The 57,671-nt window shown below is 42.2% G+C and carries 55 protein-coding genes (1 of these 55 running past the window's edge); 37 read left to right on the forward strand and 18 right to left on the reverse strand.

Annotation, left to right across the window (positions count from 1 at the left end; genetic code table 11):
• Positions 1–93 precede the first annotated feature (93 nt).
• The 10 genes from NFU46_RS15830 to NFU46_RS15875 all read right to left on the reverse strand — a co-directional run bounded on the left by NFU46_RS15830 (position 94) and on the right by NFU46_RS15875 (position 6,809).
• The gene (locus tag NFU46_RS15830; RefSeq protein WP_251603112.1) at positions 94–663 is read right to left on the reverse strand and encodes a hypothetical protein; all 570 of its coding nucleotides are present in this window, start codon (positions 661–663) and stop codon (positions 94–96) included.
• The gene (locus NFU46_RS15835) at positions 614–976 is read right to left on the reverse strand and encodes a hypothetical protein (RefSeq protein WP_251603115.1); all 363 of its coding nucleotides are present in this window, start codon (positions 974–976) and stop codon (positions 614–616) included. The genes NFU46_RS15830 and NFU46_RS15835 overlap by 50 nt, the downstream gene beginning before the upstream one ends.
• A gap of 156 nt (positions 977–1,132) precedes the next feature.
• The gene (locus NFU46_RS15840; protein WP_251603117.1) at positions 1,133–1,504 is read right to left on the reverse strand and encodes a hypothetical protein; all 372 of its coding nucleotides are present in this window, start codon (positions 1,502–1,504) and stop codon (positions 1,133–1,135) included.
• A gap of 84 nt (positions 1,505–1,588) precedes the next feature.
• A complete protein-coding gene (locus tag NFU46_RS15845; protein WP_251603121.1) occupies positions 1,589–2,431 on the reverse strand; it encodes an amidohydrolase in 843 nt (280 codons plus the stop codon).
• On the reverse strand, positions 2,428–3,153 hold the full coding sequence (locus NFU46_RS15850; RefSeq protein ID WP_251603124.1) for an SDR family NAD(P)-dependent oxidoreductase: 726 nt from the start codon (positions 3,151–3,153) through the stop codon (positions 2,428–2,430). Before NFU46_RS15850 ends, NFU46_RS15845 begins: the two co-directional genes overlap by 4 nt.
• A gap of 9 nt (positions 3,154–3,162) precedes the next feature.
• Complete coding sequence (locus NFU46_RS15855; protein ID WP_251603128.1) at positions 3,163–3,651, reverse strand: peptidylprolyl isomerase; 489 nt, start codon at positions 3,649–3,651, stop codon at positions 3,163–3,165.
• A 63-nt stretch (positions 3,652–3,714) separates the two neighbouring features.
• Positions 3,715–5,208 (reverse strand): LysM peptidoglycan-binding domain-containing protein, encoded by a 1,494-nt coding sequence (locus NFU46_RS15860; protein ID WP_251603131.1) that lies wholly within the window; start codon positions 5,206–5,208, stop codon positions 3,715–3,717.
• Positions 5,209–5,236: 28 nt separating this feature from the next.
• On the reverse strand, positions 5,237–6,223 hold the full coding sequence (locus NFU46_RS15865; protein ID WP_251603134.1) for an MBL fold metallo-hydrolase: 987 nt from the start codon (positions 6,221–6,223) through the stop codon (positions 5,237–5,239).
• Positions 6,224–6,291: 68 nt separating this feature from the next.
• Positions 6,292–6,579, reverse strand: a complete 288-nt coding sequence (locus tag NFU46_RS15870; protein WP_054563511.1) for a cell division protein ZapA — start codon at positions 6,577–6,579, stop codon at positions 6,292–6,294.
• Positions 6,579–6,809, reverse strand: a complete 231-nt coding sequence (locus tag NFU46_RS15875) for a cell division protein ZapB (RefSeq protein WP_054563591.1) — start codon at positions 6,807–6,809, stop codon at positions 6,579–6,581. The genes NFU46_RS15870 and NFU46_RS15875 overlap by 1 nt, the downstream gene beginning before the upstream one ends.
• 240 nt (positions 6,810–7,049) lie before the next feature.
• Here NFU46_RS15875 and NFU46_RS15880 point away from each other — a divergent pair, with 240 nt between their 5' ends.
• Positions 7,050–7,889, forward strand: a complete 840-nt coding sequence (locus NFU46_RS15880) for a 23S rRNA (adenine(2030)-N(6))-methyltransferase RlmJ (RefSeq protein WP_055020897.1) — start codon at positions 7,050–7,052, stop codon at positions 7,887–7,889.
• A gap of 56 nt (positions 7,890–7,945) precedes the next feature.
• Here the strand turns inward: NFU46_RS15880 and NFU46_RS15885 are convergent, their stop codons facing one another.
• Positions 7,946–8,755, reverse strand: a complete 810-nt coding sequence (locus NFU46_RS15885) for an META domain-containing protein (RefSeq protein ID WP_058583951.1) — start codon at positions 8,753–8,755, stop codon at positions 7,946–7,948.
• 150 nt (positions 8,756–8,905) lie between these two features.
• The gene (locus NFU46_RS15890; protein WP_058583950.1) at positions 8,906–9,472 is read right to left on the reverse strand and encodes an alkylphosphonate utilization protein; all 567 of its coding nucleotides are present in this window, start codon (positions 9,470–9,472) and stop codon (positions 8,906–8,908) included.
• A gap of 183 nt (positions 9,473–9,655) precedes the next feature.
• Between NFU46_RS15890 and NFU46_RS15895 the strand changes: the two genes are divergently transcribed.
• From NFU46_RS15895 to NFU46_RS15925, 7 genes are all read left to right on the forward strand, one after another.
• Positions 9,656–10,933 carry an EAL and HDOD domain-containing protein gene (locus NFU46_RS15895; protein WP_251603137.1) on the forward strand — a complete coding sequence of 426 codons (1,278 nt, stop codon included), beginning with the start codon at positions 9,656–9,658 and terminating at the stop codon, positions 10,931–10,933.
• A gap of 54 nt (positions 10,934–10,987) precedes the next feature.
• On the forward strand, positions 10,988–11,602 hold the full coding sequence (locus NFU46_RS15900; protein ID WP_251603140.1) for a paraquat-inducible protein A: 615 nt from the start codon (positions 10,988–10,990) through the stop codon (positions 11,600–11,602).
• A 43-nt stretch (positions 11,603–11,645) separates the two neighbouring features.
• Positions 11,646–11,999 (forward strand): hypothetical protein, encoded by a 354-nt coding sequence (locus NFU46_RS15905; protein WP_105175050.1) that lies wholly within the window; start codon positions 11,646–11,648, stop codon positions 11,997–11,999.
• A gap of 104 nt (positions 12,000–12,103) precedes the next feature.
• Positions 12,104–13,426: a TolC family protein gene (locus NFU46_RS15910; RefSeq protein WP_251603143.1), complete on the forward strand. Its 1,323-nt coding sequence runs from the start codon at positions 12,104–12,106 to the stop codon at positions 13,424–13,426.
• Positions 13,419–14,876, forward strand: coding sequence for an efflux RND transporter periplasmic adaptor subunit (locus NFU46_RS15915; RefSeq protein ID WP_251603145.1), 1,458 nt, complete (start codon positions 13,419–13,421; stop codon positions 14,874–14,876). The genes NFU46_RS15910 and NFU46_RS15915 overlap by 8 nt, the downstream gene beginning before the upstream one ends.
• On the forward strand, positions 14,873–17,977 hold the full coding sequence (locus tag NFU46_RS15920) for an efflux RND transporter permease subunit (protein ID WP_251603148.1): 3,105 nt from the start codon (positions 14,873–14,875) through the stop codon (positions 17,975–17,977). The genes NFU46_RS15915 and NFU46_RS15920 overlap by 4 nt, the downstream gene beginning before the upstream one ends.
• Before the next feature lie 142 nt (positions 17,978–18,119).
• Positions 18,120–18,575: a hypothetical protein gene (locus tag NFU46_RS15925; RefSeq protein WP_054563522.1), complete on the forward strand. Its 456-nt coding sequence runs from the start codon at positions 18,120–18,122 to the stop codon at positions 18,573–18,575.
• 21 nt (positions 18,576–18,596) lie between these two features.
• On the opposite strand, the gene ppx is transcribed toward NFU46_RS15925, so the two are convergent.
• From ppx to NFU46_RS15940, 3 genes are all read right to left on the reverse strand, one after another.
• On the reverse strand, positions 18,597–20,084 hold the full coding sequence (ppx, locus tag NFU46_RS15930) for an exopolyphosphatase (protein WP_054563523.1): 1,488 nt from the start codon (positions 20,082–20,084) through the stop codon (positions 18,597–18,599).
• Complete coding sequence (gene ppk1 / locus NFU46_RS15935; RefSeq protein ID WP_251603151.1) at positions 20,077–22,158, reverse strand: polyphosphate kinase 1; 2,082 nt, start codon at positions 22,156–22,158, stop codon at positions 20,077–20,079. The genes ppx and ppk1 overlap by 8 nt, the downstream gene beginning before the upstream one ends.
• Before the next feature lie 160 nt (positions 22,159–22,318).
• Complete coding sequence (locus NFU46_RS15940) at positions 22,319–22,825, reverse strand: glycine cleavage system protein R (RefSeq protein WP_054563525.1); 507 nt, start codon at positions 22,823–22,825, stop codon at positions 22,319–22,321.
• A gap of 348 nt (positions 22,826–23,173) precedes the next feature.
• Between NFU46_RS15940 and NFU46_RS15945 the strand changes: the two genes are divergently transcribed.
• From NFU46_RS15945 to NFU46_RS15990, 10 genes are all read left to right on the forward strand, one after another.
• The gene (locus NFU46_RS15945; protein WP_251603154.1) at positions 23,174–25,408 is read left to right on the forward strand and encodes an ABC transporter permease subunit; all 2,235 of its coding nucleotides are present in this window, start codon (positions 23,174–23,176) and stop codon (positions 25,406–25,408) included.
• 15 nt (positions 25,409–25,423) lie between these two features.
• Complete coding sequence (pstA, locus tag NFU46_RS15950) at positions 25,424–27,073, forward strand: phosphate ABC transporter permease PstA (RefSeq protein WP_251603157.1); 1,650 nt, start codon at positions 25,424–25,426, stop codon at positions 27,071–27,073.
• Between the two features lie 26 nt (positions 27,074–27,099).
• Complete coding sequence (gene pstB, locus NFU46_RS15955) at positions 27,100–27,927, forward strand: phosphate ABC transporter ATP-binding protein PstB (RefSeq protein WP_054552475.1); 828 nt, start codon at positions 27,100–27,102, stop codon at positions 27,925–27,927.
• A gap of 47 nt (positions 27,928–27,974) precedes the next feature.
• Positions 27,975–28,676 carry a phosphate signaling complex protein PhoU gene (gene phoU / locus NFU46_RS15960; RefSeq protein ID WP_054563528.1) on the forward strand — a complete coding sequence of 234 codons (702 nt, stop codon included), beginning with the start codon at positions 27,975–27,977 and terminating at the stop codon, positions 28,674–28,676.
• A gap of 150 nt (positions 28,677–28,826) precedes the next feature.
• A complete protein-coding gene (locus NFU46_RS15965) occupies positions 28,827–29,504 on the forward strand; it encodes a TIGR00153 family protein (RefSeq protein WP_054552477.1) in 678 nt (225 codons plus the stop codon).
• A gap of 43 nt (positions 29,505–29,547) precedes the next feature.
• Entirely contained in the window at positions 29,548–30,816 is a 1,269-nt protein-coding gene (locus NFU46_RS15970) for an inorganic phosphate transporter (protein ID WP_175079140.1), read from the forward strand.
• A gap of 76 nt (positions 30,817–30,892) precedes the next feature.
• Positions 30,893–31,819 (forward strand): hydrogen peroxide-inducible genes activator, encoded by a 927-nt coding sequence (locus tag NFU46_RS15975; RefSeq protein WP_054563531.1) that lies wholly within the window; start codon positions 30,893–30,895, stop codon positions 31,817–31,819.
• Positions 31,820–31,953: 134 nt separating this feature from the next.
• Positions 31,954–32,496 carry an RNA polymerase sigma factor gene (locus tag NFU46_RS15980; protein ID WP_251603160.1) on the forward strand — a complete coding sequence of 181 codons (543 nt, stop codon included), beginning with the start codon at positions 31,954–31,956 and terminating at the stop codon, positions 32,494–32,496.
• Positions 32,489–33,088: a hypothetical protein gene (locus NFU46_RS15985; protein ID WP_251603162.1), complete on the forward strand. Its 600-nt coding sequence runs from the start codon at positions 32,489–32,491 to the stop codon at positions 33,086–33,088. Before NFU46_RS15980 ends, NFU46_RS15985 begins: the two co-directional genes overlap by 8 nt.
• A 1-nt stretch (position 33,089) precedes the next feature.
• Positions 33,090–33,998 (forward strand): hypothetical protein, encoded by a 909-nt coding sequence (locus NFU46_RS15990; RefSeq protein WP_251603165.1) that lies wholly within the window; start codon positions 33,090–33,092, stop codon positions 33,996–33,998.
• A gap of 23 nt (positions 33,999–34,021) precedes the next feature.
• On the opposite strand, the gene NFU46_RS15995 is transcribed toward NFU46_RS15990, so the two are convergent.
• The gene (locus NFU46_RS15995) at positions 34,022–34,225 is read right to left on the reverse strand and encodes a hypothetical protein (RefSeq protein WP_054563535.1); all 204 of its coding nucleotides are present in this window, start codon (positions 34,223–34,225) and stop codon (positions 34,022–34,024) included.
• A 233-nt stretch (positions 34,226–34,458) separates the two neighbouring features.
• Positions 34,459–36,969 carry an EAL domain-containing protein gene (locus NFU46_RS16000; RefSeq protein WP_251603167.1) on the reverse strand — a complete coding sequence of 837 codons (2,511 nt, stop codon included), beginning with the start codon at positions 36,967–36,969 and terminating at the stop codon, positions 34,459–34,461.
• A gap of 214 nt (positions 36,970–37,183) precedes the next feature.
• On the opposite strand from NFU46_RS16000, the gene queA reads away from it, so the two are divergent.
• From queA to NFU46_RS16040, 8 genes are all read left to right on the forward strand, one after another.
• The gene (gene queA / locus NFU46_RS16005) at positions 37,184–38,215 is read left to right on the forward strand and encodes a tRNA preQ1(34) S-adenosylmethionine ribosyltransferase-isomerase QueA (RefSeq protein ID WP_251603170.1); all 1,032 of its coding nucleotides are present in this window, start codon (positions 37,184–37,186) and stop codon (positions 38,213–38,215) included.
• A gap of 156 nt (positions 38,216–38,371) precedes the next feature.
• Entirely contained in the window at positions 38,372–39,499 is a 1,128-nt protein-coding gene (gene tgt, locus NFU46_RS16010; protein ID WP_058583935.1) for a tRNA guanosine(34) transglycosylase Tgt, read from the forward strand.
• A 29-nt stretch (positions 39,500–39,528) separates the two neighbouring features.
• Positions 39,529–39,867 (forward strand): preprotein translocase subunit YajC, encoded by a 339-nt coding sequence (gene yajC / locus NFU46_RS16015; protein WP_036973302.1) that lies wholly within the window; start codon positions 39,529–39,531, stop codon positions 39,865–39,867.
• A gap of 22 nt (positions 39,868–39,889) precedes the next feature.
• Entirely contained in the window at positions 39,890–41,749 is a 1,860-nt protein-coding gene (secD, locus tag NFU46_RS16020; protein WP_063528500.1) for a protein translocase subunit SecD, read from the forward strand.
• An 8-nt stretch (positions 41,750–41,757) separates the two neighbouring features.
• On the forward strand, positions 41,758–42,705 hold the full coding sequence (secF, locus tag NFU46_RS16025) for a protein translocase subunit SecF (RefSeq protein WP_063528501.1): 948 nt from the start codon (positions 41,758–41,760) through the stop codon (positions 42,703–42,705).
• A 56-nt stretch (positions 42,706–42,761) separates the two neighbouring features.
• The gene (locus NFU46_RS16030) at positions 42,762–43,313 is read left to right on the forward strand and encodes a hypothetical protein (protein WP_251603173.1); all 552 of its coding nucleotides are present in this window, start codon (positions 42,762–42,764) and stop codon (positions 43,311–43,313) included.
• An 87-nt stretch (positions 43,314–43,400) separates the two neighbouring features.
• The gene (locus tag NFU46_RS16035) at positions 43,401–45,191 is read left to right on the forward strand and encodes a GGDEF domain-containing protein (protein ID WP_251603176.1); all 1,791 of its coding nucleotides are present in this window, start codon (positions 43,401–43,403) and stop codon (positions 45,189–45,191) included.
• A gap of 82 nt (positions 45,192–45,273) precedes the next feature.
• A complete protein-coding gene (locus NFU46_RS16040) occupies positions 45,274–46,104 on the forward strand; it encodes an ABC transporter substrate-binding protein (protein WP_175083025.1) in 831 nt (276 codons plus the stop codon).
• A 34-nt stretch (positions 46,105–46,138) separates the two neighbouring features.
• On the opposite strand, the gene suhB is transcribed toward NFU46_RS16040, so the two are convergent.
• Complete coding sequence (suhB, locus tag NFU46_RS16045; RefSeq protein ID WP_054552496.1) at positions 46,139–46,942, reverse strand: inositol-1-monophosphatase; 804 nt, start codon at positions 46,940–46,942, stop codon at positions 46,139–46,141.
• A 334-nt stretch (positions 46,943–47,276) separates the two neighbouring features.
• Between suhB and NFU46_RS16050 the strand changes: the two genes are divergently transcribed.
• From NFU46_RS16050 to NFU46_RS16100, 11 genes are all read left to right on the forward strand, one after another.
• Complete coding sequence (locus tag NFU46_RS16050; RefSeq protein ID WP_251603179.1) at positions 47,277–47,624, forward strand: four helix bundle protein; 348 nt, start codon at positions 47,277–47,279, stop codon at positions 47,622–47,624.
• 142 nt (positions 47,625–47,766) lie between these two features.
• Positions 47,767–48,489 carry a tRNA (cytosine(32)/uridine(32)-2'-O)-methyltransferase TrmJ gene (gene trmJ, locus NFU46_RS16055; protein ID WP_054563546.1) on the forward strand — a complete coding sequence of 241 codons (723 nt, stop codon included), beginning with the start codon at positions 47,767–47,769 and terminating at the stop codon, positions 48,487–48,489.
• A gap of 297 nt (positions 48,490–48,786) precedes the next feature.
• Positions 48,787–49,278 (forward strand): Fe-S cluster assembly transcriptional regulator IscR, encoded by a 492-nt coding sequence (iscR, locus tag NFU46_RS16060; protein WP_054552499.1) that lies wholly within the window; start codon positions 48,787–48,789, stop codon positions 49,276–49,278.
• Positions 49,279–49,300: 22 nt separating this feature from the next.
• On the forward strand, positions 49,301–50,518 hold the full coding sequence (locus NFU46_RS16065; protein ID WP_054552500.1) for an IscS subfamily cysteine desulfurase: 1,218 nt from the start codon (positions 49,301–49,303) through the stop codon (positions 50,516–50,518).
• A 40-nt stretch (positions 50,519–50,558) separates the two neighbouring features.
• The gene (iscU, locus tag NFU46_RS16070) at positions 50,559–50,942 is read left to right on the forward strand and encodes a Fe-S cluster assembly scaffold IscU (protein ID WP_054552501.1); all 384 of its coding nucleotides are present in this window, start codon (positions 50,559–50,561) and stop codon (positions 50,940–50,942) included.
• A gap of 11 nt (positions 50,943–50,953) precedes the next feature.
• The gene (iscA, locus tag NFU46_RS16075) at positions 50,954–51,277 is read left to right on the forward strand and encodes an iron-sulfur cluster assembly protein IscA (protein ID WP_054552502.1); all 324 of its coding nucleotides are present in this window, start codon (positions 50,954–50,956) and stop codon (positions 51,275–51,277) included.
• A 78-nt stretch (positions 51,278–51,355) separates the two neighbouring features.
• On the forward strand, positions 51,356–51,883 hold the full coding sequence (gene hscB, locus NFU46_RS16080) for a co-chaperone HscB (RefSeq protein ID WP_054552503.1): 528 nt from the start codon (positions 51,356–51,358) through the stop codon (positions 51,881–51,883).
• Between the two features lie 47 nt (positions 51,884–51,930).
• Entirely contained in the window at positions 51,931–53,793 is a 1,863-nt protein-coding gene (gene hscA / locus NFU46_RS16085) for a Fe-S protein assembly chaperone HscA (RefSeq protein WP_063529989.1), read from the forward strand.
• 11 nt (positions 53,794–53,804) lie between these two features.
• Positions 53,805–54,143 (forward strand): ISC system 2Fe-2S type ferredoxin, encoded by a 339-nt coding sequence (fdx, locus tag NFU46_RS16090; protein ID WP_054552505.1) that lies wholly within the window; start codon positions 53,805–53,807, stop codon positions 54,141–54,143.
• Between the two features lie 96 nt (positions 54,144–54,239).
• Positions 54,240–55,667, forward strand: a complete 1,428-nt coding sequence (locus NFU46_RS16095; RefSeq protein WP_251603182.1) for an NAD-dependent succinate-semialdehyde dehydrogenase — start codon at positions 54,240–54,242, stop codon at positions 55,665–55,667.
• 365 nt (positions 55,668–56,032) lie between these two features.
• A protein-coding gene (locus tag NFU46_RS16100) for a family 20 glycosylhydrolase (protein ID WP_251603185.1) crosses the window boundary here: on the forward strand, positions 56,033–57,671 show its 5' portion. It continues 1,010 nt past the right edge of the window; 1,639 of the gene's 2,649 nt are visible here — the first part of the coding sequence; the start codon lies at positions 56,033–56,035; its stop codon lies beyond the right edge, outside the window.

Raw genomic sequence — 57,671 nt, forward strand, 5'->3', positions numbered from 1 at the left:
ATGGAGCAGGAATAAAGAAAGAACAAGTATAAACTGGCTATTTAATGTTGAATCAGCTCGTGAAAAACTTGAGAGGGCTTATGGTGCCCTCAACTAGTCAGAACTTGTGTGATGAAGTACTAGAGGGTTAAGATCGCCAGCTCTTTTGGCAATTAGGCGAAAATTTATCTCATAATTAGCTTTTTGGTCTAACTGCCCCGAAATCGCTCTATTCGGACTGCTAGCTAATGATTTTGCAAGCTCTTTTGACAAGGCCTGGTGAGGCAATATGTTTGAGATAGTGACTATCAACGACTTCCCTGAATTGGCGACAATACTGTTGAGCTGGTAGTTAAAGTTGTCTTTTGCATCAGAAAAGTAACTGCCATTTTCGGCGAATGTCCAATCAGACTCCTTTGCAAGTTCGAAGTAAAGGTTCAAACTGCCGCCTGTAATAAGATCTTTGTAATTAACTTTAATTTCTTCTGCGCTAGCTCCAGATTGAGAAGTAAGTTCCCATTGGGCATGGTCGTTGGGGATAACATAAAAGCTGAGATCGTTCATGATATAAAGTCCTGTTTCTAAATAGAAGAGCTGCTTATTTAATTTATAAGCAGCTATAAATATAGGTTGTTTAACAAGAACCCCAAATTGTACCGCTCCATAGCGGGCTATTATTTGCATATACCGTGGCTTTAATGCCATTAAATGGTGGAACACCAAAGCGGAAGCCACAGGTTTGCATACACACTTTAACCGATGTGCCGCTTGGGATTGGTAAGCTTACTGAAAAGCAGATGTTACCGACTACCGGAAAATTAACGCAAATTTTGCCATTTTCATAACTTGCACCGACACACGCTGAAATCTGTGCCGCTAAAGTTGATGGATGAAACTCTAGAGGTTGATTAGGAGCCGCTTCATTCGTAGCTAAACTAATAGAATGGTCTTGAGTAAGATCTGGCACTAAGCTATTGCTTTTATCATTGTCACACATAGTAAGATTCTCCTTGCTTGATTTTTAAAGTGGCAACAAGCAAAGAAACCACTAAATAGGTCATTTGCTTTTGCCTGTTTGTGCAAGGAAAAGGATAGGGGGATCTGTTTTAGTTTGTTATTACAGACTATTACATGCTTACTTTTAGCTTTTTAATCAAGGTATTGGCTTACATTTTACCAAGGGAAGAGGCTCGGTAGCTTTACTATCTAAATGGCGCACAAAGCACATTTGATTTTTGATCAGCAGCTCAAAACGTTCTGGCATATTAGGGTATGAGCCGCTGGGTAGTTGCCCTTGAATATCACTTTCATTCAAGGTTTCAATAACAAGTATGCTGGTTTTGATAAACGCATCTTCAGAAATGTGAACTGGTTTACTGTGCATTAGCCTTGCAATGCCAAGTGCTATTAGCTCACTTTGCGGTTCAGTTAGCCGTGCATGTTGTAGTTTTGGAGTGGGTTCTTGCTTAGAGCTGCAGCCAAATAAAACACTAAATAGCAAGAGGCCGGTAATAGAGACTTTCATTAATACTCCTGAGCAAGCAAACAGGTTTTTGACTTGATTCTTGTTCGTTTTACAAGCTTTAACCTATTTGAATATAGCTAGTTTTTAAGCAATTAGATAGATTTCGCGGGCGTTTTTATAGCTTAGTTTATGCCATAAACTCGACTGCGAGCACAATGAGTGATAGTGCTGCCAGCAGTTTGTGTAACTGGTATTTATTTGGCAAACAGGGAAGTTACTGGCAAACATCACGCGATGCTCACCAAAGTACTTAACTAAATTATTAACCAGCCAAAGGTGTTTGTTTACAGCTATTTGCGTGAATTCTAACCCTGAGAACTTTATCGCGATATTATCGCAGCGGCTGAGTTTAATGATTGCTTCAAGCCATCTTTGCTCATTACTAATAAAGCCTAAATGATTAATTACCACACGTAATGACGGCAGTACGGTGCAATATTTAATAAGCTGCTCGGTTACCTGCATGTTTTCAATTTCAAACTGTGCTTCAAAGTGTAAGTTTTCGCTTGCGAGCATGGCTAGGTTATCTTGGCAGTGAGGAATTAATAAGCGCTTTGCTTCATCACCTTCGGTTATATCGCGAATACCAACCAAAGATGAGTGCTTTAACTCATTGAGTGACGCTTCAAAGTGTTTGCTAGATGCGTCAATCGCGCTGTAGCTGATTGCGCGATAGGGAATGTCATTTAAATGCGTTGCAAGCCAATTAAGCTCATTCACTGGCGCTTGGTTATCAAAGCCAGCTTCAATATGCACCAGCGCTTCTAGTTGAAATGGGCAAGCGGCTTTAAGCTCTGAAGCAGTAATTTGTTTTTTTATTTTATCTAGGTTTGGCCAAGCGGGGGGATTGTTACCTTGTAGCCAAGTGTATTGACCCTCAGTGAGGTTAAAAAAGTGCACATGTGGGTCAATAATTTTGTCGCTCATTGCGTGGTGTATCCACCATCAATGCTTTGTAAGCTGCCAGTAATAAAGCTTGCTTCTGGGCTTATTAAAAAATTCACCAAAGCAGCAATTTCTTCTGGTTGCCCTAAACGGCCTAGCGGCTGCAGCGCGGCTTCTTCAGCAACAATTTCTGCTTTATCGGCACCACTGCGCTGACAATATGCATCAATCGCATTATGAAACAGTGGTGTTTCTATCGTACCCGGACAAACCGCATTAGCACGAATGTTAAACGCGGCATAATCCAGTGCTGTCGTTTTTGCCATTGAAGCTAGCGCATGCTTGGTGAGGTTATAAGCAAACGAGTTTGGTTTGCCAATGATTGCCTGATCAGAGGCAACCAACACAATACTGCCGCCTTGCAGGCTTTTCATGCTAGGTAATACAGCTTGAATTGCAGCATAGGCACCTTTCACATTGAGCGCAAACAGGGCATCAAACATTGCTTCATCGGTATTTTCGATGCTGGCACTTAAATGACGACCCGCATTAGAGATTAAGGCATCAACGCGGCCCGTCTCGGCAATAATTTCGGCAATAACTGACTTCACTTGCTGAGTATCACTAACGTCACAGTGGCGATAGTTGCCCTCAGACGGGGTGATATCTAAGTTATATACTGTGTAGTCTTCACGTTTTAAACGCTCAACAATAGCTTTGCCAATACCTTTACTGCCACCAGTGACAATTGCAACGTTTGTCATCATTTACCCTTAGTGGCTGTGGCCACAACCGCCTTCACCGTGCACGTGGCCGTGTGATAATTCTTCGGCTGTTGCTTGGCGAACATTAATCACTTCAACATCAAACGTTAGTGTTTTACCAGCAAATGGGTGGTTTAAGTCACAATCGGCATTGAAACGGCCCACTTTAACGATAGTCACTTGGTGACGACCTTGGTTTGAATGAACGATTGCAGTCATACCTGGCTTCCACACTTTTGTGTTGCCTTGTAAATGCTTAAGTGGAATACGTTGAATAAGGTTATCAACGCGCTCGCCGTAAGATTCGCTAGGCTCAAGTGTTACGCTAAAGCTATCGCCAGCCGATTTACCTTCAAGGGCTTTTTCAAGACCAGGAAGCATGCCTTCAGTGCCATGGATATATGAAAGTGGCTCGCCATCTTTACTTGATTCGATTTGCTCGCCTGCTTCACTAAGTGTGTAGTGAAACTCAACCGCTGCGTCTTTACTGATCTGCATGTTATTTCTCTTTAGAATTTAAATATAAGCGCTGATTTTACGCTAACCACAAAGAGTGAGCAATCAAGGCTTTTTCAACGAGCTTTCAATGCCTGACAACATGGCTTCGCTGGCTGGTACTTGCGGCTCAGCGGGTTTTGCTTGCGGTAGGTGCAATGTCAAAATGGTGCCTGGTTTTAAAATGCTGCTGGCACTGAGTTTATTCCATGTTGCAACGTCTTTATGAGGCACGTCGTATAGCTGGCTGATACTCCAAATTGAATCACCTGGTTTGACTAGGTAATCAACCGCAATGGTTGCGATAACTTCCTCGTGCTGTTCAAGGTAAGGGCTAATATTGTAATCAACCATAAGTGATTCCGGCATGGTTTGGGGCTGTGATAAGCGCAATTGTTCACCGACTTTAATCAGGTTACTTGTTTTGCTATTAAGCGCTTTCAGATCCTTCACAGACATATTAAAGCGTCTGGCAATGCCATAAAGGGTGTCGTCTTTTTGCACTATATACTCACCGGCAAAGTTGTTGCGAAACAGCTTACTTTGCAGCAGGGTGCGGCGCTCCATAGGTAAAAGCAGAGTATGTGGACCATTTGGCGAGCTTTGGTTTTTTAAATATCCTGGGTTTAATTTGTGGAGCTGGTTATGGCCCACACCAGATAAATTAGCTATCACCGAAAAATCAAATTGCTGGCCAACATCAAATTCTGTGGTGAGTGCTTTATTCGCTAATTTAGGGCGTTTTAAGCCTTGCTCAGGATGCTTTAGTAAATAGCTAAGCGCCAAAAGCTTAGGAATATATTCAGCGGTTTCTTTTGGTAGTGATAATGACCAATAGTCAGTTTTCTTGCCAAGCTTTTTATTTTTTTCGATAGCTTTTTTAACGCGTCCTTCACCACTGTTATATGCAGCAAGGGCATGCAGCCAGTCACCATCAAAGCGTTTATGTAAGTAACTTAAATAAGCTAAAGCGGCATCGGTTGAAGCGAGTATGTCTTGGCGGCCGTCATACCATTGGTCGCTTTGCACACCGAAATGATAAGCCGTTGCGCCGACTAACTGCCAAACACCAACTGCTTGCTCTGAAGAGCGTATTGTTGGTCTAAAATCACTTTCAACAAAGGGTAATAGGGCCAGCTCCATCGGCAGCTTCTGTTGCTCGATACGTGTGACGATATGATACAAATAAGGTGCCGCACGTTTATTTACTTTAATCAGATAATTGGGTTGTTTTAAATACCATTTTACTCGTGCAGATGTATATTTATTGGTTTGAAATACCAGCGTTAAATTGTTGGCGATATGCTGCCACAGATCTTTCGAGCGAGGATTGGGTAACGGCGTGTCTTTGGCAGGCAATGGCACAGCCTTGGAGGGCGCTTCAACGACAGTTGAATCGACAAATTCGCTAGTTGCTTGTTCAGACGTTAAGTTGGGCTCATAATGGCTAAAAACCTTTGGCCTTTCTTGCTCATCTGTTTCTTGCTGAGTTAGTTGGCATCCTTGTATTCCAATAACTAAGCTCAGCCAAAGTAAATATCTCAAACTTACTCGAGCCATATAATAAAATCCTTTTACTATTTTAGCTCTATTTTGACAACTTGCTCTGTTTAAGTCCAGCTTCTAGAAACATAGAAAACGCTCTTTCGCCCACTTCATCAAGTTGGTATTGCTGTTTTACCTCTGCAGGAAAAAGCGGGATTAATTCATTAACTGACTTATCTGGCGAGGAATTTGTCATCTCTTGAATGGTTGTTAAAAACCTTAAAGGGAGCGCCAGTTCAGCAGGTGTTAGCGGCTTACCATGACCCGGTAAAATAGTTGTCAGTGTGGTATTTTTTTGGATACCTTGCAGCGCGGTTATCCAGTTAGAAAACGTACCATGCCCTGGGTAGGGTAAGCTGTCGAGTATATCGCCACCTAACAGCACGCGACCTTGATCTGCACTTAAAGTAAGATCGCCCTTAGTGTGCGCTTGATACGGTGTAATAACGATGGGGTAGTTACCAAGGTTTAGCTTTGTTGATTCAGTAATGCTAATTGCCGGTGGGTTTAAGGTGAGCTCTCGCCAGCGAAATAAGCGTTTTTTAGCAAGCTCTAGTTTGTCGCGCCAAATAGCTTGTTGATCTTCAGGTTGATTGGCAAGGCGTTGATAGCTCAATTCAATACTTTTTTCATAACCATCTAACTTATCTGTCAATGCTTGCTGCATTGCTGAAAACTCAGTCGCTACTTGCTGATGCACAATAAGCTTAGCTTCAGGGAACTTAGCCTGTAAAACGGCCAAACCTAGCAGATGATCATCATGATAATGGCTCGCTACTAAATAACATAATGGTGTTTTTAAGCGTTCTTTTAGCTGCACTGCGAGCTTTTCTACTTCGGCAAAGTTACCACTGGCATCAAACATTAATGCGCATTCTTTACCCTCTAATAGCACTTGATTCGAATCGTAAAAACGCAGTTTATTTTGTTGTTGTAGAAATTGGATTTCGGGAGTGATGCTATGCCAGCTAACGCTTGCTTGGGCGCTATAGCTTACGAAAAGACAGATCAAAAAAGCACAAAATCGCATAGTGTTTCGCTCTGATAGTGGTTAGTACAATTGATTGTAAACAAAAAAAGCGCAGGATGCGCTTTTTTCTAAATACTAAGGTGCTGGCTGAGCTTATCTATTAAGCTGTCATGTTGTTGCTCTTGTTCTGCTTGTTGCGATTTAACTTCAAGCAATTCATGACTTAAATGTAATGCTGCCATCAGCAACGCTTTTTGGTCATTGCGAACCGATGAGCGTTGTTTCATTTGCTCCACTAAGTCATTTAAATTTTGTGCAGCAGCAACTAGGGCGTGCTCTTGCCCAGGTGGGCAAGAGAACTCATGTTCTTTACCTAGTAGCTCTACGGTGACCCGCTGACTTTGTGGGCCGCTCATTAGCTAGCCTGTTGAACGCTTTGTAATTTCTCAAGCAGGCCAGTTAGTGTGCTGCTTGTGTCTTTTTGTTTCTCTTCGTTTTCTAGTACTTCTAGTTGCAGAGTTTCGTTCTCATCTAAAAGCTTAGAGTTTTGCTCTTGTAAGCTTTTAACTTCGCTTTCAAGTTCACTGTTGCGAAGAATTAACTTGTCGATCAGTTGTTCGAGTTGGGAAAGAGTTTCGTTATTCATAAATGCGCTCATAAAACTGTGATTATTGTCATGCAAATGTAAAGGAAAGTGTCTTGATATGCCAGCATTTACGGCCGTTTTAGAGGATTTTTATTTATTATTAAGGTGTAATTCAGCGTAGCGGCTTTTTTATTCATTTATGATTCACCAAAGCGGCAGATGCTAGGATCATTTTCTGTTTATCATGTACAATATGGCTATTCATTTTTAATGCAGATTTGCATTTGGCGATTTATAAATATGCTTAGTTATCGACACTCTTTTCATGCAGGTAACCCTGCTGATGTGCTAAAACACCTTGTTCTAGCTGAAGTTCTTAAATACCAAACAATTAAAGACAAACCACTTGATTATGTGGACACCCACTCAGGTGCTGGCTTTTTTGAACTTGCAGGCAGTGATGCACAAAAAACACAAGAGTATTTAGATGGGATTGCTAAGCTTTGGCAGCATAACAGTGAACACAATGCACTTAATGAGTACATTGAGCTGATTAAATCATTTAACTCAAATGGTAATTTAGATTTTTACCCCGGTTCGCCAAAAATTGCAGAGCACTTTTTACGTCGCCAAGATAACGGTTGGTTCTTTGAGTTGCATCCACGTGACTTAGAGTTACTGCAAGACAACATGAAAGGTAAGCGTTCTATTCGCGTACGTGGTGAAAACGGCTTTCAAGGCTTAATTGGTTTATTACCACCAGCATCACGTCGAGCTTGTGTGCTTATTGACCCTCCATACGAAATTAAAAACGATTACGATACGGTTGTTAACACTCTTGTTAAGGCGCATAAACGCTTTGCAACTGGAACGTACATGATTTGGTATCCGGTTGTAGATCGTGAGCGAATTGACAGAATGGAAGCGGGTTTAATCGCATCGGGTATGCGTAACATTCAGCTTTTCGAGCTTGCAACAGAGGCAGACACCGACGTTCACGGTATGACAGCATCGGGTATGATAGTGATCAATCCGCCATGGAAACTAAAGCAAACAATGGATGCGGTATTACCAGAGCTTGTTTCATTACTAAGCGATAGCAGTGGTTTTTATCGCAGTGAACAGTTAGTTGAAGAATAATTTCTGCAATACAAAAACGCCCAGCAATTGCTGGGCGTTTTTTTATTTAACTGGTGTTAATTCATATAAGTCGCTGCGAAGGTCGCAAGTGGCTCATCACTATCATCTAACAAGGTTAACTGTTCACCATTGATAGAGTACTTAGCTGTTGCCGCAAGCGCTGCAGACATGGCCGCTTCAATATCCATTTGTGATACACACATTTTTTTGGTGCTTGCTAATGGGTTGAATGTAAGCGTCTGCTCGTTAACCTCGTAACTACCTGAGAAGTTATTACATCCTAAGTGACCATTGGTTGAACCATCGTCTTTAAACTGTACGAAAGGTTCTTTATTTTCAACGGTGATAGCCTCACCGCTGATTGTAACTGCTTTCCAATACGTATTGGTCAATGTCACGTCTGGCTTTTTCGCTGATACTTTTGTCACTGTCACCTTGTACACATCACCAGAGGCATCTTCGGCAAATGGATTATTATGAGTGGTGCTGATGTAAAGTAATTTACCTTGATTCTCAATGCGTGCACTCACGCTGTAGCGGTGACGGTCAGCAATTTTGCTTTCGTCATACTCAAGTGCCACGTTGTATGGTGGTGCACCATTTAATTCAATTTCTTGTTCGCTGATAACCTCTGCTTTGGCATCCATTTTTGATACATCAGCAAGTTGTACTTTTAATACTGAACCCGGTGGCAGCATGCTGCGGTCTAAATAAATAACCTGAGTATTGAGGGTTTTCATTGTTGATTGCTCAGCTTGTGGTGCGGCAGAGTCTTCACCACAACCTGTTAATACTAAGCTGCTCCCTAAGATCATTAAACTGCATAGAGAAGCGCGTTTGAAAGATGAGATGGTATCCGAAGCCATGATTGTTTCCTTGCGTTTTAGGGTTATGCGTCTTTGTAATTGAATAAGCATAAAGTTCGCTGACTTAATCATAGCTTAATTAACAAAAAATGGGCACTAGGCCCATTTTCTTAATTACGGATTCGCTTTAAAAAGCAAATTTAGTGCTCGTTATTTTTTCACGTATTTGGTTAGAATAACAATGCGTTGACCATCAACACGGCCTTCAATATGTTCTGGGTTGCTCGTTAAGCCAATGTTTCTTACTGCTGTGCCACGCTTGGCAACAAGGCTGCTGCCTTTCACATCAAGATCTTTAATAAGTGTCACAGTGTCACCCGCTTGAAGTACAACACCATTACTGTCGATGTGCTTAATATCGTCATCTTCAGCTAGGGCTGTTTGCGCCCATTTTAACGTGTCTTCTTCAAGATAAATCATATCTAGTGCATCTTGTGCCCAGCCGTTATCAGCAGCTAAGCGCTTTAACATGCGATAAGCCACAACTTGTACAGCAGGAGTTTGACTCCACATGCTGTCATTCAAGCAGTGCCAGTGGTTTGCAGTCAAATCAGCATTGTTTTCGATTTGATCTTTACAAGTTTGGCAAACATAAATGCATTTATCAGAATGAGCCTCTGTAACAGGCGGCACTTCGTATACAGACAGGTTATCTGTAGCGGCACAAAGTTCACATTGGTTATTACTGCGTTCGATTAGGGCTTGTTCAATGCTCATAGGAGGCTCTTTTTAGTTAACAAGGTAAGAAAAACAGAGCGCATTATAGCAAAAGCAGGTCCAAAGCGGAATATCCCTAGTCATTGTAGGGGTATGAATATAATGATTTAGCAAGGCAAACATCTTTCACTATACTTACAACAATAGTAATGTGGAGTTAGCCGCATCTAAGAGAGAAGTAGAATGTCAGAATTAAGTATGGAAGGTAACAAAAGTCAGAGCGTGACTCAGTATATAGCCCGGCAGCCAATATTTAATGCTGATAAAAGTTTGTATGCTTACGAATTATTGTATAGAGAATCGAGCGATAATGTCTTTCCAGTAGGCACAAGTGATGGCCAAGCAACGGGGCGACTGTTTTTTAATGCGTTAATGTTGATGGGACTCGAGAAGCTAACAGGCTTTCAACCTGCGTTTATCAACCTATCGACCGACGCTATTTTGGATGACTTCCCTAAGTTGCTGCAACCACGCAGTGCAGTTATCGAAATAGTAGAGCGGGCTACTAGCATTCCCAAAGTTGTGAACCGCGTTAAGCAATTAAAACAAGAAGGCTATTTGTTCGCGCTTGATGATTATGATGGCACTGAGAAATGGCAAGATATTTTGCCTTTGATGGATTTTATTAAGCTTGAAGTCACACAGCCGATTATCAAAACCAACATGATGATCAAAAAGCTCAAACGCAGCTTCCCCGGAACTACTATCATAGTGGAGCGCATTGAAACTTATGAAGACTTTAAGCAACTAAAAGCGGCTGGTTGCGACCTGTTTCAAGGCTACTTTTTTGCCAAGCCAGAGCTTTTAAGTTTTGGTAATGTTGAACCATCAAAAGTTGCCGTGCTTGAATTACTTAACTGTACTGCGCAAACAGATTTAAATTTTGACGCAATTCAACAACGGGTTGCTAAAGATATAGGCCTTACAGCACGCATTTTAAAATTAGTTAATGCGCGGATCAGCAATAGTCAGCAAACAATTCGTTCGATTTCACAAGCGGTTATTTACCTTGGTGAAGACGCGATTAGACAATTTGTACGGGTATTAGCGCTGAGCGAGTTAGGCAATGATAAACCGCAAGAGCTAACTAAACTTGGTTTAACAAGAGCTAAATTTATTGCGCTGATGCTTGAACCTGGTGGTAAAGACCTAGCTGAGCAAGGTTATTTAGTTGGCTTACTCTCTGTTTTAGATGCAATTTTAGATATGGAGCTTGATATCATTGCCAAAGAGTTTTCACTGGGTAGTGAGCTTTCGAGCGCATTGTTAAACTTTAATGGCATGCAAGGTGCGAGCTTACAACTTGTTAAGGCGATGGAAGAAGAGCAATGGCAAACTGCTCATGAGCTGCTAATGATGATCCGCCCTGCGTCAAAGATGGATGTGGTTTTTCAAGCTATGTACGATGCCCGTGCTTATGCCGATGAAGTGTTCGCAAGCTTATCATCGGTTACAGACTAAAAGCGCAGAGTTCGTTATGATGCGGGCTCTGAGTATTAAAAAGGTTTGTAACTAATGCGTGTTGTTTTTCCAGTACTGGCTATTTTAATTGCCTTGGCGTTACTAATTCCTGGTGTAACCCAGCCTGTGCTCACCCTAGAAGGAAAAATCGATAAATCTAAGCTTGCCAAAACAGGTATTGAAATGATTGCCGATGAAGGCGATCGCAATACCCGTAGCGTGTTAATGATGGCTTCAAGCATGTTGGGGCTTGATAAGCTTGAAGGTGAAATAGATGCCTACAAAAAAACACGCAGCATTTGGGGCACCGTGAATGAGCTTACCAATAACAAAAACTACCTTGTTGCCGCGCTTGTTGCAGTGTTCTCGATTGTTATTCCCACTTTAAAACTCCTGATGCAATTGCTTTATTGTTTTTTACCTGCGAATAGATTTAAGCATTTGCTCGGTCAACTCATACAGGGCCTAAGTAAATGGAGCATGGTCGATGTGTTCGTGATTGCATTGATCGTGGCCTATTTAGCAGGTAATGCCGATGGGCAAATGGGCGAGCTAATCAAAATGCATGCCGAATTAGGTGATGGTTTTTGGTATTTTACTGGTTATTGCCTGTTTGCTATTGCTGCCAGCAGTAGCATAAAAATAGATAAACCCTTGTCGAGCGCGTAAATTTCGGGCTACAATTTGGGCAATTAATTTCTAAGGTATGATGATGACGCGACTTTCAAGCTACTTATTGATAGCTATGATGCTGCTCACTTTTGTGGGTCAGTCAGTTGCGTCTGTTGCTATGGTATGTGATATGCCACATGCCAGCATGCAAATGGATCATCATGCTAATATGAATGCTGACAGCGACATGAGTGATATGGATTGTTGCCATGAAGATGCAATGGATAACAGCGATTGTGCGTGTCCGTTCAATGCCTGTACAGCTCACTCACTCCTGCCGTTAAATGATTTAGTTGTTAAATCAATTAAGCAATCAGAAAAAGTCACAGTGTTAGGCGCCAGCCAGCTGAGTTTCCGCGTCAGTTCTTTATATCGTCCACCTATTACTGCTTAAGCAGGATAGGTCTGTCTAAAATTCAGTAAAACGCTGAAATACACCTCATTCTGCAACCAAAATCTATTGTTTTTTAACCATTTTTAAGATTTTTGGAGCATGTGATGATTCACAGCAAATTGATTAAGGCGCTTTCTCTAGGCGCAGTATTGATAACCTCAAGTTTAGTGAAAGCAGAGCCATTGGCGCTCAATCAGGTGATTGATTATGCATTGACTCACGAGCCTTGGTTACAGGCAAATAAATACCAGCAACAGGCGATAGAAGCGCAAAGCATTGCGGCAGGTACCTTGCCAGATCCAGTGTTAACCGTTGGACTCATGAACTTACCAACCGATGGCTTTGCCTTTGACCAAGAGGGTATGACGCAATTCAAAGTGGGCTTGTCACAACAATTTAGCCGAGGTGATAGTCTTGCCTTACAGCAACAAGCTTTAAAGCAATCGGCTGAACAATACCCTTGGCTTAGAGCAGACCGCCAAGCACAGGTTAAAGCCATTGTTAGCGAAGCATGGCTAAATGCCTATCGCGCACAAAAAAGCATTCAACTGATCAGCCAAGATAAAGCCTTATTTAATCAGCTTATTGATATTACAGAGGCAAGCTATGCCAATACACTTGGTGCGACTCGCCAGCAGGATATTATTCGCGCCCAGCTAGAGCTGACTCGGCTTGAAGATAAGCTGGTGATGTTAGAGCAACAGTTTGATAGTGCCAAAAAACGACTAGCACAATGGCTACCTATTGAAATGCTAAACGGTGCAGTGAGCGATGAAAATACCAAGGTGGCTGCACTAATGCCTTATCAAGAGCTTGCGCCATCGGGGGTGACTGAAGTGCTGATGAATCACCCGGCAATTATCGCTATTGATCATGCTATGCGTGCCAAAAACACCCAAGTGCAAGTGGCTAAAGAGGCGTATAAGCCGCAATTTGGTATGAACCTAGGCTATGGCTATCGTGATGATACCCCGATGGGTGACTCTCGCGCTGACTTATTCTCTATAGGAGTAAGTGTTGATTTACCGCTGTTTACTGATAATCGTCAAGATCAACAAGTCAATGCGGCAATAGCTAATGCCGAGGCGGTAAAAACCAACAAACTTATTACCCTACAAAAACTGCAAGGTCAGTATTTTAAAGAGCTTAGCCAACTAAGCCGACTTGCTCAGCGCAAAGCGCTATATCAACAGCAGCTTTTACCGCAAATGGCGGAGCAAGCCGAAGCAACTTTAAATGCTTACACCAACGATGATGGTGACTTTTCAGAAGTGATGCGTGCACGCATCAGCGAACTTAACGCAAAAATTGATGCATTGAATATCGAAATAGACAAACAAATAACCCTCGCTCGCCTTAACTATTACGCAGCAGCAAAAGATAACCAAATAAATGCAGCACAAAGCCAAGGAGCTAGCAATGAATAACACAGTGAAATTAGTTATCGCCTTGGCGGTAGGTGCGGCATTGGCAACGGCTGTAAATAAACTAGCTGAGCCAGATCATGAAGCTATGCCAAGCGCTGAGAAAAAGCCCTTATATTGGGTGGCGCCAATGGACAGTAATTACCGCCGTGATGAACCGGGTTTATCACCAATGGGTATGGAATTAGTCCCCGTTTATGAGGAGCAAAGTAGCGCTGAAGACAGCCCAGGTACTGTGAGAATCTCACCAGCAGTCGTTAATAACTTAGGGGTAAGAACAGCGCCCGTACGCTTTAAATCATTACAAACGACCGTTGATACGGTTGGTTATGTGCAATACGACCAAGACCAACTCGTGCACATTCACCCTCGTGTCGAAGGTTGGATAGAAACCTTATATGTAAAAGCCGCAGGTGACCAAGTTAAGCAAGGCGAGCCACTTTATACCTTGTATTCTCCACAGCTAGTGAATGCACAAGAAGAGCTATTGCTTGCCCTTAAACGTAATAATGCGGTGCTAATACGTGCAGCAAAAGCACGCTTAGCCTCACTGAATGTTTCTGACGATTTTATTGCCCGATTAGAGCAAAGCCAAAAGGTCAGACAAAACATTACCTTTTATGCCAAGCAAAGTGGCGTATTGGATGAGTTAAATATCCGCGAAGGTTTCTTTGTGAAACCGGGCACAACCATGATGAGTATTGCTCACCTAGAAGAAGTGTGGGTTGAGGCTGAAGTTTTTGAGCGTCAAGCAGGGCTTATTCATAAAGGCTTGCCAGTTACTATGAACTTAGATTACTTACCGGGCAAACGCTGGCAAGGCAAGGTCGATTATATTTACCCAACCCTTGATGAGAAAAACCGTACCCTGCGCGTGCGCTTACGTTTTGCCAACCAAGATGGCTTATTAAAACCGAATATGTTTGCTGAAGTGAGCATTACTACGAAGCCAACTGAGCCGCAATTAGTGATAGCTAAAGAAGCGGTGATCCGCACAGGTAGCCAAGACCGTGTCGTCATTGATTTAGGTGAAGGTCGCTTTAAATCAGTCGCTGTGACGCTAGGCCGTAGTGATAATCATGATGTCGAAATTTTATCAGGCTTATTGAAAGACGATAACGTAGTGGTTTCAGCGCAGTTCTTAATAGATTCCGAATCAAGTAAGAGTTCTGACTTTATGCGTATGCAAGAACCTGATAGTGACAGCGCAATGGTCAATGGCGTGATCAACAGCATTGACCGCGAAGCCAGAACGGCCGTGATCAGTCGTGAGGCTATCCCTAAGTGGGGACGCGAGGCTGCAACCATGGAGTTTCATTTTTCGCCGCGTATCGATATGTCTAGTTTACAAAGCGATGATGAAGTGCATTTTACCTTTAAGTTGGTAGACGGTGAGTTTGTGATTTTTGACATCATGACCATGAGCCACCCTATGCAAGGAGAAATGCAATGATAGCTGCCGTGATCCGTTGGTCAGTCGGTAATCGCTTCTTTGTATTACTGCTGTCTTTAATGTTGGCGGGCTTTGGGGTTTTTTCTTTAAAGAATACCCCAGTTGATGCCTTGCCTGATTTATCTGATGTACAGGTTATTGTAAAAACGTCTTACCCAGGACAAGCGCCTCAAGTGGTGCAAGACCAAGTAACGTTTCCTATCACCACAGCCATGTTGTCGGTGCCGGGAGCTGAAACGGTAAGGGGCTTTTCGTTTTTTGGTGACTCTTATGTATACGTTATTTTTAATGAAGACACCGACCTTTATTGGGCTCGTAGTCGGGTGCAAGAGTATTTGAGTCAAGTAAGTGCTCGCTTACCTGACTCAGCAAGGCCTGAACTTGGCCCTGATGCAACTGGGGTGGGTTGGATTTACTTGTATGCGCTTGTGGATAAAACCGGTAAGCACGATATTAGCCAGCTACGAAGCTTGCAAGATTGGTTTTTAAAGTTTGAGCTGCAAACGGTGCCGGGCGTATCAGAGGTAGCGTCTGTAGGCGGTATGGTTAAGCAGTATCAGGTGAATGTCGACCCAGATAAATTGCGTGCTTATGGTATTCCGCTAAGTTTAATTCAAACAGCAATTAAGCAAGGTAACCAAGAGCGTGGCGCTTCAGTGGTCGAAATGGCAGAAGCCGAATACATGGTATCGAGCACAGGTTATATTAAAAGTGTCGCAGATTTAGAAGCCATTCCGCTGGGTACTAATGCCAATGGCACGCCACTGCAATTACGTGATGTGGCTGATATAAAACTTGGGCCGCAAATGCGCCGTGGTATTGCCGAACTAAACGGCGAGGGTGAAGTAACCGGTGGGGTGGTAGTGATGCGCTTTGGAGAAAACGCCGAAGCAACCATAAAACTAGTGAAAGAAAAGCTAGAGTCGCTCAAAAAAGGCCTGCCAGAGGGGGTTGAAATCATCCCTGTGTACGACCGCTCAAACCTTATTACCCAAGCGCTTGATAATTTAAGCTCAAAGTTAATTGAAGAGTTAATCGTCGTGGCCTTAGTGTGTGTAGTGTTTTTATTCCATATACGCTCATCGATCGTAGCCATTATCACGTTGCCAATGGGTATTTTAACGGCTTTTGTGGTTATGTATTGGCAAGGTATAAACGCTAATATCATGTCGCTTGGTGGGATAGCGATTGCTATTGGTGCAATGACAGATGGTGCTATCGTGATGATAGAAAATATGCATAAGCATATGGAGAAAACCCCACTGACCGATGAAAACCGTTGGCAAGTAGTGATGGACTCAGCCGCAGAAGTCGGGCCCGCGTTATTCTTTAGTTTATTAATTATTACCGTCAGCTTTATGCCAGTGTTTATTCTTGAAGCACAAGAAGGGCGCATGTTCTCGCCACTGGCTTATACAAAAACCTATGCAATGGCGGCCTCGGCTGGTTTAGCGATTACACTGGTGCCGGTATTAATGGGCTACTTTATTCGCGGTAAGGTTATTTCGGAGCAGAAAAACCCTGTAAACCGCTTATTAGTGGCAGCCTATAAACCCTTGTTAAATGCAGTATTAAAAGCACCGAAAACAACATTGGTACTGGCCTTTGTGTTGGCTGTTATCGGCTTTTATCCGGTTAATAAAATTGGTAGTGAGTTTATTCCTCCTCTTGATGAGGGCGACTTAATGTATATGCCAACTACTTACCCAGGTATTTCAATTGGTAAGGCCCGTGAAATCTTACAGCAGACCGATAAGCTAATTGCCAGTGTGCCAGAAGTTGAGTCGGTATTTGGTAAGGTTGGCCGTGCAGACACTGCCACAGATCCTGCGCCGCTCACCATGATCGAAACCTTTATTCAGTTAAAGCCAAAGTCACAGTGGCGAGAGGGTATGACAACCGAGAAACTGAAAAAAGAGCTCGATAATCTGGTTAAGTTCCCAGGGCTTACCAATGCGTGGGTTATGCCAATCAAAACCCGAATCGACATGCTTGCCACTGGGATTAAAACGCCTGTGGGGATCAAAGTAGCAGGGCCAAAGCTGAGCGAAATTCAAAAAATCGGTGAGCAAATTGAAGTCATCTTAAAAGATTTACCGGGCACGGCTTCGGTTTATTCAGAGCGCGTTGCTGGTGGTCGTTACATCAAAGTCGATATTAACCGTGAGAAGGCTGCGCGTTACGGTTTAAACATTGCTGATGTACAACAGGTTGTTGCTACTGCTATCGGTGGTATGAATGTGACCGAAACTGTTGAAGGGCAAGAGCGTTACCCAGTTAACTTGCGTTACCCACAAGATTATCGCGACTCGCCAGAAGAGCTTAAGTTGTTACCGATAGTGACACCAAACGGACAGCGTATCGCATTGGCCGATGTAGCTCATGTCTTTATCGAAGATGGCCCGCCGGGTATTAAAAGTGAAAATGCCCGCATTAATGGCTGGAGCTTAATCGACATTGAAGGCAGTGATATCGGCAGTTATGTTGAGTGTGCGCAACAAGCGCTGCATGAGCAACTTGAGCTACCTGCTGGTTACTCAATTACGTGGGCGGGGCAATATGAATATATGGAGCGCGCAAAAGCCAAACTCAGTTATGTATTGCCACTCACCTTGGCAATCATTGTGGTGCTGTTATACCTCAATTTTAGAAGCTTTATTGAGGTGGCAATGATCATGCTGACCTTACCGCTTGCTATGATAGGCGGTATTTGGCTGATGTACCTTGAAGGCTTTAACTTCTCGGTTGCTGTTGGGGTTGGTTTTATTGCCCTAGCTGGGGTTGCTGTGGAAATTGGCGTAATTATGCTGGTTTATCTCAACCAAGCTTATCAAGATACCAAAGCGCAATCAGCACAGTTCACGGTTACAGAGCTGCGCCAAGCAATCATCAATGGTGCGGGCCTTCGGGTTAGGCCCGTGATGATGACAGTTGCTACCATTATCATTGGTCTACTGCCAGTACTTTATGGTACTGGAACGGGCAGTGAGGTGATGAGCAGAATAGCCGCGCCTATGGTCGGCGGGATGCTCAGTGCCATAGTTTTAACACTACTTGTGTTACCTGCGCTTTATTTTATATGGCGTAAACGCCATCTATAAATTTTACAGTCAGTGTGTAACTTGTACGCTTTTACTTGCTGCAAGTTACACACTTTATTTTTAAGGGGCTGAAAATTAATGAGTTTATTGCTGGTGTGATTTATGCAAAGTCATATTAAATTGATTTTGATAAGGAATGCACATGCAAGTTAAAACAATACAACAAGTTTATGATTGGACCGTGTTATTTCATACTCAAATGGCAGCCAATTTCCACAGTGTTAAAGACTTACTGGACGAGCATAATCAAATGCTGGTGGACTATTATCTGCAATATGAGAAGAAACTAGCAGAAGATCTCGTTGGCTTTAAAGCCATTACAGAAATAAACACGCTTGATACCTATTGCTATGAGTATTTTGCTGAAAACCCAGAGCTAATTACTTTTAACGATATCAGCACAGATCAGCAAATTGATGAAAAGGCGATTCAGGTTTACTTAACCACGCAACACCAAAAAGTAATCGACTTATACGAGTACTTGGTATCGCGAGCTGATACAGAGCAAAGTAAAGAAAAGCTCGAACGTTTACTTGAGCTTGAACATCAAGGCCTTAAGCAAATGATGCAAAGCTCTAACCGCCATATGGATATGTAATCGATTAATCTATTAATCAGCTTAATGAAAATCGAGTAAGAAGCCGACTTTTTTAAGGTATTTTTGCTCTTGCTGTAAGTCAGCTAAAAGCAAGGTATGTTCTTTAAGCCACTTATTGTGAAACTTTAAGAACATACTATTTTGCTTGGCTGTTACCTCAAGTTTAAAACCTTGATCGGTAATACGCTTTTGGTTCAATAGTACCGCTAAGCGCAAAATCACAATAAGCTGCAATATTTCATAATGCTGCATGGTATGCAGTGCAGGAAACTCTTCTAAACGAATTTTTTTACGATAAAAACGGATCATGCAACTAAGCAAGGTTTGTTGTTGCTGCGTAAAGCCAGGCAACTGACTATTCGCAACGATATACGCACTGTGCTTATGTATACCTGATGAATTAACCCCTAAGCCAATTTCATGCAGCTGCGCGGCCCAATCCAGCAAGTTGATGTAGTCAGGATCGGTAAGTTGCCATGCCTCTTTTACTTGTTCAAACAGCCACTTTGCAGTTGTCGAGACGCGGTTAGCATGCTCTTTATCTATGGCGTTACGCTCAGATAGGTTCGCTATGGTATTAGTGCGAATATCTTTGTGGGCGAGCTTTTGCTGCATTTCATGTAGCAGGCCTTCACGAAGTGAAAAGTCGCTGTATTGCAACGCTTCGATTTTAAACAGCCTAAAGATCGCAATTAAAATAGCTAAACCACCACAAATACTCACTTGCCGCTCAGGTGTAAGACCTTCAATTTGTAGCGCTTTTATTTGTTTAGCTGCAATAAACTGAGTTTTTAGTTCTAATAATCGCTCTAATGTAATCAGCTCTTGCTCGGCATCGTTAGCATTGATCATGGCAAGGATAGATTTAATAGTGCCTGATGTTCCCACCACAGATTGCCAGCCAGCCGATAAGTAATTGGCAAAAATCACTTCAAGTTCTTGCTCTGCGCGAACTTCAGCTTTGGCAAAGCGCTTAGCAGTGATTTGTCCATCTGCAAAAAACTGCTTGGTGTAACTAACACAGCCCATATTGCGGCTAGTAAGTAGCTTGTGCTTAAAGTGTTTGCCAATGATGAGTTCGGTACTGCCGCCGCCGATATCAATGACTAAGCGGTTTTCATCGTGATGAATGTAATGGGCAACACCTTGATAAATTAAACGCGCTTCCTCCTGCCCCGATATTACTTCAATTGGGTAAGGAAACACTTTACTTGCTTGGGTTAAGAACGAATGAATATTTTTAGCGCGGCGTAATGTGTAAGTGGCGGCCACTTTAACATTCTCTAAGGGGAAGTCCTGCAAGGTAGTAGCAAACTGCTTAAGAATCGCCAGCGCGCGTTCGATTGCTTCTTGGCTTAAATGATTTTTATCATCTAAACCGTCAGCTAAGTAAACGCGCTGTTTTTCTTTGTGTAAGATTTGCAAAGAGCCATCGACCTCTCTTGCCACCACTAAATGAAAACTATTTGAGCCTAAATCAACGGCAGCAATTGAGGGATAATCATTCATTATTATAGTTACTTTCCCATTTCTTAAGGTGGTCATAAATGGCAATTTGCGAGCGAATTTTCTTACGATTGCCGCGGCGCACATAGCTGTTTTTTTGTTCGCTATCGATTATGCGTGCTTTTGTTCTATCTTTAAACTGTAGCTCAAGAATATCAATAATAAGCTGTTTTAATTTTTCATCATAAATCGGTGCGGCTACTTCAACACGGTGATCAAGATTTCGGGTCATCCAGTCTGCCGATGAAATATAAACCTTTTCGTCGCCATTATTATGAAACACCATCACCCGAGGGTGCTCTAAAAAGCGGTCAACGATACTAATAATGCGAATATTTTCGTTAACGGCAGAAGGCACTAACGAGCACATGCCACGCACAATAATGCGAATTTTCACACCGCGTCTTGCGGCAAAGTAGAGGTGATCAACCAGCTCTTTATCAACAAGGTTATTTATTTTTAGCGTAATTCGGCCAGCCTTACCATGTTCTACATTTGTTATTTCAGCATCAATTAGCGACATAATAGTTTGTCGTGCGTTGACTGGCGAAATCATCAAATGATCAAATTGAAATGGTTTATAGCTACTTTCGATAAACTTAAACACACTATCGCACTCTTCACTAATGCCCTCAAACTTGGTGAATAAGCTAAAGTCAGTGTAGATTTTGGCGGTTTTTTCGTGGAAGTTACCCGTGCCTATATGGGCATATTTCACTATGTTGTTCTTTTCTTTACGGTGAATAACACATAATTTACTGTGAACTTTCAACGCAGGAATACCAAAGATCACTTTAACACCAGCATTGCTTAGGGTTTTTGCCCATTCAATATTGTTTTGTTCATCAAAGCGCGCTTTCAGCTCAACCATAACGGTTACGTGTTTGCCATTTTTGGCGGCATTAATAAGCGTAGAGACAAGTCGAGACTGACTCGCAACGCGATAAATATTGACCTTAATTTGGGTTACATCTGGGTCAAACGCCGCTTGGCGTACAAACTCAAGTAAGTGGTTAAAGGTGTGGTAGGGGTAATACAGTAAAATATCTTGCTCTGAAATGGCATCAAACACACTTGAGTGATTGTTAAAAGCCTTACTTTGTAATGCAGGCAGTGGTTTGTTTTCTAAATACTGACGGCCAACATTCGGAAACGCAATGAAATCGCGGAAATTACGGTAACGGCCGCCGGGGATCAACGCATCATGTTGGCTTATATTAAGGCGCTTTTTCATTACTTTAAGCATCTCAGCTGGCATGCTCTCGTCATAAACAAGGCGCACAGGCTCAGCAGAAATACGTTGTTTTAGACCTTTTGACATTTTATCGAGCAAGCCTTCTTCAAGCTCGTCATCTAAGTTGTATTCGGCATCACGGGTGAGTTTGATGGCATAACATTGAATATCATCAAAGCTAAAAAAGCTGCTAAATACATCGCGAATAAAGTAGGCGATGATGTCATCAAGCATCACAATGGTTTTGTGACGGCGTGTTTTCTCTGGTGGCAAAATAACAAAACGAGATACGCGGTCGGTTGGTACTTCCATCATGGCATAATGACTTTTTTGGTTGGTCATCTCGACAAACAAATAGGTCATGGTGTCGTTGATTTGATCTGAGTAGTCTTTCTTTTCAGAGAGTAAAATCGGCAATATGTGTTGCAGCACATTGTCGTGGAAGAATTTTTTCAGCCAACTCAAGTGAAATTCAGATAGCTCCTCAGGTAACTCAACGTGAATATTGTGCTCGTTTAAGTCATTTAAAATGTCTTTATGAATTTGGTTAAACTTTTTACCAAGCTGCAGCACCTTACTTTGGATCTGATGAAGTAGTATTTCGTCTTCTTCAAAGTTCGCATCAGGAATTTTATTAAGTAATATTCGGCGTTTTACATCAGCAACACGGACACGGAAAAACTCATCCATGTTGTTTGAGTAAATACCTAAAAAGCGCATGCGCTCAATAATCGGGTTAGATTTATCTTTAGCTTCTTGCAGCACGCGTTCATTAAAAGACAGCCAACTTAGCTCTTTGGCAAAGTAGTTAACGGCTTGAGAAGAAGAATGTGATGCGTTCATCTGGTTTTCCAACGTTTATAGCTAGTTAGAATATAGAGGATGCAGATGACGTTTATATGACGTATTTATCACTTTTATGACATACATGTCAGTTATGTGACATGTATGTCGTTAATTTTAAAGCTTAGTTTAAGTTTAAATATCCCTATAAACTTGCTTGTTATGCGTCCTCAATATCAACAATTAAGTCTGTGGTAATAGACTCGAGTGCCGTGATTACTTCGTCCTTGTTCATGCCTATTGGCAAAGCGACGGTGGCAACAGCACTAAAAATTGGCACACCCCAGTTAGGTGCACTTTGTTGTTTCGAATTTAGGTGAGTGATATTCGCCCCTTTGTGACGAATAACGCTGGCAAGCTCTTGCACAATGCCAGGTCTGTCGTTGCCAGTAATGACAAAATTGATTTGTTCAGATTTTTCTTCTGAAAGTGTTTCGGCGCCGCGTTCAATTCTGATTTCTAAATACGGCAAACTATGCAATGCGTCTTGCAGCTCTTGCAGGTGCTCTTCAGGCACTGCTGCCTCAATGATCCCTGCAAAGTGACCTGCAAGGTGGCTCAAATTACTGCTTAACCAGTTACCATGATGGTTTAAAATTGTGGCTGAAAGGTCTTCAACTAGGCCAGGTTTATCTGGCCCCAAAATAGTAATTACTAACTGCTTCATACTTATATCTCTATAAAAATGCCTCTGAAAAATGCAATAAAAGGAAGGAGGCGTTGGTTAAAAATGATTCTTATTGTCGAAAAAAATAAGTCATCTTGAGTATTGATGCAGTTTTATTGTTTGTCCAATTTTTTCCATATAGTTATAAAAAATTAGTTATAACAGTTTGTTAGCTTGTCAATTTGGTCGTTATAAATACGCAGAGCAATGTCGCAATTTGGTCATTTTTTAACTTTAAAATACGTCCCTGAAATACTCGCTTTATTACACTGAATTATGACGTTTGTAACATTACTGTCATCTTGGTGAAATATAATGCGCGCAACGTTAAGATTTAAGGGTGTTTTGATGACTTCCAATCCGAATAAACCTACCTTTCATACGGATAGAAGCCGTCTATTTAAAGACAGGTTTGCCAAGTGGGGTATTTCCGCAGGTGGCGTAATGGTGCTAGTAGCACTGCTACTTATATTCTTTTACCTTCTTTATGTTGTTCAACCTATTTTTGAGTCAGCAAAAGTAGATACACGTAACAGTGTAAAACTACAAAATGCGTCAGAAGTTGTGGGTCTTGGCATTGAAGAACAAACAGAAATTGCCTTTTTACTTGGTGAAAAAGGTAATGTGGATTTTTACAATGTTGAAAAAGAGCAATTTGGTAAAAAGATCACCACTCTTAATACAGAATTACCAAGCGATGTAAGCAGCTTCGCAAGCTCTGCACCGTTTCAGGGGCAATACGCATACGGCCTAGAAAATGGCTCTGTGGTTGTGGTTGCGCCAAAATTCCTAGTGACATTCCCGAACAATCAACGCAAGTTAACACCACGTTTAGATTATCCGCTGGGTGATATGGCGCTTGAAGTTGATGAGCAAGGTGCGGTAATCACTAAATTTGCATTTAGCCACTACGAAGATAAAACAGCTGTTGTTGCTTTAACGGCTGACAAGCGCGTTATATTCAGCAGCTTTGTGGGTGAAGAAAACATGTTCACCGGCGAAGTAGAGTGGGTTGTTGAGCGTACTGAGCTTGATATCGAAGGTCGTGTTGATGAGCTATTAATCTCACCAGATACAACACGTACATTCGTGCGTTCAGCAAATCAAATTTACGTATATGATACCCGTTACCCTTCTGAAGTTGAGCAAATCCAACTGCTTGCAGCTAACGAAGAAAACGCGAACCTAGTTTCAACTCAGCTATTGGCTGGTGCCAACTCACTGATGCTTGCTAACGATAATGGCGAAGTTTCACAGTGGTTTGAAGTAAACACTGAGAATGGTCGCCAGTTCCAAAAGATTCGTGCATTTGAAACCAGCAAGCAATCGAAACTAAACATTTTTACAGAGTTCTACCGTCGTACCTTCTTCACAGCAGGCGCTAACGGTGAGCTAGGTATTTATTACACAACTAGCGATGCCAAACTGTGGCAAGGTAAAGTAAGCGAAGGTCCAATTCAAAACTTTGCAATAGCGCCACGTTCAAATGCGGCACTTATTCTTGCTGATGACGCGCTAAAAGTAATTGAAATTCATAACGAGCACCCAGAAGTAACTTGGTCTGCCTTGTGGCAAGAAGTATGGTACGAAGGTTACCCAGAGCCGGGTTATATCTGGCAGTCAACGTCTGCAAGTGATGACTTTGAATCTAAGTTCTCATTAGTGCCAATTTCATTCGGTACGATTAAAGCTGCAATGTACGCAATGTTATTTGCGGTACCCATTGCGCTTTCAGCGGCAATTTACACGGCGTACTTTATGTCGAGTGAATTACGTAAAGTGGTTAAGCCGACTGTAGAAATCATGGAAGCATTACCAACGGTAATCCTAGGTTTCTTAGCGGGTCTTTGGTTAGCACCATTAATTGAAGAACATTTACCAGCGATTGTCGGATTATTAGTATTGCTGCCAATTGGTATCTTATTAACCGCATTTGGTTGGAATAAGCTACCGGCGTCAATTCGTCACCGTATTCCTGAAGGTTCGCACTCAATTTTACTTATTCCAGTGGTTATTTTCATCGGCTGGTTATCGTTTGCGATGAGTAACTCAATTGAGCTTTGGATGTTTGACGGCAATGTGCGTCAGTACTTAACCAATGAACTGGGTATGACGTTTGACCAACGTAACTCACTAGTTGTTGGTATTGCGATGGGCTTTGCTGTTATTCCAACTATCTTCTCAATTGCTGAAGATGCGGTATTCAGTGTTCCTAAGCACTTATCAAACGGTTCATTAGCACTAGGTGCAACACAATGGCAAACATTGGTTCGCGTAGTATTACTAACAGCAAGCCCGGGTATCTTCTCAGCAGTAATGATGGGTCTAGGCCGTGCTGTAGGTGAAACAATGATTGTACTAATGGCAACAGGTAATACACCTATTATGGACTGGAGTATCTTCCAGGGTATGAGAACACTTGCAGCGAATATCGCGGTAGAAATGCCTGAGTCTGAGGTAGGTAGCTCGCATTATCGCATTCTATTCTTAGCAGCATTTGTATTATTCATATTCACATTCATTTTCAACACAGTGGCTGAGTTTGTACGACAGCAACTGCGTGATAAATACAGTTCAATGTAGGTGGAGAGACACGACATGGTAAAGCAGTGGTTTAAGTCTGGTTCTCCTTGGATTTGGATGACCGGCGGTGCGGTAAGCATCAGTTTAATCTCGGTTCTTGGCTTACTAGCCATGATTGCTTGGAAAGGTTTAAGCTTTTTCTGGCCATCAGAAGTAGTGCAATTTGAGCTGCAAGGCTCAGTTGAAAAACAAACAGTTATCGGTGAAATTTATGACCGTGAACTAGTTGCAAAATCACGTATTGAGGCGACGGGTGTTGATTTATCTAATTACGATAAAGAGCAACTAGAGCGTTTATTGATTAAAACAGGTAACCGTGAGTACGTAGCTCTAGATTTCCGTTGGGTACTAGAGACAGACATCACATCGCGTACTGCGCCAGCTGAGCTTGCTGTATTCGAGCGTAGTAAAAACGGTAACTTCTACGGTTATGTAGAGCAGGTTATTAAAGACGGTGAAGTTATCACAGATAACAAAATCGATGTGCTTTATGATCTTGTCGACCGTGCTGTTGACCTGAATGACCAAGCGTTAGACTTACAAAATGGTGATATTGGTCATATTAACTATGAACTTGAGCGTTTACGCTTAAGAGAAAAAGCATACCAGCTTGATAACGAACTAACCGATGAGCGTGTTGCTGAGCTTGCACAAGCGCGTGCTGAGCTACGTGCAGAGTACACAGTGTTAGAAAAGCAGTTATTTGCGCTTCGTAAACAAGCAAAGCGTGACCAAGTAACTGTGAGAGACATGCGTGGTGAAGTGGTTACTTTACCTCTGTATCAAGTTCTTGATGTGTGGTTCCCTAATGACATGGGCTTCTTTGCTAAGCTTGGTCACTACTTTGTACAGCTTGGTAAGTTTGTAGCAGATGACCCACGTGAAGCTAACACTGAAGGTGGTGTATTCCCGGCAATTTTCGGTACCGTGTTCATGGTATTACTAATGGCAGTGATTGTGACGCCGTTTGGTGTTGTTGCAGCGATTTACTTACACGAATACGCAGCAAAAAATGCCGTGACTAAGATGATTCGTATCGCGGTAATCAACCTTGCGGGTGTACCTTCGATTGTATACGGTGTATTTGGTCTAGGTTTCTTTGTATACATGCTAGGTGGCAGTATTGACCAATTGTTCTACCCTGAGTCGTCGCCAAGCCCAGTATTTGGTACGCCAGGTGTGATTTGGTCTGCTTTAACGCTAGCAATTTTAACGCTTCCTGTTGTTATTGTTTCGACTGAAGAAGGTTTATCACGTATTCCAAGTACGGTTCGTCATGGTTCATTAGCACTTGGCGCAACAAAAGCAGAAACGCTATGGCGTATCATCATTCCGATGGCAAGCCCAGCGATTATGACAGGTTTAATCTTAGCGGTTGCACGTGCAGCCGGTGAAGTAGCACCACTAATGCTTGTTGGTGTTGTTAAGATGGCGCCAACACTGCCACTTGACGGTAACTTCCCATACATACATTTAGATAGAAAATTTATGCACTTAGGTTTCCACATTTACGATGTTGGTTTCCAAAGCCCTAACGTAGAAGCGGCACGTCCGCTGGTATATGCCACGGCATTCTTACTGGTATCAGTAATTATCGCCCTGAATATCACCGCGATTGGTATTCGTAACCACTTACGCGAAAAGTTTAGAGCTCTTGAGCATTAATACAGAATTTTTATAGGTAGACAGAGATGATTACAGTTGCACCACAAGTAAACCAAGCGAAAAGCGCGGCAAAGCTAGATTTAGATAACCTAACTGCAGAACAAACAGCGTTAGAGATTAAAAACTTAGATCTATACTACGGTGATAAACAAGCGCTTAGCGGCGTAAATATGAACATCCCAAAAGGTCAGGTAACAGCATTTATCGGTCCATCGGGTTGTGGTAAATCAACACTTTTACGTTGTATCAACCGTATGAACGACCTTGTTGATAGCTGTCGTATCGATGGTGAGATCTTACTACATGGTCACAATATCTATGATAAGAATGTAGATGTTGCTGCACTACGAAGAAATGTCGGGATGGTATTCCAACGTCCTAATCCATTTCCAAAATCAATCTACGAAAATGTCGTTTATGGCCTACGCTTACAAGGTATTAAAGAAAAGCGTAAACTAGACGAAGTGGTTGAACAATCTTTACGTGGCGCGGCGTTATGGGATGAAGTTAAAGACCGTTTACACGATAGTGCATTTGGCCTATCGGGTGGTCAGCAACAGCGTCTTGTTATTGCTCGCTCAATTGCTATCGAGCCTGAAGTACTACTTCTGGATGAGCCTACATCGGCACTAGATCCAATTTCTACTTTAGTTATCGAAGAGCTAATTAACGACTTAAAGAATAAGTTTACCGTGGTAATCGTTACTCACAACATGCAACAGGCTGCTCGTGTATCAGACCAAACTGCGTTTATGTACATGGGTGAGTTGATTGAGTATTCAGATACCAATACGTTATTTACAACACCAAGCAAGAAGAAAACAGAAGACTACATTACAGGCCGCTACGGTTAGTTAATAAAGTCACTTGGTACCGTAAACGAAATTTATAGAGGTAGACAATGGAACATAATATCAATAAACACATTTCGGGCCGCTTTAATGAAGAGCTTGAAAATGTGCGTAACCATGTATTAAACATGGGTGGTTTAGTTGAGCAACAACTAAACAGTGCACTGGATGCTGTTAGTAATGGTGATGCCGATCTTGCACAAAAAGTTCGTGAAAACGACTATAAAGTAAATGCAATGGAAGTGAACATCGACGAAGAATGTACACGCATTATCGCTCGTCGCCAGCCGGCAGCGAGTGACTTACGTCTTGTAATTGCTATTGCAAAAACAATTGCCGATTTAGAGCGTATTGGTGATGAAGCTGAGCGTATTGCTAAAGTTGCGCTGGACTCATTCACTAAAGATCAGCAAGACCTACTGGTGAACATAGAAAATATGGGTCGCCAAGTATCAAAAATGCTTCATGATGTACTTGATGCATTTGCACGTATGGATGTGCAATGTGCGTTTGAAGTACATAAAGAAGACGCCAAAGTTGACCGCGAATACGAAGCAATTACCCGTCAAATTATGACATATATGATGGAAGATCCACGCTCAATCCCGAAAATTATGGATTTAGTGTGGTCAGTTCGTTCATTAGAGCGTATTGGCGACCGTTGCCAGAATATTGCTGAATACATCATCTATTTTGTTAACGGCAAAGATATTCGTCATACATCTCAAGAAGATATCGAAAAGTCGCTGTAAATTTAACCGCAACTTTTCATTATTAAACCGAGCGGCCTTTGGCCGCTTTGTCTATTATTGGTGATGTAAGGCAGAAAAAGCGTTCACAATCGAACACAATGCTGTAAAATTCGCAGCTGCCAAAGCATACTAATTTATAAAGGGTCAGTTATGCCTACAAATGCATTTTTAGGGGTTTTTGCTAAATCACCTATTAAGCCTATGGAAGATCACATTAAGAAAGTACATCAAGCAAGTAAAGCATTGATCCCTTTCTTTAATCACGTGTTTAAAGAAGAATGGCAAGAAGCGGAAGAAATCCGTCTAAACATTCGTAATTTAGAGCGTGAAGCTGATGAAATGAAACGTAACATCCGCCTTCAACTACCTCGTGGCTTATTTATGCCAGTTGAGCGTACCGATTTGCTAGAGCTTGTTACTCAACAAGACAAAATTGCTAACAAAGCAAAAGATATCGCAGGTCGTGTAGTTGGTCGTGAGATGATCATACCTACCGAAATCCAAACAGATTTCCTTGCTTATGTAACTCGTTGTGTTGATGCGACTAAACAAGCGTCAAAAGCAATCAATGAGCTAGATGAGCTGCTTGAAACGGGCTTCAAAGGTCGCGAAGTGACTTTAGTTGAAAAAATGCTCGTTGAATTGGACGCTATTGAACAAGACACGGATGACATGCAGATCAAAATTCGCCGTCAATTGCGCGCCATCGAAAATGAACTTAACCCTGTTGACGTGATGTTCTTATACAAGATCATTGAGTGGGTAGGCGAGCTTGCAGATATTGCAGAGCGCGTAGGTTCTCGTCTTGAGCTGATGTTAGCTCGTTAATTAAAAATCAGTTCAAACACGAAAAAAATTAAAGGTTCACACAATGGATATCATTGCAAATTACGGCACGTTATTGGTTTTAACTGCCGCCGCAGTCGGTTTCTTCATGGCTTATGGTATTGGTGCAAATGACGTTGCCAATGCGATGGGTACATCAGTAGGCTCAAAAGCACTTACAATTAAACAAGCAATCATCATCGCTATGGTGTTTGAATTCGCTGGCGCATACCTTGCCGGTGGTGAGGTTACATCTACAATCCGTAAAGGGATTATCGATGCCACGCCGTTTATGGACATACCTGAGTTAATGATACTCGGTATGATTGCCGCGTTATTCGCTGCAGGTAGCTGGTTATTAATTGCCTCTTTCTTAGGCTGGCCAGTATCTACGACTCACTCAATCATCGGTGCCATCATTGGTTTCGCATTAGTTGCAGTAGGTAGCGAAGCAATCCAATGGAACAAGGTAATGGGTATCGTAGGTAGCTGGATTGTTACCCCTGCTATCTCTGGTTTTATTGCTTACTTGATTTTCATGAGTGCGCAAAAGCTAATTTTTGACACTGATGCACCTCTTAAAAATGCTAAGCGTTACGTGCCTATCTATATGGGCCTAGCGGGCTTCATCATGTCTCTTGTAACAATCAAGAAAGGCTTAAAGCACATTGGTATCAACTTAGGTGCTGTTGAAGGCTATGCGCTTTCTATCGCGATTGCTGTTGTAGTTGCTATCATCGGTAAGATTGCGATTGCTCGCCTTAAAATTGACCCTAAAGCTGACAAAGCAATGCAGTTCAACAACGTTGAGAAAGTGTTCGCAGTACTTATGGTACTAACGGCATGTTGTATGGCTTTCGCGCACGGTTCAAACGACGTTGCTAACGCAATTGGTCCACTAGCTGCTGTTGTAAACATTGTTGAGCACAACGGTGAAATCGCTAAGAAAGCGGCTATCGCATGGTGGATCTTACCACTAGGTGGTTTAGGTATCGTTGCTGGTCTTGCTATTTTAGGTAAGAAAGTAATTAAAACAATTGGTGAAGGTATCACCCACTTAACGCCTAGCCGTGGTTTTGCTGCTGAGCTTGCTGCTGCTTCTACAGTTGTTATCGCATCAGGTACTGGTTTACCTATTTCTACTACGCAAACACTTGTTGGTGCGGTATTAGGTGTTGGTATGGCACGCGGTATTGCGGCACTTAACATGGGTGTTGTAAGAAACATTGTAGTTTCTTGGGTAATTACATTGCCAGTTGGCGCAGCCCTTGCTATTGTTATTTTCTATGTACTGAGAACTGCCTTCGGGGTATAAAAAGTACTAAAAGACTTTTAGCTTGAAAAGATCTCAATGCCTTAGGTATTGGGGTCTTTTTATTTGCAGGTAGAGAATGAATAACTTACCAAGTATTAAACAACTACAGTATTTATTAGCAGTCCACCAACATCAACACTTTGGCCGCGCAGCAAGCGCCTGTTTTATCGGTCAATCAACCTTAAGTAGTGCAATTCAAAACTTAGAAGAAACTTTAGGTTGCCAGCTTATAGAGCGTGAAAACCGCAGCTTAATGTTTACCGCAATTGGTGAAGAGGTTGTCGAAAAAGCACGTAAGATTATTGACGACACCCTTAGCCTTAAAGAGCTGACAAAAAGCTTTTTAACGCCTTTAAGTGGCACACTCACGCTTGGTGTGATCCCGACGATTGCCAGCTTTATTGCTGCGCCTTTATATCATTTCTGCAAACAGACCTTTACCGAGTTAGAGTTAGTTTTGGTTGAAGACACCAGCGACAAACTACTCGATAAACTTGAGCATGGCCAAATTGATATGGCATTACTTGCTTTACCGTATGACACTGAAAAGTTTCATACCCAAGTACTTGCAAAAGATCAGTTCAGCCTAGTGCACCATAAGGATTACACACCAGCAGATGGCGTGGAAGACTTTAACCTATTACCAGATGCGAGTGTGTTCTTACTAGAGCGTGAGCACTGTATGACAGGCCATGCGTTAAGTGCCTGTCATTTGAATCGCTCAAGCTGTATTAACCCATTTGAAGCGGCAAGCTTACATACCTTATTAAGTATGGTTGAACACCAGCTTGGTGTTACTTTCTTACCGCAAATGGCTATCAATGCCGGTATTTTAGATAAAAAAGATATGGTTGCTACGCCATCACAAGGCGATGCATACCGAGATATTGGTATTGTGTGGCGTAAAACCACAGGCCGGATCAGAGACTTTAGGCTGTTCAGTCAGCAGCTAGAGCTGTTTCTTAATAAGCAGTGTAGCTTAGACGGTCAATGCGACGAATAATAAAAAACCGCAAATAAAGAACCCCAAATAAAAAATATTTGGGGTTTTTTATTATTTAAGCAAACTATTTTTTTCCTTCCCTCGACTAACATAATAACAAAACCATTAAAGGCAGATCAGATGACGAGGCTAGCGTGTTTTTTCAATCACTTGAGACACTAATTGCTAAAGCGCAACAGGGCAATAAACGGGCGTGGTTGAAATTAGTCAAGCAGCACGAAACACAGGTATATAACTATTGCCTAAGGATGTTAAGTCACCCTGATGATGCAATGGATTTAATGCAAGAAGTGTTTATTTCTGTTTATAAAAGCTTGCCGAGTTTTCGTGGTGAGTCAAGTTTTAATACTTGGCTCTATCAAATTGTGCACCGGCGTAGTGTTGAATATTACCGCCGCCGTAAGCTGCATGAAGGTTTAGATGATATACCAGAAGAAAGCTGCGAGCATAGTGAGTTAGAAACCAATCAACTGCAATCTGAGCAGTATCATGAACTCAAAGCAATGATGAACAATTTACCCTGGGAGCAACGCTTGGTGGTGGAGTTAAAGTTTTTTCAGCACTGTACGTTTGAAGAAATCGCTGAGCAATTAGGTATTTCGACCAATACAGCTAAATCAAGACTATACAGTGCGCTTGGTAAGTTAAAAGTGCATTTGGAGGCCGTAGATGGCTAATTTAGATTCATTATTTACCGCATGGTTAGAAGGCGAAAGCCTCACTGAAGAGCAAATTGCGTTGCTACAAGCCAATGCTGAGTATGCATCAATGATGAACAATGCAATGCAGTGGCAACAACAAAGTCAACATTATGAAACGGTACCCGTACCAAATTGGGATCGAGAGTCTACGATGCCGAAAGTGCAAAAAACGAGTCTGTTTTTTGGTGCTGGAATGTGGGCAGTGGCTGCTTCAATAGTATTTTGCACATGGGTTTTTGTTAGTAATCCACAGCAAGGAAATCAGCAGTTACTTGAGCAAGTGGCCAAGCAAACCAATTTACTAGAGTCACAACAAAAGCAAATTGATCAGTTGCAAAACATCATTACTGCGCAAAACGAAGTGCAGCAACAACAGATGTACCAACTGGCCAAAGAAGCGATTAAAACCGGGCGAGTAGAGCGCCAAGAAGATATTGCCAGCGTACTTGCATATATCAAAACGCAGCGCGCCCAAGACCAAGCGTACTTACGTATGCAGTTAAATGATTTAGCAGAGCAAGTGGACGGCGGACCATTGCCAACCGTTGCCAACAATTTGGAGTATTAAGATGTCAAAATACAAATCAACTACGGCTGCCTTATTGCTTTGCACAGCAGTAAGCTTACAAGCACAAGCAAGTGATGAATTAGATAAAATTCAGCGTGAAGTCGGGATCATGGAAAAAATCCTCTCAGCGGCGTTAAAACAAGATACCGATAACAAGGTAAGAAATGTGTCTTCGAGTTATTTGCAGCATCAAGGTGTGGTGTTTAGCTTTGATGTACGAGGCAGTTCGCGCTGGTCTACAGTGTTTGCTTCTGTACCCGATGCGCCGCTGCCACCTATGCCTGATATCGACTTTGAAGAACTAACTGAAATCGAAGTGTTAGGCGAACATGTGCAAGTGATCAGCGATGCAGTAGTCGTGAAAACGCAAGAAGCCTATCAGCAAGCCATGGAAGTGATGCGCGAAAGCGCAGAACGAGTACGTGAAGTGGCTGAGCAAGAGCGCGATGTGAGCCGTGAAATCCGTGACCTTGAACGTGAAAAGCGCGACCTTGAATTTGACCGTCGCCACGATAAAGATGCCAAAGAGCAAGAGCTCGAAAAACGTAAACAAGCATTACAAGCATCGATTAAAGAACTTGAAAAGCAGCAGCAAAAGCTATCACAAAAGCAACAACAAATGCGCAAAGAGTTAGCCGAGAAAAAACAAGCTCGTGTTAAAGAGCAAAAGCAACAGCTAGCAGCCCTAGCACAGCAAGTAGATAAGAGCTTATCACTGACTTTATGTGATTATGGTAGCGGTTTAAGAAACCTGCCTAACGATGAACATGTGAGCTTTATCATCCGTGGTGTTAGCGAAGGTAAAACTGAGCAAGTAAAAGTATTTAAAAAGTCAGACATTAAAAAGTGTGTGGTTGGCGATATAAAAGCCGCGCAATTACTCGAAAAAGCATCAAGTTATAGTTTTTAAATTCTCCCAACTAAAAAAGCAGCCTAAAGTGGCTGCTTTTCATTCATTGAAAATGGTTTTAAATCGGGTAAAAACAACAAGTAAACCCACACGACTAAATTAAAGTAAGGTACTAAACCTAGCCCTGTAAATGTTTTTACTGGATACCCCTTAAAGGTCGCATTACGGTAACATTGATACGCTATCCCTAGATTCACAATCAGCAACAAAACGATTAGTTGTGTCATCACTTTTCTCCTTTATACCGCTAATAGATGGACTTAACGATGTTAAGTCATACTCAGTATGTTTAATGTAATAAGTAATGTCATGTTTATTATAGATAATCACTATAAAAACACGACATTTTATCTTGCTGTGGATTTAAGTATAGATGAGGATTGTCAGTATGGAAGTTTAAAAACTAAGAAAAAATGTTTAAAAATGTATTAAATTTAGGCTTTTTAAGGCTAGATATTTGTTAGTTAAAAAGATTATTTTCAGATATTTTTTTCAGCTCGTCGCTAATTTTTTCAACCGGTACTGGGCGGGCAATAAAGTAGCCTTGACCATAGTCGATACCAATTTCTTTTAGCGCTAAGAATATTTCTTTGTTTTCAACATATTCAGCAACAGAGCGCTTATCAAGCGAACGGCTAATATCATTAATCGCTTTTACAAGCGCTAAATCGATTGGGTCGTTCAACATGTCGCGAACAAATGAACCATCAATTTTTACGTGTTGAGCCGGTAACTGTTTAAGGTAATTAAAGGTACTAAAGCCAGTACCAAAGTCATCAATAGAGAAGTGACAGCCTAAGCCATTCAAACGCTCGATCATGGCACGGGTTGCAACTAGGTTATTAATACTCGCAGACTCGGTGATCTCAAAAATAATGCGTGTTGGTTCAACATTGTATTCTTTTAAGCTCGATTCAATATGCGGCAGTAAGCGTTCATCTAAAAACGACTGTGCTGATAAGTTAATTGCGACTTGGTTAAGCTCTGGGTACTCGGCAACGCTCTTAATGGCATTACGAATAACACATTGGTCCATCAAGAAAGTATCGTTTAAAAGCTCTAAAGCAGGAATAAACTGATTAGGGTAGATAAGCTCATCATCAAGCTTTAAGCGTAGTAGTGCTTCAAAGTAGGCGACGTGGCCGCGTTTAAAGTCCCAAATCGGTTGATAGTGTAGTTCGATAGCATCATGTTGTAATGCTTGGCGAATACTATGACCCCATTCAAGACCGGCTTGTAAACTATTGTGATGACTATCTTCTTTTGAATAACAGTGTACTAAGTTACGGCCTAAGCTTTTTGCTACATAAAGGGCGATATCAGCTTGTTTTAAACACTCACTTGGGTCGTTATTTTGTTCGGTGATTTGTGTTAAACCAATTGAACAGCTAATTGAGTACTCTTGACCTTCTGAATGAAAGCGGTGCTTTTCAATCGCCATACAAATACTTTCTGCCACCAAGTGTGCATCGAGTAAGTTAGTATTTTTTAAGATCACGGCAAATTCATCACCACCGATGCGGCACACTAAGTGCTCATCACTAATATTCGCAGTGAATAACTGGGCAACTTCTTTTAAAACGATGTCACCTTGTTGGTGACCTTTACTGTCATTGATGATTTTAAAGTGATCTAAATCGATATAAATCAGCGCGTGCTCTGTATCGTTACTGGTGTATTGTGCTTTACAAATACGTTGTAATTGTTGGTCAAAGTAATAACGGTTATGCAGCTCTGTGAGCGTATCGTGCAAGGCTAAATGACGAAGTTGTAGCTCTGCCTGCTTACGCTCATGAATGTTATCTATGGTGGCGGTAATAGTTGCTGAGTTTTGGCTGTTTTTAATCAGCTGTAAGCGACACTCAACCCAAATGGCATTGCCATTTTTATGTTTTAGTTGGATCTCTACCTGTTGCTGTTGCTCACCACCATGCAAAATACGCTGAATAGTATCTTGTAGCTTTGTTTTACACTCAGGTAAACAAAAGTCAGTTAATGACTTTGCTAAACTAGACTTAATGCCATAGCCCGTTAAATGCTCCCAAGCAGGGTTAATAAAGCGAATATTACCCTCTTGGTTAAACTCAAGTACCACAGTATTTAGGTGTAATAAAATACGTTGGTGGGCAGAAAACAGCTCTTTATAGCGGCTTTGACTTTGGCTTAGTTGTTCTACTTTTTGCGCAAACTCTGCATAGCTCACCATGAAATCTTCACGACGGGCTGCGTGGTCACACACTTTACTCAATAACGAGTGATCGTACGGGGCGCGAATAAAATCAGTTACGCCAGATAGCAACAACTGCTCTGCATAATCTGCATCATTGTTATCAATGATGGTTACAATCGCTTGCTTTGGGTTGTGCTGCAGTATTTCGCTAATTAGCCCAGCAGCGGTATCAGAATGAGATTCGGTGGCGTCAATCAATACAATGGCAAATTTTTGCTGCAGATACGTCGCAAGAGTCGCTTTTGTTGACGTGGTATGGGTTATCGCGAAGCTAAGTTTTAGCTGTTCGCTTATATCTTTTGCTTTACGGTTATCGGTTTCAAGTAGTAATAAATTAAGGCGACTACTTTTTTCAAGGTGAGTTGATAACACGTTGGCTAGCACTTGCGGCAGCATATCTTGGCGCTCAAATGGCAATACGGCATCAATGCCATAGCTGCGAGCTGTGGTTTCGGCTATACGTTCACAATAGATTGGTGGAGTAAGTAAAATTGGTGTGTGTTTTGGTGTTTTTAATAACCCTGAACGGATCATGCGCGAAAAGCGCCAACCATCAATCTTACCCACCTCAAGGCCTGTAATGATAATATCCACCGGGTGGCTTTTAAGAATTTTAAGCGCATCTTGAGAGTCACTGGCTTCGATAAACGTGAAGACATTAAGCTTGTTTAATGTGGCCTTAATTGTTTCACGCTCAGCAACGCTCGCGTTCAAAATTAGCAGCTTTAACTGCTTTGCCATGGCGCTACTACCTCTTACTTAACCCATGTTTAGTGAATAAGCTAGAATAATGACATTTTGCTTAATCTACAAGCAAACTTTACCCAAAAGCGGTTAATAAGTACTTAAGTTTGTAATCCTTTAAGCTAGTACCAAGTTGACGCAGGGCTTTGCTTGAGGTGGTGGGCGTATCAGAGTAAACTTGGCGCGTTTTTATTAATGAGAGATATGCTCTATGCGCGTAGCTGATTTTAGCTTTGACCTTCCTGATGAATTAATTGCTCGTTTTCCTAAAGCAGATCGAACTAGCAGTCGTTTACTGACGCTTGATGGCCCATCAGGCCAAGTTGAGCATAAAGTATTTAGTGATATTTTATCGCTCGTTAATGAAAATGACCTATTAATTTTCAATAACACCAAAGTGATCCCAGCTCGCATGTTCGGGCAAAAAGAGTCAGGCGGTAAGCTTGAGGTTTTAGTAGAACGTGTACTCGACGAGCACCGTGTGCTTGCGCATGTGCGAGCTAGTAAATCGCCAAAAGCAGGCTCAAAAATCATTCTTGAAGGTAAAGCCGAAGCAATCATGGTTGCGCGTCATGGCGAGCTTTTTGAGCTTGAATTTGCCAAAGACGAAAATGTACTCGATATCCTAAACGACATCGGTCACATGCCATTACCACCTTATATTGACCGTCCTGATAACGAGTCAGATCGTGAGCGCTATCAAACAGTTTATGGTGAAAAGCCAGGTGCCGTAGCCGCGCCAACAGCTGGCCTGCATTTTGATGATAAATTAATGGCAGCCTTAAAAGACAAGGGTATTAATATGGCCTTTGTGACCTTGCACGTGGGCGCAGGTACATTCCAGCCTGTGCGCGTTGACTCAGTTGATGAGCATGTTATGCACTCAGAGTACATCGAAGTACCAGATGAAGTGGTTAAAGCGGTAGCCGAAACTAAAGCAAAAGGTGGGCGTGTCATTGCTGTAGGTACTACCTCAGTTCGCTCACTGGAGTCAGCTGCTAAAGTGCACGGCGGCAAACTAGATACTTACTTTGGTGATACCGATATCTTTATTTACCCGGGTTATCAGTTCAATGTGGTTGATGCCATGGTGACAAATTTCCACTTACCTGAATCAACGTTAATCATGTTAGTCAGTGCCTTTGCAGGCCAAGAGAACATAATGGGAGCTTATCACACGGCTATTGAGCAGCAGTATCGCTTCTTTAGTTATGGTGATGCGATGTTCTTAACGCGCAAATAACGAAAAATAGTTTATACCCAATAAAAAGCCCAGTTTTTTAACTGGGCTTTTTATTTTCGAATTTAGCCCAATTTATAGTAATAAACCCGCAAACAGGGTAGAATCGAGCGGTTAAATTATAGCTTGTTGGACTGTTTTTCCGACACTGAGGATAATATGAAATTTGAATTAGACCGCACTGACGGTAAAGCGCGCCGCGGCCGCTTGATTTTTGAACGTGGTGTTGTAGAAACACCAGCATTTATGCCGGTAGGTACTTACGGTACTGTTAAAGGTATGACGCCTGACGAAGTGAAAGATACTGGTGCACAAATCTGCCTAGGTAACACTTTCCACTTAATGCTGCGTCCTGGCACAGAAATCATTAAGCAGCATGGTGACTTACACGACTTTATGAATTGGGATCGTCCAATTCTAACTGATTCAGGCGGTTTCCAAGTATTCAGCTTAGGCGCAATGCGTAAAATCACTGAAGAAGGCGTGATGTTCAGTTCACCAGTTAACGGTGAAAAAATCATGCTTTCGCCAGAAAAAGCGATGCAAGTTCAGCGTGATTTAGGTTCTGACATCGTGATGATTTTTGACGAATGTACGCCATACCCTGCGACAGAAAAAGAAGCTAAAGATTCTATGGAGTTGTCACTTCGTTGGGCTAAACGCTCAAAAGAAGGTCATGGTGATAACCCAGCTGCGCTGTTTGGTATTATCCAAGGTGGTATGTACCCTGAGCTTCGTGCACAATCGCAAAAAGGCCTAGAAGAAATCGGCTTTGATGGTTATGCATTAGGTGGCTTATCGGTTGGTGAGCCGAAAAACGAGATGATCAATATTCTTGACCACTGTGCTTACAAAATGCCTGAAGACAAGCCTCGTTACTTAATGGGCGTTGGTAAACCAGAAGACTTAGTAGAAGCGGTTCGCCGTGGTATCGATATGTTTGATTGTGTAATGCCTACGCGTAATGCCCGTAACGGTCATTTATTTGTAACTGGCGGCATTGTTAAAATCCGTAATGCAGTACATAAAACAGACACCGGTCCACTGGATCCTGAGTGTGATTGTCATACGTGTAAAAACTATTCACGTGCATACTTGCATCATCTTGATAAATGTAATGAAATCTTAGGCGCACGTCTAAACACGATTCACAACTTACGTTATTATCAACGCGTGATGGAAGGCTTACGTAATGCCATCAGTAATGGCAAACTAGACGAATTTGTTGCAGATTTTTATGCACGCCGCGGCCAAGAAGTGCCAGAGCTTGCAGATACATCAGATTAAATTTTTAGAAAAATTAAAGAGGAAGTGAAATGAGTTTATTCATCTCAAACGCCCACGCAAGTGCGGCAGGTGCAGCACCAGCAGGTGGTGGCATGGAAATGCTAATCATGTTGGGTATTTTTGGTCTGGTATTTTATTTCTTAATCTACCGTCCACAAGCTAAGCGTGTAAAAGAGCATAAAGCACTAATGAGCGCAATGGCGAAAGGCGACGAAGTACTAACGCAAGGTGGTTTAGTAGGTAAGATTGCTAAAATCGCTGATGACAAAGACTTCATCGTGATTTCATTAAACGACCAAGCAGAAGTAACAGTTCAAAAATCAGCTGTTTCTGCAGTATTGCCAAAAGGCACTATGAAGTCGCTATAACAATAAAAATAAGGACTCACACGTGTTAAACAAGTTTCCATTATGGAAGTATTTACTTGTTCTTGTAGTGTTAGTCGTTGGTATTTTATATGCCTCTCCAAATTTGTATGGCCGAGATCCGGCCATACAAGTATCGGGCACTAAAGGTACTGATGCTGACCTCAGCGTACTCGATAAAGTAAATGCGACTCTCAAAGAACATAACGTTACTGTTAAATCAAGCAAACTTGAAGACGGACAAATCCTCGTTCGTTTTAAGAATGTTGAAGATCAACTAAAAGCGCAAGATCTACTGCGTGATTCCCTTAGTGAAGATTATATCTCTGCAATCAATATGGCGCCTGCTCAACCAGAGTGGTTAAAGTCACTGGGTGGTAACCCAATGAAACTAGGCCTAGATTTAAGCGGTGGTGTTCACTTTACTATGGAAATCGACATGGCGACGGCGGTTGATACTCAGCTTGAGCAAATGGAACAAGATTTCAAAAGTGACTTACGTGAAGAAAAATTGCGTTATCGCACCATTCGCCGAGTAGCGAACAGCGAGCGATTACGTGTTGAAATGCGTAACGAAGAAGATAAAGACGCAGCGGAGCGTTTCTTATCAACACGTTACCCATTAAACGTTTACGTTGATGATAGCAGCAGCGACAATGCTTTTTATGCCAGCATGAGCGAGCAAAAGTTAAAAGAAATTCGTGACTACGCTATCAAACAAAACGAAACGATTATCCGTAACCGTATTAACCAAATCGGTGTTGCAGAGCCTAACGTACAGCGTCAAGGTGCTGAGCGTATCATCGTGCAACTTCCGGGCGTACAAGATACAGCGCGTGCTAAAGAGATTCTGGGTGCAACAGCAACCCTAGAGTTCCGCGAAGTTGATGAAAACGCAGATGCAAGTGCAGCCCTGCAAGGCCGTTTACCGCCAGGTACAGAAATGATCATGGCGCGTGAAGGTTACCCTGTGGTACTTAAGCAGCGCATCATTCTTGAAGGTAGCCACATCACTGGCGCGCAATCAGGTATGGATGAGTATCAACGTCCACAAGTTAGCATTACGCTAGACAGCAAAGGTGGCGCAAAAATGAATGCGTTCACTAAGCGTGCTATCGGTAAACGTATGGCAACGGTATTTATCGAATACAAGCCATCAGGTAAAACAGATGAAAACGGAAAAGCACTTCCACCAATTAAAGTTGAAGAAGTGATTAACGTAGCGACGATTCAAGCGCGTCTTGATCGTTCATTCCGTATTACTGGTATCGATAACCCAGCTGAAGCACATAACCTAAGCCTATTACTTCGTGCCGGTGCACTTGTTGCGCCAATTCAAATCGTTGAAGAGCGCACAGTAGGTCCAAGCTTAGGTCAAGAAAACATTGAAGCAGGTATGACAGCAGTTGTGCTTGGTTTTGTGTTTGTTCTTGTATTTATGCTTTTCTATTACAAAGGTTTCGGCATGGTGGCAAATTTGGCACTGGGCGCAAACTTAGTATTAATTGTGGGTGTGATGTCGCTTATTCCAGGTGCAGCGTTAACGCTACCGGGTATTGCAGGTATCGTATTAACCGTCGGTATGGCCGTTGATGCCAACGTACTTATTTTCGAGCGTATTCGTGAAGAACTTGCTGATGGCCGTAGTCCACAACAAGCTGTTCACTTTGGTTACGACAGCGCGTTTAGCACAATTTTAGATGCTAACATCACAACGCTTATCGCAGCAGTGATCCTATTTGCAGTGGGTACTGGTCCTATTGCTGGTTTCGCAGTAACACTAGCGATTGGTATTATCACCTCTATGTTTACAGCCATTGTTGGTACCCGTGCGGTAATCAACTTATTCATTGGCGGTAAACGTATTGATAAGTTGTCGATTTAGGAGTCAGCATGCAAATTTTAAAACTCGGTGGTAAAACACTCCCGTTTATGAAGTTAAGAAAGTTTGCCATGACATTATCAACTTTGTTGATTTTGGCTTCTTTCGTGTCGTTTTTTACTAAAGGCTTGAATTTTGGTCTCGACTTCACTGGCGGTACCGCTGTTGAGGTAGGCTTTACACAAGCACCTGATCTTAAAGAAGTACGTGATGCAATCACTGAAAGTGGCTTTGAAGATTTCTCGGTGCAACTGTTTGGCTCAAGTAAAGAAATTTTAGTGCGTCTTGCTCCGCAAGGTCCTGGCGTAAAAGCAGAAGTAATTGGTAACCAAATCATTACGGCATTACAAAAAGTAGAGTCGACAGTAGAAATGCGTCGTATCGAATTTGTTGGCCCAAGTGTTGGTGAAGATCTAAAAGAGCAGGGTGGCCTTGCCATGTTAACTGCACTTATCTGTATCTTAATTTACGTTGCGTTTCGTTTTGAATGGCGTTTTGCGGTAGGTGCTGTATCGGCACTATTACACGACGTTATCATCACATTAGGCTTATTCTCAGTACTTGGCCTAGAGTTTGACTTAACGATTCTTGCGGCTATTTTGGCGGTAATAGGTTACTCACTGAACGATACCATCGTTGTATCTGACCGTATCCGTGAAAACTTCCGTAAAGTGCGTATTGATGACACGATTGAAATTATCGATATCTCATTAACGCAAACGTTAAACCGTACCCTAGTAACATCAATCACCACTATTCTAGTATTGATTGCGTTATTTGGCTGGGGTGGTCAAACGATCCACGGTTTCGCAACGGCATTACTGTTTGGTGTGTTCATCGGTACTTATTCATCTGTTTATGTTGCTTCAGCTGTAGCAATTGCAATGGGTGTAAGTAAAGAAGACTTAATTCCAGAAGTAATTGAAAAAGAAGGTGCGGATCTCGATCCTATGCCTTAATAAGTGATACAAAAAGAAACCGCCCTAATTAGGGCGGTTTTTTTATGGGAGAAATTATGAAACACCTGATGTTTAGCGTGTTTGTACTGTTAATGCTTAGTGCTTGTGACGATAAGCCTGAGCCAGAACAGACAGAAATGCAGCAAACACCTGAAGTAACACTTCAGCAGCAGTTAGACAGCTATAAAGGGTTGGCTTGGCAAGTTGTAGAAGCACTACAAAACCAATCAACTGCTCAGCAATTACAAGAGCTGACACTTAAGCTAATTACTTCATCAACAGGTTTGTTTTTGAATCTAAAAGCACAGCTGCCAGAGTGTGAGGCAAGCTTGCAAGCGATGGCAGACGCTACAGAGTTTCAGCAACAACAAAGTGATGATACAGAGGCGTTGAAGAATGTAATAACAATTAATGTAGAGCCTGAACTACCTGAGTTTGCTGCGCCAAGCTGTTATCACGCACAAAAGTTATTACTTAATCCGCTCGCAGTTTATAAATTTGCGCAACAAGCTGATCTAGCACAGAGTGATTACCAAAAGGCTAAATTAAAAATGACTGATAACTTTGCCCGCATTAAGCAGCTTGAGCTGATCACCGCTATTGAGTAATCTGCACTCGTCATAGCCTTGCCATAAAATTGTCATACAAGGTTGATAATTTACCCACCTATTTGTATTACTAACGCTAGGTGTAAGGTGAACGCACAACTACAGCAGATCTTAGATAACAGTGCAATTGAGACCTTGTTTCAACCTATCTTTGATATTTCTAATCAACATATTTTGGGTTATGAGGCATTAAGCCGCGGCCCGAAAGGGTCTGAGTTAGAAATGCCGAGTGCATTATTCAGTGCAGCTATTGCTTGTCATAAGATATCTGAATTAGAGCTACTTTGCCGCAGTAGAGCAATTGAGAACTTTGTTAAGCTCAATCTAGAAGGCAAACTATTTTTAAATGTAAGTCCTAAAACCTTACTTGACCCTTGCCATCCTAAAGGTGAAACATTACACCTAGTTGAACACTTTGGCCTTGCAACTAACCGGGTAGTAATTGAAGTTACAGAACAAGAAAAAGTCGATGATGGCTTTTTATTGTTAAAGACCATTGCCCATTATCGTGAGTTAGGTTTTTCGATTGCCATTGATGACTTAGGGGCTGGCTATTCGGGCTTAAAGCAGTGGTCTGAGCTATGTCCTGAGTTTGTAAAAATAGACCGCTACTTTATCGACCACTGTGACCAGAGTGTGGTTAAAAAAGAGTTTTTAAAGTCAATTATTGAGCTTGCAAAAGCCACCAATACGCAAGTTATCGCAGAGGGAATAGAGCGGGCAGAGGAGCTTCGTTTACTCGAAAGTTTAGGCGTACAACACGCACAAGGCTTTTTACTCGAAAGGCCGAGCTTACAGCCAAGTTACGAAATAAATATCCACTGCTTAAAGCACTTAGAGTCATCAGACAATAGCAATACTTTTGAACAATCTATGGCAATTGGCTGGTTGGCAGTCGAGCACGCCAGCATAGAAGCAACAACCCGCTGTAAAGATGCCCACAGTATCTTTGAGCAAGATAAAACGCTAACTAGTCTTGCAGTATTAGAGCACAATATTCCTGTTGGTTTATTACACCGAGATCAACTCACTGAAGTGTTTGCCGCTCCCTATGGCCATGCACTTTATGATAAGCAGCCAGTTACTTCTTTAATGGATAAACAGCCGTTAATCGTTGACGAAAACGAGTTACTCGATACGGTGAGTCAGCAAATTACTGAGTTTGAGTTTGATATTCGACGCCATATTGTTATCACCCGAAGTGGTGAATACTTAGGGTTGGCGCCTTTGCGTAATATCTTAAAACACATTACCGAAGAAAAAATCCGCCATGCACAACATGCCAACCCGCTTACTATGCTGCCGGGTAATGTCGCAATTAACGAAGCAATTGAGCTGAGGCTTCGTAATAATTATCCGTTCTCACTCGCATACGTAGATTTAAACCACTTTAAACAATTCAATGACCTGTACGGTTATGCCAGTGGTGACAGCGTTATAAAATTACTTGCAGAAGTCATCGTAGAGGCCTGTAGTACTAGCAAAGGGTTTGTCGGGCACATTGGCGGTGATGACTTTATGGTGGTGTTCGATAAAAATGATGCAGAGCAAGTTTGCCATGACATCATTAGTAAGTTTGAGCTGCAGTCTCGCGCCTTTTTCACCCCAGAACATATTGAGCAAGGGGGTTATTGGGCAAGCAATCGAGAAGGTAAAAAGCAGTTTGTGCCGCTACTTACATTATCAATCGGTTTAGTTAAGCCTGATTTAGAGTTATGTATTAACAGCCACCAAGTTGCAGCGCTGGCAACTGATGCGAAAAAAGAGGCCAAGCGTTATCAGAGTAGTCATTTGTTTGTATGTAAACGTAGCCGACCAGCCCCCGCAGTGGTGCGTTTAAGCAGCCAAAAAGATGAAGCATTCCCTATTAGTTCATGAAGAAATTTTAAGTTCGCTTAATTTTACTTGTGTCCCTGTTTAACTGGGTGTAGCTTAAAAAAAAACATAAACAAAAATAACAATGAAGCGACTATGTAGTGCAATCCTAGTATTGCTAAGCCTAGGATACAGCCTTACCACAGAAGCTAACAATGTGGTCAATTTAGCGATTGAACAACGCCCACTGTATAAACGCGATTATTATCTTCATGAACTGCTGGCAGCAGCTTTACGCGCCAGTAATTATCAAGCAGAAATCAACGAGGTTCTGGTTCACCCTCATCAACAGCGTACCTTGCTGATGCTCGATGAAAAGCAGGCCGATGTGTTTTGGAGTATGACAAGCCCCGAGCGAGAACACCTTGCAATAGCAGTTAAAGTACCTTTGTTTAAAGGCTACATTGGTAAACGCGCATTACTAACTAAGCGAGCGTTTTTACCGCGTTTTAAAGATTTAAAAACGAAACAAGATTTAGCGCAGTTTAGTGCCATTCAAGGCCATGATTGGCCCGATACTAAAATCCTTGCGCAAAATGGTTTAACAGTTAGGCCGCTGGCAAATTATCAGGCAATGTTTAGCTTAGTGATTAGGGGAAGGGTTGATTATTTTCCGCGTTCCTTCATTGAAGTCATTTCTGAAATGGAACAAATCAAAAGTGACGAGTTAGTTATATTACCTAACCTTTATATTAGTTATCCAACAGCATTTTACTTTTTTGTCAGTAACCACAAGCCTGAATTGGCCGAAGCCCTGTTAAAAGGACTTAAGGTGATGAAAAGCACGGGCGAGTTTGAGCAGTTATTTGCCAGTTACTTTGCTGAAGACTTGGCTAAGTTGCCATTTAAAGAAGGTGAAGTCATAGAGATAAAACTCGACAATGATTATTTTCAGCCACAAAAAAAGGAGCGGTAGCTCCTTTTTTGCATTTTTACATTACAACCCGCTATTAGCGAAGTAGTGACTCAGTTAACACTGGGCGAATTTCACGAATGATCGCTTGAGTTAACTTAGGTGCACCACAGATGATGTTGCCGCTTTGGTTGTAGTTAATACCACCTGCGAAATCAACAACCATACCGCCCGCTTCTTTAACTAAAAGCTCGCCTGCTGCTGTGTCCCATGGCTTAAGGCCAATTTCAAAGAAACCATCAACACGACCTGCAGCAACATATGCCATATCTAATGCCGCAGAACCTGCACGGCGGATATCAGCAGTGTGCACGAAAAGTGCTTTAAACGCTTCAGAGTATGCGTCTAGGTGGTGCTTTTGTTTGAATGGGAAACCAGTTGCAAGTACAGAACCTGCTAACTCGTTAGTTTTAGTTACGCGTAAACGCTTGCTGTTAAGCTGTGCGCCTTGACCACGAGAAGCAGTGAATAATTCACCACGGATTGGATCATAGATAACAGCTTGGTCTAAACGACCTTTAACTTTAAGTGCAATAGATACTGCGAAATGAGGGATACCCTTGATGAAGTTAGTTGTGCCATCAAGAGGGTCTACAATCCATTGGTAATCTGCATCTTTACCTTTATGCTCACCAAGCTCTTCACCTACGATAGTGTGATCAGGGTAAGATTTTAAAATGGTATCACGAATTGCGGCTTCAGCTTCTTTGTCGATGTTAGTCACTAAGTCGTTAGTGCCTTTTTGTTGTACATCAACTTTTGATAAATCTTCACTTGCGCGAAGTAAAATTTTGCCTGCGTTACGCGCAGCGCGAACCGCAATGTTTAACATTGGATGCATAGCATTACCTTTGGGTTGTAAAAGAACGAATATATTTAAGCCGGCGTATTCTAGCGATTTCTAGCGTAAAGTAAACAATAAACTCGAATAAATTAGTTTGTTTTTTGTACAGTTCTGATTTTGTTGTTGATTTAATTTCAGAAGAAGGGGTTAGTGGTCAGAAGAAGTGGTTAGTCGTCAGAAGTTAGATATCGTTGAGCCGTCAGCCGTCAGCCGTCAGCCGTCAGCCGTCAGCCGTCAGCCGTCAGCCGTCAGCCGTCAGCCTTCAGTTTGAAATTTGCATTCTGAAAAATTCGTGCCTATATAAAGTTTTTATACTTAAAAGGATGCAAGTATGAATTTTGAAAAATTAGAGGTATGGAAGCGTTCAGCAAGATTAAGTGCTGAAATCTACAAAGAAACGACTGATCTAAATGATTTTGGCTTTCGCAATCAGCTCACACGTTCTGGTTTATCAATACCGAGTAACATCGCAGAAGGTATGGCTAGAATCAGCAATAAAGAACGGGTGCGTTTTTTAGATATATCAAGATCGTCAATAGCAGAAACACGAACGCAAATTTATATCGGAATTGAGATTAAATACATTGATGCTGCCATAGGTAGAGCTTGGGTGAGTGAAACGGAAGAGCTATCAAAAATGTTGACATCTCTTATTCATAAGATCGAAGCTGATAGCTGATAGCTGATAGCTGATAGCTGATAGCTGATAGCTGATAGCTGATAGCTGATAGCTGATAGCTGATAGCTGATAGCTGATAGCTGATACCCAATAGCTATGCTATAATCCCCGCAATTTTTGACTTTCAGTAAGTAACAACGCAATGACACTTGATGATATTCGTATCGTATTAGTTAACACATCACATTCTGGTAATATTGGCTCAGCGGCACGTGCTATGAAAACGATGGGCTTATCAAATTTATATCTTGTTGATCCTGCTTGTGAAATTGACAGTCATGCGAGTGCGCTTGCAGCCGGTGCAACTGATGTTTTAGGTAAAACAGTGGTTGTTGATACACTGGCAGATGCGATTGCTGATTGTGGCTTAACAATTGGTACCAGCGCACGCTCACGTACTTTATCTTGGCCTATGGTTGAGCCGCGTGAATGTGGTGAAAAGTTAGTGGCTGAGGCTGAACATGGCCCTGTTGCACTCGTGTTTGGTCGTGAAAATAGTGGTTTAACGAACGAAGAACTACAACAATGTAACTACCACGTATGTATTCCTGCCAACCCTGAATACAGCTCACTAAATCTAGCAATGGCCGTGCAAACACTGTGTTACGAAACACGTATGGCATATTTAAATAAACAGCCAAAAGTACAAGAAGAAGACGAAGCAACCTACCCAAATGCGAAGCAAACTGAGCTGTTCTACGAGCATTTAGAGCAAACGCTAAACGACACAGGTTTTATCATCAAGCAACACCCTGGCATGGTGATGACTAAACTACGTCGCTTATTTAACCGCGCGCGTCCAGAAGAAGCTGAGATGAACATCTTACGCGGTATTCTTACCTCTATTAATAAGTCTATTAAATAAGTTTAGGTTATAAGCTTTATTCATCATAATACTTGACTAAATTACTCAGGTAATTAAAATGTACTCAATACTTGACCAAAAAGGTCAGGTATTGATGCTGAGCTTATAGCTTATAGCTTATAGCTTATAGCTTATAGCTTATAGCTTATAGCTTATAGCTTATAGCTTATAGCTTATAGCTTATAGCTTATAGCTTATAGCTTATAGCTTATAGCTTATAGCTTATATAATACTTGACTATTTTGGTCTGGTAATTAAAATTTGCACACCTTAGCGTGCAGTAACATCGGGGGCTCCATGAAGTTAACATCAAAAGGCAGATACGCAGTAACCGCCATGTTGGATGTTGCACTACATACAAATGTGGGTGCAGTGCCTCTTGCCGATATTTCTGAACGCCAAGAGATTTCGTTATCTTACCTTGAACAATTATTCGCCCGTTTACGTAAAAACGGCCTTGTGACCTCTGTGCGTGGCCCAGGTGGCGGATATTTACTAGGTCGAGAAGCGAACGAAATTTCTGTCGGCGATGTGATTAACGCCGTTGATGAGTCTGTTGATGCAACACGTTGCCACAATGCAACGGGTGGCTGCCAAAGCGGCATGCGTTGTTTGACTCATACCTTATGGTCGGACTTAAGCGCACGTATCGAAGAGTTTTTAAATAGTATTACCCTTGCTGAATTGGTGGAAAAGTCTGATGTGAAAGAAGTCGCATCGCGCCAAGATAACAGCATCAACAATGCAATTAAGCAACTGGAAAACATTCAAGTAAGCTGTCAACTGTAGCTTGACGAAAGCGGAGAGAGAAATGAAGTTACCGATTTATTTAGATTACGCAGCAACCACGCCTGTTGATGAACGTGTGGCAAAAGAAATGATGCAATGCCTGACTATGGACGGTAATTTTGGTAACCCTGCATCACGCTCACATCGTTTTGGTTGGCAAGCAGAAGAAGCGGTTGATCAAGCGCGTACAGATATTGCAGATCTGATCAACGCTGACCCGCGTGAAATTGTTTTCACTTCAGGTGCTACAGAATCAAACAACCTAGCAATTAAAGGTGCTGCGCAGTTCTATAAAAAGAAAGGCAAGCACGTTATCACTGTTAAAACAGAGCACAAAGCAGTGCTTGATACGTGTCGTGAACTAGAGCGTCAAGGTTTCGAAGTAACCTATATGGACGTTGAAGAAAACGGTTTACTTGACCTTAAAAAGCTTGAAGCTGCAATGCGTGACGACACAGTACTTGTGAGCGTAATGCACGTAAATAACGAGCTAGGTGTTATCCAAGATATCGCGACAATCGGCGAAATGTGCCGTGAGCGCAAAATTATGTTCCACGTAGATGCTGCACAAAGCGCAGGTAAAGTACTTATCGACGTGCAACAGTTAAAAGTAGATTTCATGTCGTTCTCTGGCCACAAAGTATATGGCCCGAAAGGTGTAGGCGCACTTTATGTTCGTCGTAAGCCACGTGCACGTTTAGAAGCACAAATGCACGGTGGTGGTCATGAGCGTGGTATGCGTTCAGGCACACTAGCTACTCACCAATTAGTTGGTATGGGTGCGGCATTTAGAATCGCTAAAGAAGATTTCGAAAAAGACCATGCACACATCAGCGCACTTCGTAAGCGTCTGATTGATGGCATCATGGCTGATATGGACGAAGTTTACTTCAATGGTGAACCAAGTCACTCAGTTCCAGGTATTGTAAATATCAGCTTCAACTTTGTTGAAGGTGAGTCGTTATTAATGGCTGTTAAAGACATTGCTGTTTCATCAGGTTCAGCCTGTACCTCAGCAAGCTTAGAGCCTTCTTATGTACTACGTGCATTAGGCCGTAATGACGAGTTAGCACACAGCTCAATTCGTTTCAGCATTGGCCGCTTTACGACTGAAGAAGAGATTGATTACACCGTTGAACTAATCAAAAACTCGATCGGCCGTTTACGTGAGATGTCTCCTCTATGGGAAATGCATCAAGAAGGTATTGATTTAGATTCAGTTGAGTGGGCGCATCACTAATCAGTGATCGCCGCCGCTAGCAGGTAGTGAGGATAGTATTATGGCTTATAGTGATAAAGTAATCGATCATGTTGAAAATCCACGTAACGTGGGTGCTTTAGACAAAAATGATCCGTCAGTTGCAACAGGTATGGTGGGTGCACCAGCATGTGGTGACGTAATGAAATTGCAAATCAAAGTATCACCAGAAGGTGTAATTGAAGACGCAAAATTCAAAACATATGGTTGTGGTAGCGCAATCGCTTCTTCTTCACTTGTAACTGAGTGGGTAAAAGGCAAAACATTAGATGAAGCTGCAACAATCAAAAACACTGATATCAGTGCTGAGCTTGAATTACCGCCAGTGAAGATTCACTGTTCAATTTTAGCAGAAGACGCGATTCAAGCAGCAATTGCTGACTACAAAAGCAAACAAGCGAAGTAAGAGATAAATTCATGGCAGTGACATTGACAGATGCGGCAGCAAACCGCGTAGAATCATTTTTAGCAAATCGCGGCAAAGGCATTGGCCTACGCGTTGGCATTAAAACGACGGGCTGTTCAGGTCTTGCTTATGTTCTTGAATTTGTTGATGAGTTAGCAGACGGCGACGAAATTTTTGAAAGCCGTGGTGTGAAAGTAATCGTTGATGCCAAAAGCTTAGTCTACATTGATGGTACTGAGCTTGATTACACCAAAGAAGGTTTGAACGAAGGGTTTAAGTTTAATAACCCGAACCAAGCCGATGAGTGTGGTTGCGGCGAAAGCTTCACCGTTTAAGCTTATAAAACTTTCTTTGCTTGAAGCCCTGCCTATGTAGGGCTTTGTTCTTTCCTGTTTACCGAGTTGGATTATGTAATGCGTTACTTTGAGTTATTTGCAATTCCAGTAGATTACAACATTGATTTAGCGACTATTAATAAACACTACCTTGAGCTGCAACGTGCAGTTCACCCAGATCGCCACGCAAGCTCTAGCAGCCGTGATAAATTACTTGCTGTGCAAAATGCAGCAGAAATCAATGATGCATTACAAACCTTAAAACACCCGGTAAAACGTGCTGAGTACATGCTCAGCGAGCTTGGTGTTGATATTCGCGCCGAGCAACAAACATTACAAGACCCGCTATTCTTAATGCAGCAAATGGAGCTGCGTGAAGAATTAGAAGAACTTGAAAATGCCGCAGATCCTGATGCAGCAATTGCCCAGTTTGAAGCGCAAATTAAACAGCTCGATAAACAATACAGCAGTGAATTAGCCGCTCAGCTGGCAAGTAATGATGAGCAACAATGGCAAGCTGCTGCTGATAATATTCGTAAATTGAAGTTTGTTTATAAGTTACGCGATGAACTAGAGCGTATTGAAGACAGTTTATTTGATGATTAATCGTTAGTTGTTACACAACAGCTATTTAAGAGTTTAAAAAGAGCATTATGGCATTATTGCAAATTGCTGAGCCGGGGCAGAGCGCGGCACCACATGAGCACAAATTAGCAGTCGGTATTGACCTTGGTACAACTAACTCGTTAGTTGCAACAGTGCAAAGCGGCGAAGCGCGTACACTGACTGATTTAGCAGGCAATGCGATGCTACCTTCGGTTGTTCAATATCAAGCAGATAGCATTGTGGTTGGTGAACGAGCGGCTGCAGCTGCAACTCAAGACCCTGCAAACACACTAATCTCGGTTAAGCGTTTTTTAGGTAAAACTCAGGCTGAAATCGAAAAAAGCTATGGTCAACTGCCGTATGAATTTTGTGAGCATGATGGCTCATTAGCAATCAGCACGGTTGCGGGTGCAATTAGCCCTGTAACTGCATCGAGTGAAATTTTAAAAGCATTAAAATTACGAGCAGAAGACAGCTTTGCAGGCCAAGACATCTTAGGTGCGGTTATTACTGTGCCAGCTTATTTTGATGATGCTCAGCGTCAAAGCACCAAAGATGCCGCAGAGCTTGCTGGTATCAAGGTTTTACGTTTATTAAACGAGCCAACGGCTGCGGCTGTAGCTTATGGCCTTGATTCAGGCCAAGAAGGTATTATCGCCGTATACGATTTAGGTGGCGGTACCTTCGATATTTCTATTTTACGTTTACACCAAGGTGTATTTGAAGTACTTGCGACTGGCGGTGACTCAAGCCTTGGTGGTGACGATTTTGACTCGCTACTAGTTGATTACTTCAAAAAACAAACGGGTGTGAGCGAGCTTTCTGCATCGGTATTGCGTTTATTCATCAATAAAGCAAAAGCCTGTAAAGAAGCACTAAGCCAATACCAAACTGTAAATGTTGGTTTAGAGTTTGATGGTCAAAGCCACAAAGTTGAAGTTACTCGCGAAACGTTTGATGAGCTTGCTCTTAGCCTGGTTAAGAAAACACTACGCTCTTGTCGCCGAGCGGTTAAAGATGCCGGTATCGAGAACGAAGAAGTACTACAAGTTGTAATGGTTGGCGGCTCGACTCGTATGCCAATTGTACGCTCTCAAGTTGCTGCATTTTTTGATAAAGAGCCACTGACTTCAATTGATCCAGATCGCGTAGTTGCACTCGGTGCGGCATTACAAGCAGACGTACTGGTTGGTAATAAGCCAGATTCAGACATGTTGCTATTAGACGTATTACCACTGTCGCTAGGTCTTGAAACCATGGGTGGCTTGGTTGAGAAAATCATTCCACGTAACACCACGATCCCTGTAGCACGTGCACAAGAGTTCACTACTTTCAAAGATGGTCAAACGGCAATGTCACTGCATGTATTACAAGGTGAGCGTGAGTTAGTTGACGATTGTCGTTCACTGGCTAAGTTCAGCTTAAAAGGTATTCCGGCCATGGCTGCTGGTGCTGCGCACATTCGTGTAACCTTTAAAGTAGATGCTGATGGCCTATTAAGTGTATCGGCAATGGAAAAATCAACCGGTGTGCAAGCTGAAATTCAGGTCAAACCATCATTTGGTTTATCGGACGACCAAGTTGCAAACATGCTAAAAGAATCAATGACTAATGCAAAAGACGATATGCAAGCGCGTATGCTGAAAGAACAGCAAGTTGAAGCGTTACGTGTTGTTGAAGCGCTTGAAGCATCACTGGCAACCGACAGTGCATTACTTGATGAACAAGAATTAGGTGCGTTAAAAGCAGAAATTGCTAAACTTGTTGCCGTACGCGAAAGTGCAACAACACCTGCAGAAATTAAAGCAGCGATTGAAGCTGTAGACAATGCAAGTAGCGAATTTGCTGCTCGCAGAATGGATGCATCAATCAAAAAAGCGCTGCAAGGGCAGTCAGTAGACGAAGTTTAACGAGGTAAGGTATGCCACAAATTATTTTTCTTCCACACGAAGAGTTATGCCCAGAAGGCGCTGCTATTGAAGCTCCTACAGGTGAAACGGTATTAGATGTTGCACTAAAAAATGGTATTAGCATTCCACATGCTTGTGAAAAATCATGTGCGTGTACTACATGCCACTTAATCATTCGTGAAGGCTTCGACTCGTTAGATGAGAGTGATGAGCTTGAAGACGATATGCTAGATAAAGCATGGGGTCTTGAGCCAGAGTCACGCCTTGGTTGCCAAGCGGTGATCAAAGATGAAGATTTAGTGGTTGAAATTCCAAAGTATAATCTCAATATCGTTAATGAAGAGCATTAATTTTTAACGGCTTTGATTTCGTAAAAACCGCTGTAGTTGCTTGGTCTCTACAGCGGTTTTTTGTTTTTGGAGCTGATAGCTGATTTTGGAGGTTCTATGTCTGATTTGGTTTTTTCTGATTCGTTTATCGACGGTGACTATTATTCTACGAGCCAGCGTTTTAGTGTAGATAACCCCGCAACCGCAGAGGCGATCACCCATGTCTCTGATATTGATGAAGCAGGGGTTGAGCTGGCTATAAAAAGTGCTGACGAGGCATTTAGCAAACTAAAGCAAACAACTGCAACCGAACGTAGTGAAACGCTGCGCCGATGGTATGAGTTGGTTATTGAGCACAAGCAACAGCTTGCTGAGTTAATGACTAAAGAGCAGGGTAAGCCTTTAAAAGAAGCCTTGGGCGAAGTGGAATACGGTGCAGGCTTTATTAAATGGTTTAGTGAAGAAGCAAAGCGTAGTTATGGCGACACAATTCCTGCTACCGACAGCAAGCATCGTTTAACAACGATAAAGCAGCCAATCGGTGTAGTGGCTGGTATTACACCTTGGAATTTCCCGATTGCCATGATCACCCGTAAAGTGGCACCCGCTTATGCCGCGGGTTGTAGTTTTGTGATTAAACCTTCGGAGCATACGCCATTGTGCGCTATTGCCTTAGCCTATCTTGCTGATAAAGCCGGATTTGTAAAAGGTGCGCTGAACGTGGTGGTCTCTGAAAACGCAAAAATGGTGGGTGAGATCATGACCGAGTCGGAGCGTGTTCGTAAGTTCACATTCACTGGCTCAACCGGTGTAGGTAAGCAGTTACTATCGCAGTGTGCCTCAACAATTAAACAAACGTCAATGGAGCTTGGCGGCAATGCCCCGTTCATTATCTTTGATAATGCCGATTTAGATGAGGCTGTTGCTGGCCTTATGGGGGCTAAATTTAGAAACGCAGGACAAACCTGTGTTGCCGCTAACCGAATTTTTGTTCAGCGCTCAGTGCTTGAAACTGTGCTTGAGAAACTCACAGACAAAGTAGCTGAGTTAAAGGTAGGTAATGGTCTAGATGACGGGGTAGATATCGGCCCATTAATTTACCCTAAAGCAAAAGAGAAAGTTCAAACGCTTGTGCAAGATGCGGTTGATAAAGGGGCGTCGTTAATCGGTGACAACAGCGAGCTTGAAGGTAGCTTTCAAGCACCATTAATTTTAACCGATGTGACCCCAGAGATGGATATCTATCATGATGAAGTGTTTGGCCCTGTAGTCAGCATAATCGCCTTTGATGATGAACAAGAAGTACTTCAACTTGCGAACGACGTACCTTACGGTTTAGCTGCGTACTTTTATAGTGAAAACATCAAGCAAGTTTATCGCGTAAGCGAAGCACTTGAATACGGCATGATAGGTATTAACGAAGGTCTTATCTCAAACCCCGTAGCGCCATTTGGCGGCGTTAAACAGTCAGGCTTAGGCCGAGAAGGCGGCCACCAAGGGTTAGATGAGTACCTAGAAGAGAAGTATCTGTGTGTTAAGGTTTGAGCGATAACTGCGCGCGAAAAAAATTTCACGCCTACAATACCTTGCACCTCGTGGGAACGGCTTTAGCCGTGAATAGGTCAAATCTGTTCGGCGTTAAAACGCCTCCTACTTTGTAGGCGTCACGCTTGCTTGGCGCGTCTTATATTCAACACTCTTTCGATGGACTAACGCCTTACCAACAAACAACACAGTTCGCCTTCAAACTTGCCAGCTTATGACCAAAAGCTATCAACTCCTCGCCTTTATTTTCATAAAATGATAGCGCTGTCATTTTAGTTTTTATATGATAGGAACGAATTATTAACAAAAATGAAAAATAGTACGCAGAAATACCGTACACTCAGGGCTTAAACGAGGAGAAAGTAATGGATTTTAAGAAGTCACTATTCGCGGTAATGCTAGCGACTGCGCCTTTAATGGCTAGTGCAGCATTAACTCAATCGCAAGTTGATCAGTTTGCGAAAGGTACCGAACTGCTGTTTTCGGTAGAAGATAACTTTCGTAATAAAGATGCGGGCTTTTTAGGAAAAATTACCCTCAACAATGGCTCTGATGTGGCGTTACCTGCAGGCGAGAGCGACTGGCAGCTTTATATTCACTCTGTTCGTAAAATCTCAACCGAGCATGTTGTGGGCCTAAACATTGAACACGTTAATGGTGACCTTCATCGCATCGTACCAACGAGCTCGTTTAAAGGTTTAGGTGCAGGTGAAAGTTTAGCGTTGCCGTTTGATGCGCAAGTATGGATTGTAGCTTACAGTGACTTTATGTCTCGGGCATTTTTTGTTTCAGGTAAGAATAAACCAGCCGTATTTGCCAACACCGACACTGAAGACTTTAAACAGTTTGTGACGCCATTTACCCGTGAAAATCAGTTACGCCGTTACAATGAGCCAAAAGATTTATCGGTTTTAGCAACGGCAAAAGTACGTTTCGAGCGTAATAGCGCTGATAAGGTGTCGGTTAGTAAAGAGGATGCTTTAAAGCGTATTATCCCTAAGCCTCGTAAAGTTGATTTTAACCGCGGCAGCGCAACGTTAAACAATAATTGGCAAATCAGTTATCAAGGTCAGCTTAAGCACGAAGTTATGGTGTTTATGCAAGACTTGCAAGATGACTATGGCATTAGCCTTAAAGCACAGCCTGATCATATCAATGTTGGCAAAGACAAAGTAATTCGCTTAAAAGTTGACCCTAAACTCAATAATGCAAAAGCAGAAAGCTACACCCTAGAGATTGATGATGAAGTGATCAATATCGTAGGTAGCGATAACGCAGGTGTGTTTTATGCGATGCAAAGCTTATTGAACCTCATTCCTGCAAATAGCCAAGGCAGTGCCAGCTTACCGCAGTTAGAACTTGAAGACTCACCGCGTTATGGTTGGCGTGGTATGCATTACGATAATGGTCGTAACTATCATGGCAAAGAGGCAATGTTCAAGCTGGTTGAGCAAATGGCTCGCTATAAAATGAATAAGCTACACTGGCACTTTTCAGAAGATGAAGGTTGGCGACTTGAGATACCAGGCCTACCAGAGCTTACCGACGTTGGTGGCTATCGCTGCTTTGATTTAGAAGAGCGCGAGTGCTTATTAACTCAGCTTGGCACTGGACCGTTTAAATCAGGCTCAGGTAATGGTTATCTGAAACGTGATGAGTTTGTTGAGCTATTAAAGTTTGCGAAAGACCGCCACATTCAAATCATCCCAGAAGTTGAAGGGCCAGGCCATGCGCGTGCCTCAATCAAAGCGATGGAAGCGCGTTATCACAACATGTTAGAAGAAGCTGAGAAAGCCGCTAAAAACAACATTAAAACGCGCTCTGCAAACAAAGAAATTCAACACATAGATATGGGGCCAGCAACGCAATATTTGCTTACTGATCCCAAAGATACCTCTGTATACATGACCGTACAAAACTACAAAGATAACTCAATGAATGTGTGTATGGACTCTACCTACGCATTTTTAGATAAAGTAACTTATGAACTTCAGCAGATGTACC

It is taken from the genome of Pseudoalteromonas sp. NCCP-2140 (assembly GCF_023708065.1).
In the GTDB taxonomy this organism is placed as follows: domain Bacteria; phylum Pseudomonadota; class Gammaproteobacteria; order Enterobacterales; family Alteromonadaceae; genus Pseudoalteromonas.

What these genes read in the sequence shown, in the direction of transcription:
- NFU46_RS15830 (WP_251603112.1), bottom strand. Translation starts at nt 663, where the DNA reads ATGCAAATAATAGCCCGCTATGGAGCGGTACAATTTGGGGTTCTTGTT.
- NFU46_RS15835 (WP_251603115.1), bottom strand. Translation starts at nt 976, where the DNA reads ATGTGTGACAATGATAAAAGCAATAGCTTAGTGCCAGATCTTACTCAA.
- NFU46_RS15840 (WP_251603117.1), bottom strand. Translation starts at nt 1,504, where the DNA reads ATGAAAGTCTCTATTACCGGCCTCTTGCTATTTAGTGTTTTATTTGGC.
- NFU46_RS15845 (WP_251603121.1), bottom strand. Translation starts at nt 2,431, where the DNA reads ATGAGCGACAAAATTATTGACCCACATGTGCACTTTTTTAACCTCACT.
- NFU46_RS15850 (WP_251603124.1), bottom strand. Translation starts at nt 3,153, where the DNA reads ATGACAAACGTTGCAATTGTCACTGGTGGCAGTAAAGGTATTGGCAAA.
- NFU46_RS15855 (WP_251603128.1), bottom strand. Translation starts at nt 3,651, where the DNA reads ATGCAGATCAGTAAAGACGCAGCGGTTGAGTTTCACTACACACTTAGT.
- NFU46_RS15860 (WP_251603131.1), bottom strand. Translation starts at nt 5,208, where the DNA reads ATGGCTCGAGTAAGTTTGAGATATTTACTTTGGCTGAGCTTAGTTATT.
- NFU46_RS15865 (WP_251603134.1), bottom strand. Translation starts at nt 6,223, where the DNA reads ATGCGATTTTGTGCTTTTTTGATCTGTCTTTTCGTAAGCTATAGCGCC.
- NFU46_RS15870 (WP_054563511.1), bottom strand. Translation starts at nt 6,579, where the DNA reads ATGAGCGGCCCACAAAGTCAGCGGGTCACCGTAGAGCTACTAGGTAAA.
- NFU46_RS15875 (WP_054563591.1), bottom strand. Translation starts at nt 6,809, where the DNA reads ATGAATAACGAAACTCTTTCCCAACTCGAACAACTGATCGACAAGTTA.
- NFU46_RS15880 (WP_055020897.1), top strand. Translation starts at nt 7,050, where the DNA reads ATGCTTAGTTATCGACACTCTTTTCATGCAGGTAACCCTGCTGATGTG.
- NFU46_RS15885 (WP_058583951.1), bottom strand. Translation starts at nt 8,755, where the DNA reads ATGGCTTCGGATACCATCTCATCTTTCAAACGCGCTTCTCTATGCAGT.
- NFU46_RS15890 (WP_058583950.1), bottom strand. Translation starts at nt 9,472, where the DNA reads ATGAGCATTGAACAAGCCCTAATCGAACGCAGTAATAACCAATGTGAA.
- NFU46_RS15895 (WP_251603137.1), top strand. Translation starts at nt 9,656, where the DNA reads ATGTCAGAATTAAGTATGGAAGGTAACAAAAGTCAGAGCGTGACTCAG.
- NFU46_RS15900 (WP_251603140.1), top strand. Translation starts at nt 10,988, where the DNA reads ATGCGTGTTGTTTTTCCAGTACTGGCTATTTTAATTGCCTTGGCGTTA.
- NFU46_RS15905 (WP_105175050.1), top strand. Translation starts at nt 11,646, where the DNA reads ATGACGCGACTTTCAAGCTACTTATTGATAGCTATGATGCTGCTCACT.
- NFU46_RS15910 (WP_251603143.1), top strand. Translation starts at nt 12,104, where the DNA reads ATGATTCACAGCAAATTGATTAAGGCGCTTTCTCTAGGCGCAGTATTG.
- NFU46_RS15915 (WP_251603145.1), top strand. Translation starts at nt 13,419, where the DNA reads ATGAATAACACAGTGAAATTAGTTATCGCCTTGGCGGTAGGTGCGGCA.
- NFU46_RS15920 (WP_251603148.1), top strand. Translation starts at nt 14,873, where the DNA reads ATGATAGCTGCCGTGATCCGTTGGTCAGTCGGTAATCGCTTCTTTGTA.
- NFU46_RS15925 (WP_054563522.1), top strand. Translation starts at nt 18,120, where the DNA reads ATGCAAGTTAAAACAATACAACAAGTTTATGATTGGACCGTGTTATTT.
- ppx (WP_054563523.1), bottom strand. Translation starts at nt 20,084, where the DNA reads ATGAATGATTATCCCTCAATTGCTGCCGTTGATTTAGGCTCAAATAGT.
- ppk1 (WP_251603151.1), bottom strand. Translation starts at nt 22,158, where the DNA reads ATGAACGCATCACATTCTTCTTCTCAAGCCGTTAACTACTTTGCCAAA.
- NFU46_RS15940 (WP_054563525.1), bottom strand. Translation starts at nt 22,825, where the DNA reads ATGAAGCAGTTAGTAATTACTATTTTGGGGCCAGATAAACCTGGCCTA.
- NFU46_RS15945 (WP_251603154.1), top strand. Translation starts at nt 23,174, where the DNA reads ATGACTTCCAATCCGAATAAACCTACCTTTCATACGGATAGAAGCCGT.
- pstA (WP_251603157.1), top strand. Translation starts at nt 25,424, where the DNA reads ATGGTAAAGCAGTGGTTTAAGTCTGGTTCTCCTTGGATTTGGATGACC.
- pstB (WP_054552475.1), top strand. Translation starts at nt 27,100, where the DNA reads ATGATTACAGTTGCACCACAAGTAAACCAAGCGAAAAGCGCGGCAAAG.
- phoU (WP_054563528.1), top strand. Translation starts at nt 27,975, where the DNA reads ATGGAACATAATATCAATAAACACATTTCGGGCCGCTTTAATGAAGAG.
- NFU46_RS15965 (WP_054552477.1), top strand. Translation starts at nt 28,827, where the DNA reads ATGCCTACAAATGCATTTTTAGGGGTTTTTGCTAAATCACCTATTAAG.
- NFU46_RS15970 (WP_175079140.1), top strand. Translation starts at nt 29,548, where the DNA reads ATGGATATCATTGCAAATTACGGCACGTTATTGGTTTTAACTGCCGCC.
- NFU46_RS15975 (WP_054563531.1), top strand. Translation starts at nt 30,893, where the DNA reads ATGAATAACTTACCAAGTATTAAACAACTACAGTATTTATTAGCAGTC.
- NFU46_RS15985 (WP_251603162.1), top strand. Translation starts at nt 32,489, where the DNA reads ATGGCTAATTTAGATTCATTATTTACCGCATGGTTAGAAGGCGAAAGC.
- NFU46_RS15990 (WP_251603165.1), top strand. Translation starts at nt 33,090, where the DNA reads ATGTCAAAATACAAATCAACTACGGCTGCCTTATTGCTTTGCACAGCA.
- NFU46_RS15995 (WP_054563535.1), bottom strand. Translation starts at nt 34,225, where the DNA reads ATGACACAACTAATCGTTTTGTTGCTGATTGTGAATCTAGGGATAGCG.
- NFU46_RS16000 (WP_251603167.1), bottom strand. Translation starts at nt 36,969, where the DNA reads ATGGCAAAGCAGTTAAAGCTGCTAATTTTGAACGCGAGCGTTGCTGAG.
- queA (WP_251603170.1), top strand. Translation starts at nt 37,184, where the DNA reads ATGCGCGTAGCTGATTTTAGCTTTGACCTTCCTGATGAATTAATTGCT.
- tgt (WP_058583935.1), top strand. Translation starts at nt 38,372, where the DNA reads ATGAAATTTGAATTAGACCGCACTGACGGTAAAGCGCGCCGCGGCCGC.
- yajC (WP_036973302.1), top strand. Translation starts at nt 39,529, where the DNA reads ATGAGTTTATTCATCTCAAACGCCCACGCAAGTGCGGCAGGTGCAGCA.
- secF (WP_063528501.1), top strand. Translation starts at nt 41,758, where the DNA reads ATGCAAATTTTAAAACTCGGTGGTAAAACACTCCCGTTTATGAAGTTA.
- NFU46_RS16030 (WP_251603173.1), top strand. Translation starts at nt 42,762, where the DNA reads ATGAAACACCTGATGTTTAGCGTGTTTGTACTGTTAATGCTTAGTGCT.
- NFU46_RS16040 (WP_175083025.1), top strand. Translation starts at nt 45,274, where the DNA reads ATGAAGCGACTATGTAGTGCAATCCTAGTATTGCTAAGCCTAGGATAC.
- suhB (WP_054552496.1), bottom strand. Translation starts at nt 46,942, where the DNA reads ATGCATCCAATGTTAAACATTGCGGTTCGCGCTGCGCGTAACGCAGGC.
- NFU46_RS16050 (WP_251603179.1), top strand. Translation starts at nt 47,277, where the DNA reads ATGAATTTTGAAAAATTAGAGGTATGGAAGCGTTCAGCAAGATTAAGT.
- trmJ (WP_054563546.1), top strand. Translation starts at nt 47,767, where the DNA reads ATGACACTTGATGATATTCGTATCGTATTAGTTAACACATCACATTCT.
- iscR (WP_054552499.1), top strand. Translation starts at nt 48,787, where the DNA reads ATGAAGTTAACATCAAAAGGCAGATACGCAGTAACCGCCATGTTGGAT.
- NFU46_RS16065 (WP_054552500.1), top strand. Translation starts at nt 49,301, where the DNA reads ATGAAGTTACCGATTTATTTAGATTACGCAGCAACCACGCCTGTTGAT.
- iscU (WP_054552501.1), top strand. Translation starts at nt 50,559, where the DNA reads ATGGCTTATAGTGATAAAGTAATCGATCATGTTGAAAATCCACGTAAC.
- iscA (WP_054552502.1), top strand. Translation starts at nt 50,954, where the DNA reads ATGGCAGTGACATTGACAGATGCGGCAGCAAACCGCGTAGAATCATTT.
- hscB (WP_054552503.1), top strand. Translation starts at nt 51,356, where the DNA reads ATGCGTTACTTTGAGTTATTTGCAATTCCAGTAGATTACAACATTGAT.
- hscA (WP_063529989.1), top strand. Translation starts at nt 51,931, where the DNA reads ATGGCATTATTGCAAATTGCTGAGCCGGGGCAGAGCGCGGCACCACAT.
- fdx (WP_054552505.1), top strand. Translation starts at nt 53,805, where the DNA reads ATGCCACAAATTATTTTTCTTCCACACGAAGAGTTATGCCCAGAAGGC.
- NFU46_RS16095 (WP_251603182.1), top strand. Translation starts at nt 54,240, where the DNA reads ATGTCTGATTTGGTTTTTTCTGATTCGTTTATCGACGGTGACTATTAT.